Here is a 57,671-nt window from a genome sequence, read left to right as displayed (position 1 = left end):
TCGCCCACCAGGGCATGATCGAATCCGGCCACCGGCGATCACTTGTGATCTTTCCCCGCGAACGGCCGGGCCGGGCTGATGGAATGACGATCGACCGATCACCTCTGTGCCACCGTGGAGTTCTCATGAACGTGCTCGAAGCAGTCCGGCGGATTGTCGACGCCCTTGAGCCGATCATCGTGCCCCTGATCACGAGCAACCGCGATGTGAAGCACGACATCAAGCCCCTCAGCTGACCCGTCCCGACACTCAGCACACCGGCGAGCGGTTCCAGCACCGTCGCCGGCCGGAGTCCGCCATGCGTATCGCCGCCCTGGTCCGGGGGTTCGCCTCGACGTTCCTGAGGCCCCGGCCCCCGAGGACCGAGCGGGCCGAACCCCTCACCCGTACGCAGATCCTCGCGCTCCTGGACGAGCTGCCCGTCAGCGAGTGGCGGTACGACTGGGACCCCGACACCCTGCACATCGGCCCGATGGCCCAGGACTGGCGGGCCGCCTTCGGCTACGGCCGCCGCGAGACGACCATCGACGTCGTCGACGGACAGGGCGTGCTGATCGCCGCCGTCCAGGAACTCTCCCGCCGCCTGCGCCACCTCGAAGAACAACAGGCCGCACCACCACCCTGCCGCTGCGCCCACACCACCGAACCCGAACCCGGAAAGAGGACTCCATGACCCTGACCGACGCCATCATCGCGCTGATCTACGCCCTCGGCCCCGTGATCACCCCACTCTGACCGCCCACCCAAGACCTGTGACAAGGACCCGTCCATGACCGCCATCCGCCGCGCCGCGACAGCGGCCACCGCACTCCCAGCGTCCGTGCTTTCCGCGTCCGTGTTCGCTCTGCTCGGGTCCGTGACCCTGGTGACGTTCGGGACCTCCGTACGCGAGATCTTCAGTCTCACCATCGGCATCGGCGCCTGAACCGGCGCCCCGCCGGGCCGGCCATGCCTTGCGGTGACCCGGCCGGTCCCGCCGTCCGGGAACGGCCGGTTCACCGCTTGCCGGCCCGCGTACCTGACCGCCACGCTCCGAAACGATCGCACCCCCTGCAGAAGGGGGTGCAGCGTCGGGCGAGGGGTGGCGGCATGAGGGTGCGCGGGAGCGGCCGGTTCGGGCGGGTGGTGGCGTCGGTGCTGGGAGCGGTGCTGGTGACGGCCGGGCTGATCGGTGGCGGTGCGGGGCCGGCGTCCGCGATCGTGGGCGGGACGGACGCCCCGGCGGGCGCGTACCCGTATCAGGTGTTGCTCCACTCCCGGGTTTCCGGCGGCTGGCAGCCCGGGTGCGGCGGGTCGGTCATCGGCGAGCGGTGGGTGCTGACCGCGGCCCACTGCCTGGAGAATGCCAGGGCCGACCGGATACGGGTGGTGGTCGGGTCGAACACCATCGACCCGACGGGCACGGCCTACGGGGTGCAGGAGGTGATCCGGCACGAGAACTACAAGGGCAACGCCTCCGGCGTCCCGAACGACATCGGGCTGCTGAAGCTGAGCACGCCGATCGTCTACACCCCTCTGGTCCAGCCGATCGCCCTCCCGGACCCGCCCGCGTACCCCGGCGGGAGCGCGACGGTGACCGGCTGGGGAAAGCTCAGCGGCAACGGCCCGTGGCCGAACACCCTCCAGCAGGCCACCGTCACCATCCTCCCCCTGGCCGAGTGCCGGGCGCGCTGGCTGGAGAACATCACCACCGCCCACGTCTGCACCTTCGACAAAGCCACCGGACTGACACCCTGCGAAGGCGACAGCGGCAGCCCGCTCGCCCAGAACGGCCGAGTGCTCGGCATCGTCAGCTGGGGCCACTCCGTCTGCAGCAACCGGTTCCCCGCCGTCTACACCAACGTCGCCGCCCACCGCCCCTGGATCACCGCCAAGACCGGCATCTGAACCGCACACCCCGACCGGTCCGCGACCACCGGGGCGGCGGGGCCCGGCGGCCTCCCCGGCCAGCGTGACGAACCCGGACCCTCGAACCCGCGGGCCACCAACGCCGCGGTGGTCACGCCACCCCGGCCGGCGCGCACCCCGGCTGAGCCGAACATCGGGCACGCGGGCTTTCCGCGGGTGCGTGACTGCGGGCTCGGCCGGGACGGTGCGGCACGGACCGGGAGAAGGGGTGCCTTGCGTTCCGCCCCGAGGTCGGAGAGCGGCGGCCGGCCCCGGGCAGCCGGCCGGTTTCGTCAACTGCCGCATCACGGCGACCCCGCGGGTTGTCGCACGGATCGACGAGTGCCAGCGTGGACATGACGCGATGTACGGCGCGCTCACCGCTGGTCCCCGGGGCCGATCGCCGCCGTCCAGGAACTCTCCCGCCGCCTGCGCCACCCCGAACAGCGGCAAGCCACACCACCGTACTGACCGCACGCCACCACACCCGAAGCCACATCCGGAACGAGGACCTGGTTGCCGTCGGCCGCCATCGACGAGCGCATGGAGAGCGACGCCCTCTGGAGCCAGGGGCTGCCCGTCGCAGGTCGCTCAGGGCGGCGCGGAGTCCGGGTGGGACGGTGGGCTCGGCCGGGGCGCGCCTCCACGCCACCCGGGCCCTGCCGGCGGGGTCCGCCGGCAGGGCCCGGGTGTGCCGTCACGAGTCGGTGTCATTCGGTGACGTCGTAGTAGTCGGCGAGGAACCGGCGGATGGCCGCTTCGTGGGGCAGGAGTTGCGGCAGGTGGGCGGTGAGGGCGGCGCGGACGGCCTCGGCGAGGGCGGTGGTGCTGCCGGTGGCCTGGCGGACGTACGGGTCGAGGCGGCGGACGAGTTCGTAGTTGGACGCGATGTCGGCGCGGATCAGCTCCTGTTCCAGGGGCGGTGCGTCGGCGCCGGGTACCGGCGGCAGGACGCGGGAGACGAAGGTGACCCGGTGCAGGACGCGCCAGCACGGTGGCTTGCGGTCGGACTGCTGGGTCTGGCGCAGCGCCGCCGCGTTGGGGGCGGAGGAGTTGGCGAGCCAGAGCGGGTCGACGACCTTGTGGAAGAAGTCGTCGAAGTTGTCCCCGGACTCGTGGAGGTAGAAGCTCATGAACCGGTAGGCGTCGACCTTCCCGGGCACCCTGCGGGGGCTGCCGTCGGGGTCGAAGCGGGCCTGTCCGTCGGCGCTGTAGGCCTGGAGGTCGCCGGAGGGGTTGCAGGTGACGTCGAGGGCGTAGGAGCGGGAGGCGTCGCGGGAGCGGGTGCGGGTGACGCTGTGGCTGCCGCCGATGCTCGCGTCGAGCTGGGCGCCGACGCCAATGCCGAACACCTCGAAGCCGAACTCGACGCCGACGGTGGCCATGTCTTTGACGGTGTAGGAGCCGGCGGTGGTCTCGGAGACGGAGTCGGTGGTGGTGGTCGTCTCGGCGAAGAAGCCGCCGTCGGCGGTCCACACGTAGGTGTTGGCCAGGTCGCGCACGGTGGCGCCGTCTGCGGCGGCCTTTCCGGCGCTCTCGTTGCGGTTGTCTCCGATCGGCCCGACGAAGGTCTCGGCGATCTTCGCGGCCCGCTCCTGGACGGGGTCGGGCGTGCCGGTGGCGGTGGAGACGCTCTCGTAGTAGCTGCGCTGCTGCTGCTGGCGGCGCTGGATGGCGCGCTTGAGGGTGTAGGCCTCGCGCGGCTTGTAGTAGCTGTACTCGCCGTACTGTCGGGCGTTCGGGTAGGCCGGGTCGAGGATCTTGCCGCGTTCGTCGAAGCCGACCCCGCCGTCCAGGGTGCCCTGCTTGGTGTACTGGGGGTTGATGGGGAAGGTGACGATGTTCCAGTCCCTGGGAATGTCGGGGTTGGGCATCATCCGCTAGGCGACGAGGGCGCCAGTGTGGGCCAGGCGCAGCGCGAAGACGTCGGCGGTCAGTGACTGGACGAGCGCGAAGCCGGTGTTGGCGGGCTGGTAGCGGCGGCCGATTGCGGGGTTGAGCAGGCGGGCGGGATCCTCCCAGTGGCCGGTGAGGGCGACGCGGGTGGCCCGCGCGGTGTCGGTGGACTGGGAGAGGGTGGTCGCGTCGGTCCAGGTGTTGGTGAACTCGAGGGTGCTGTCCAGGCTGAGGACGGCGCCGCCCTCGACGGCGGGTTTGGCGGTTCCGATGCCGAGCGGGGCGAGGATGAGCAGAGTGTCTGCGTCGTAGGTGTTCTTGAACGCGAAGTGGAAGGCGGTGTCCACGCTGCGGTCGCGGGAGGAGGACAGCGACTCGGTGACGGCGTCGGCTGTGGTGAACTCGACGCTGGAGGCGCCCCGGTAGTCGTTGCCCTGGCCGGTGAGGTTCTCGGAGGGGACGGGCGGGGCGCCCTCGACGTAGCCCACGAGCTGGGGGTCGTACTGGATCTGGCTGACCCACTCGCTGATCAGGTCGCCCACCTTGTAGCCGGTGACCAGGCGCCAGCGGCCCTGCTCGGTGAGGTAGGAGTAGGCGCGCTTCATGACCCCGGTGGCGGTGCCGTCGGCCGCGAACTGCATGTCGGCGTACTCGCCGGCCGCCGGCGCCTCGGCGATGGTCTCGTGGAAGGGGGTGCGCACGCCGGAGACGGCGGAGCGCACGGCCGCGGTGTCGGTGGAGACCGGTGCGGTGGACAGGACCACGTCCGGGGCGGCGCCGGGGCCGGGCCGCAGGTGGTTGCCGCGCAGGCCCATGTCTCGGACCTCGTCGGTGCCGCCCGAGGTGGAGTCCCGGTCGAACGGCCAGTAGCCGAGCAGGTCCTCCTTGTCGCCCTTGAGGCGGGTGAAGAGGTTGTCGCTGATCTGTTCCGCGGTGCGGGCGGTGCGCCAGACCCGGACCTCCTCCAGGGTGCCGTCGAGGGCCTCGGTGACCGTGGTGCCCTCCAGCCGGGCGCCGAGGGTGAACTGCCGCTGTCCGTACGTGGTCGGGCTGTCGGGGTCGGCCGCGTCGAGCGGTTCGGCGGCCAGCGGGGTGCCGTTGCGGTAGAGGCGGAAGACGCTGGCCCGCGCGTCGGTGTCCCGTGTCCAGGTGGCGCCGCGCAGCCGGGCGCTGTGGGCGCGGGTGGTGTCGGTCGTGGTGCTGCCGGTGTTCTCCTCGAAGGTGAACCGCGCCACGAGACCGGTGTCGTTGTCGGAGACCGGGGTACCGATGGCGGCGGCGTCGCGGGCCTTGTTCCAGATCCGGACCTCCCCGAGGACGCCGCGCGCCCCGTATGTGCGCAGGCCCTGCCAGACGCGTCCGATCTCCAGGACGCCCTTGCCGCTCTCGACGCCGGGGCCCTGGTAGCGGGAGGTCCCGGCGGGTGTGCCGTCGATGTAGAAGGTGATGTCGTCCCAGGTGTTGACGTCGACGCCCTGGACGACGTCCACGGTCTGGGTGGTGGTGGAGCCGTCCGCGCCGGTGAGGGCGAACTGCCGGGTGCCGCGCTGCTCGACGGTCTCCCGGCCGGCCCTGCGCACGACGGCGACCCGGGTGAAGCGGCCGGCGGGGACGGTGGCGGTCGACACGAAGCGCCGGGCGACCGGACCGGACGCCCCCAGGAGCGAGGCGGCCTCCTCGAAGGCGAACTCCAGCCTGCCGTCCGGGCGTACGGACAGCTGGTAGGGGACGTGCTCGTCGCCGCCGAGCCGGCCGCGGGAGATCAGGCCCTGGGTGGTGCCGAGGCGGTCGAGGGTGCCGAAGACCTCCAGGGTGAGGTCCCCGGTGAGACCGAGGCTCTCCTCCGCACCGCCCTCCAGCCAGGACGAGCCGTCCAGCCGGACGGCCCAGGCCTGTTCGTACGCGGAGGCTATGTGCGCCCACTCGCCGGCCGGGAAGACGTCCCGGCTGCGCACGGCGCGCTCGCCGACCCCGGAGACCACCCGGTAGCCCTTCGCGTGGGACTCCCCCGGCTGCGGGGTGCCGCCGAAGATGCCGTGGCGGGCGTGTCCCGAGGTGTCCAGGAACTGCTGGTCCCCGCAGGTCCACGAGCCGAGCAGGCCGGGCAGGCCGCTGGCGACGTTCTGCCGCATCAGGTCGCGGATCTCGTCGGCCGTCCGGGCGCGGTTCCACACCCGCAGGCTGTCGACGGCGCCACGGAACGAGCCGCCGCCGAGGACGAGCCGTCCGCTGCCGGTGACGGCGCGGGTCGTGCTGCGGCGGGCGGCCTCCACGCCGTCCCGGTAGAGCAGCTGGGTGCCGGTGGCGGGGTCGAGGACGGCGGCCCAGTGGTGCCAGTCGGTGTCGGTGAACGTCGCTGCGGTGGTCAGGACCTCGCCGCCCAGGGCGAAGCTGAAGGCCCCGCCCTGGTCGTACTGCAGGGACAGCGCGGCATCGCCGTAGGTGAGCACCGCCTCGCGCGCGGTGTGCGCCGCGACGGCCCGCCGGGCCCACAGCTCGACGGTCACGGGACCGTCGGACGGGGCGAGGCCGTCGACGGACACCTGGTCGTCTGCGCCGTCGAAGACCACCGCCGTGCGGGCAGTGGCATCGGCGAGCACCAGGCTGTACGGGGCGTCGGCGTCGTTCGCGGCGTGCACGAGCCGGGCCTTGCGGGTGGCCCGGTAGGGGCTGACCCACGCCTCGACCGTGACGTCCGAGGCGGTCGCCGTGGTGGGCAGCGCGGCCGCGGGCAGGGCGAGGTGCTGGTCGGCGCCGTCGAAGGCGAAGGCCCGGCCCGGGGAGGAGCCGCGCCAGCGGCAGCCCTGGCCGAGGACCGCGTCGGCGGCGGTGCCGTCCTGTATCCGGGCGTCGGCCGAGACCGCCGCGACGGTGACCAGCCGCGAGCCGCGGGACAGGTCCGCGCCGGGCCGCTCGGCCGACGCCAGCGCCGGGTCGTACGGCACGAGCCGTACCGGCGAGCCGGGCGCGGGCCGGCAGGGCCGGTCGAGGCGCAGCGCGGTGGCCCCGGCCGGGGCCGACTCGGTGAGCAGCCGGACGCCGTCGGCGGTGGCGAGGTACGCGGGGGCGGCGATCGGCGCACGGAGCGGGGCCGCCAGAGCGAGCACGCTCCCGGCGCCAGGCTCCTCCGAGACGCCGCCCAGGCCGGACTCGGCTGCGGTACCGAGCAGTTGAGGTACGGCGGTGGCGCCCGAGAGGACGTCGACCAGGGTGCCCGCCCGCCGGGGCAGGCCGTGCCAGACCTCACGGTCGCCGGGCAGGTCGATGGTGAGGTCGCACAGCCCCGGCTGTCCCGGCGCCGCGGCGACGCTCACGCTCGCCCCGGCCAGGTTCACCCCGGCGTCCCGGGCGGTGAACAGCAGCGCGCCGTCCCCGCTGCCGAGGGTCTTGCTGCCGCGCACCACCTTGGTGTCGTAGTAGGCGGCGAAGAACTGGTCGTTGAGACCGCGGAAGTACAGCGCGACGTGGCCGGTGGCGCTGTCCATCAGGAAGGGTCGCGAGGAGCTGCGGGCGAAGGAGAGCAGTCCGCCGGCGGCGCCGAGCCCGGTGGCGTCCGTGCCCAGGTGGGCGACGGCCACCGTCAGGTCGTCGGCTCCGGACAGGCCGGCGGTGAACCGGGCCAGCTCCTCCTGCGCCGAGCCCAGGGCCGCTTCGCGGACCGCGAGCCGGAGGGTGACGGTGTTGAGCTGCTCACGGGCGGCCTGCAGCACCGTGAGCTGCGCCTGGGCGCTCTCGTGGGCGGTGCGCGCGGTGGCGAGGGCGGTGTCCGCGCCGGAGAAGGAGGTCCGGACGATCCGGCACCGGCCCTCGCCGCTGGCCAGCACGGTGGAGCTGGTGTACTGGGTCAGCCGGCCGCCGCCGTCGGATCGCAGACAGAGCGTCTTGCCGCTGTGCTTGGCGATGAGCTGGTAGGTGCCGTCGGACTGCGGGGCCACGGCGAACAGCTCGTTGGGGTAGCAGTCGCTGGAGTTGGTGAACAGCTGGACGTAGCTGTTGTCCGCGCCGGTGCCGCCGTGGACGTTCATCTGGTAGCCGCCCCGGACGAGGCGGACCAGGTAGACCCGGCGGCCGCTGCCGTCCCGGATGTTGGTGCTGATGAACCGCCAGTAACTGTTGCCGGGAGCGGTGTCCCAGCCGACCAGCGGGTTCTCGTGGGAGAGCGTGTTGTTCTGCGGGCCGATCCAGAAGGTGCGCCCGTCGGCCCTGGTGAAGCGCAGCTGGGCATTGTCCCAGTCGGCGGGATTGTCGCGCTGGAGTTCCCACTGGGCCTCGGCCGCGGTGAGCGTCTGCCGTGCGGTGGCGACCCTGGCCTCCTGGTCCGGAATGCCCGCGGAGGTCGCGGTGAGGGTGACGGACTGGGACCGCAGGTCCGCGATCTCGGCCTGGAGGCCCTTGACCCGCTGCTCCAGCGCGCTCTGCCGGTCCAGGTCCTCGTGCTCGCGGGTGGCGAGCTCCGGAAGGGTCAGGACGTCGGCGACCTGCGCGAGCCGGCCGTCGGCGCCGACGGCGAGGTCGAGCACGGCGAGGCGGGGCTCGGCTTCCGGCGCGGCAGCGTCGCCGGTGGCGCAGGACAGCAGCACCCTGGCCTGGTGCTTGGCAGGCTTGGGCTCGCCCCGGTACCCGGTGGCCTGCGCCTCCTGCTGGTGGTAGAGGACTGCGGACGGCGCGGACAGGACGGTGCGGCCGGCGAAGGAGAAGCTGTCCCGGCGGATGCCCGCGTGCTCGCCGACCGGGGCCGTCGAGGTCACCCAGGACACGGCCCCGGTCAGGGCGGCGTGCCGGGCGTGGTCCGTCTGGTCGTGCGCCACGGCACCCGACGCCTCGTCGAAGCGGTAGTACCCGACCAGCCCGGGTTCGTCCCCGACCAGCCGGTGACCGCGGTCCTGCCGCAGCTCGTCCTGCGCCCGGGCGCGGTCCCAGATCCGCAGCTCGTCGGCGTCGAACGCGGTGCTCCGCCCGGCGCCGCCGAGCACCGCGGCGCCAGTACCGTCCGGCGGGGTGAACGGACCGCTCCCGCAGGGCAGTCCGCCCACGTAGAGGGTGGCCGTGCCGTTGCGGAAGACGGCGGCGAGGTGGGCGTACTCACCCGCCGCCAGGGGCTGGGTACCGGTGACGACGGTGTCCGCGCCGCCGAGCCGGGGCACGCCGTCCTCGGTCAGCTCCAGCACGAACCCGTCCGCGTACACCGTGGTGGCCGCCGCCCGCTCGGGCCGCAACCAGACCTCGACGGTGGACTCGGGCCCGCGCGGCGCCCCGGTGACCGTCGCCGCCGCGTCGGGCCCGGCCAGCCGCAGCGCCGTCTCCCCGAAGCCGGAGCCCGACACCAGCGGCACCAGCGGTGCACCCGTGAACGGGCAGGTGCCCGGCTCCCGCTCGTACACCGCGCTCCGGTACGCCGGGTCGGGGCTGGTCCAGGCCCGGTTGCCCCGGGTGTTGAACAGCCCGTCCCGGCCCTGCTCCACACTCAGCGCGTCGATCCGGGAGGTGGCTGTGTTGAGGCTGAGGAACTGCCAGCGACTCGCGCCCGCGACACTGGTGGGAACGAGCAGCGCCGTGAACCGCCCCTCGCTCAGGTTCCGCACGAAGCCCAGGACCTGGGTCGGCTCGCGGAACGGACGGCCCTCCATGTCGGTGCTGCCCAGGCTGTCCTTGGCCGAGTCAGGCCGGTCCTTGCTGCGGCTGCGCCGGTAGCGGATCTCCCGCACCGGCTTGAGCACGCCCCCGACCAGGACGAAGCGGTCGCACAACAGGGCCGAGTCGACCAGGGGGGACCCGGCCCCGCCTCCCGACGCCCGGCCGGGCGCCGCCTCGCGCACGGCGTCCGGGTGCCCGGCGGGCACCGACTGTCGCAGCACCACCACGTAGGTGCCGTCCGACAGCACCTGGAACGGGACAGCGGCGGTGAGCCGCGCCGTGCTGGACAAGAACCCGTCGCCCTCCTGCGGGGCGAGCACCTGGCCGGGCTCCGCCTCGACCCGTCCGCCCTTCTTGACCTGGGGCATCGTCACGGTACCGAGCGCGGCGTACCCGACCCGGACGAGCTCGTCCGGGAAGGCCAGCTCCAGCGGGTCCTCGGTCCAGTAGGCGGCGTCCGACTCCCCCCGGGCAGGGTCGTACGCGTCGAGCGCCAGGACCGAGTACACGATGCGGCGCCGCTCGTCCATCGCGAACGCCACAGTCGTTCCCTGATGACGGATCACCGTGGTGGAGATGTAGGTACGGTCGCTGTAGACCTTCACCACACCGTCGCTGACACTCATCAACCCGCTCCCCTCGGCTGTGTCCATACGCAGTGACAGACACCCCGGAGGCTACGGAAAGTGAACCATCGCAACCAGATAGTGGTTTCAGTCAGGGGCGGGCCGCCGCCCACCGGACGTGCCCACCGGCGGACGGCGTCACCCGATGACGGGGCACGCTGTCAACGGCCAACTCACTCGACTCCGACCAACGCACCTGATCAGGCGGTTCGCGGGGAGCGACCCGCGCACCTACGTGCGGATCATGGCGGAGTGTCGGGATTTCCGGTACGTCATCCTGACCCACATGGCTTGCCGGCCCCGCCGGCTCGACTGACCTGCTGCAACGACGAATGAAGGCCCGACCGGGCCGGCAGGATGCTACGCGCAACGCCGATGGCCCATATCTATCGATCATCGTGTCGATGCCTCACCATCGGCATTGGCATCGGCACCCGAACCGACGCCCGCCGGGCGCTGTCCCGGCGGCGGAGCCGGCCTGACCCTGCTGTCCGGGAACGGCCGGTTCACCGCTTGCGGGCCCGCGCGAACTACAACCGCAACGCCGCCGGGGTACCGGACGACATCGGGCTGATCATGAGTAATCGTGAGGTGAAGCACGACATCAAGCCGGTCTCCTGACCCGTGCCCGTGCGTATCGCCGCCCTGGTCCGGGGGTTCGTCTCGACGTTCCTGCGGCCCCGACCGCAGCGCACTCCCGGGCCGCGCTCGCGCTGCCCGGCGTCCACGGCCCCGCTGACCTTCGGGTCCACCGTCACAAGGATCTACGGCCTCACCGTCGTCATCGGCGCGTCACCTGCCGGGCCGTGTTCGCGGGCCGACCCGCGACCCGCGGTGGACCGGGCGTACCCGTTGGCCGGGTGCGGCCGGTCCACCGCTGTGTGGGGCCCGTCCCGCGCCCGGTCCGGCTGGGTGGGGGCGTCGGTGTCGTCGGCCCGAGTGTGCCGGGTCAGCCTTGTCCGGGGAGGGGCGGGCGGACGGCTCCTTCCTCGGCGGTGCGGTCGAACGCTCCGGGGCGGGCGAGGTCGGTGAGGAGTTCGTCGATGAGGTCCCGGGTCACATGGGGCATGACGTAGACATGGCTGTAGTCGTGTCGTTGTCCGTCGCGGCTGAGGGGAACGCAGGCCAAGGTGTACTTCGCGGTGATCCCGGCCCGGGGCTGCTGGAACCAGACGCTGAGCGCGTGGTCGCCGTGTCCGACCTCGATGCCGTCCTCCGCCCAGGGCTCACCGCGCTCCTGGAGGAGGGCGCTCAGTTCCCTGAGCCGGCCGGCCGTGTACTCGGCGACGTGCAGGGATTCGGCGGCCTGCCGTACCTGTTCCTCCTCGCCGAACCGCGCGAGGTGGTTCCACATCGCCAGGGAGGCGAAGCCGCTGCGGGAGCCGGCGAAGGTGCTGTCCGGTGAGGAGACGACCGCCGGGTCGGACGGCGGGCGCAGCTTGGATCCGGCGCGGGACAGGTAGATGCCGGTGGGCACCGGCGCCCCCGGGTACTTGTGCCCGCTGGTGACGATCGAGGACACCTCCGGGATCCGGAAGTCGAAGACCGGCGGTGCGCTCTCCACCAGCCCGGCGTCGCGGGCCTTCTCCAGGTAGGGGGCGTAGGCACCGCCGAGGGCGCCGTCGACGTGCACCCAGTACCCGTTCCGTACGCTGGTCCGCTCCGGGTCGTCGGGGTCGAAGCGCACCGTGCGGTCGACCAGACCGTACGCCTCGAAGACCGGCCGGAGCCGGGCGCAGGCGGTCGCCACATCGTCGTACGCGCCCTTGAAGACGCTGCCGACGTTGAAGTTGACGAGGACAGGGTGACCCTTGGCCGCGAAGAACTCCACGAGCGGGACGAGAGCGTCGATGTCGACCGTGCCCGGGCCCTCGTCGCCGCCGGTGGTGGGGACGCCGCCCAGGGGCCAGCCGTTGTACGTCCGCATGCCGGTGCCGGACAGGTCGATCGGGCACTCACCGGGGTAGAGGCTGCCGCCCAGGTCGTAGAAGGTCGGGATGTCCAGGACCCGCATGGCCTTGATGTGGGAGTAGTGGGTCTCCTGGGAGAAGAAGGCCACCGGGGAGTAGGCGTTGGGGTTGTCGTCGGGGTGCCGGGCCCGGACGTAGGTGGTGCGGCAGCTCGCCTCGCCGGAGATCTCGTCGCGGACGAGGGCGTTGCCGTCGAGGTAGTCACGGGCGTTCCACAGGGCGTAGAGGTTGCCCTCGGTGCTGCCCATGGACAGGACATATCCCCAGGCGTCGTCGTTCCGGGGGCGGGTGGGGTCCTCGGGCATCGGGGCGTGCCACAGCCGGGCGTAGTGGTCGAGCACCGCGCGTTCCAGCCAGCGGGAGTGCAGGGTGAAGCTTCCGTCGACGAAGGGGTCACCTGCGTTGTTGATGTGGTGGCGCAGGAAGCGGCCGAGGTCCGCGTGTCCGTCGAGGGAGAGGTTGACCTGGTAACCGAGCATCCGGGCCCGGTGCCGTTCGAGATGCTCCTCCAGCCGGTCCAGCACCGCCGTCCGGCGCTCCTCGGTGAAGGGCTCGGTGCCCAGACGGTAGTCCGCGTCCGACAAAGGCGGTAACGGTGCCCCGGTCGCGCCGGGGATTGTGTCGGTCATTGCGTTCGTGCCCTTCGATGTGGTGGGAGTTGCATGAAAGCAGAGAGTGCGACGACCCCGTGGCGAGCGAAGGGATCGGGAGGACTGGCAGCCGGTCGCCCGGACGCGATGCGAATGAGGGAGTGGCCGGCCTGCCGGGCCAGGCTTGAACAGCGAATCGCTCGGAGCCTCGAACACAGGTGACGGGGACAGAACTGTCGGCTCCGAGAAAGCCCGAGTCGTCCTCGCCACGGAATCGGGGGACTGAGGCGCGGCACATCTGAAACTGCCCACGTTCATCCGTACGCGTGTGGGGACGTTCGCGCGTACGCCGACACTGGGATCGATCGGCCCACAGATCTCGACGACTACCTACTGGCGCGTGAGCAAGCCATGAGTACGCATGCTCATGCGCCCCAGGTGAGCGTGCGGCAAAGATTCGTCTATGCCATCAATTCGCTTCACCGCGTCCGTCGTCATAGCGGCTGCGGGCTCCCTCGCCCTGACCGCCTGCGGCACCCAGACGGCCTCATCCACATCCACCACCCCGGTCGGCTCCCAGGTCTCCGCCTTATCCGCCCGGCAGCCCGCCGAGAAGCGGTTCCTCGACCTCCTCAACGAGTTCGCGCGCCAATGCTCCCCCGACGCCCCCAGCGGCAGCGGCGCCGCACCAGACCCCGGGACACTGCCCGGCGGCATCCCCAGCGGTGCAGCCCCCCGCACCGACAAGCCCGCCGGGACACCTGACGCGAACGGCGACATACCCATCCCCGTCGATGAGTCAGGCGAGATGCCCGACAAGCCCATGCAGTCCGGCCCACCACAGGAAGCCGAACTCGGCGAAATCGAAAAGTGCGCCGCCGCCAAGCACGCCGAGCGCCTGACCGCCAAAGCAGCCGGAGAGCCGCACACCACCTACAGCACACTTCAGCAGACCATTATCGCCGCCGGATACCCTGCCGACCGCATCCACAAGATGCCCGACCTCGGCGGCGACCCGCGCGCCCGAGTGGACCTTCGGTTCATGGGCTCCGGCCTGGCAGTGGACGTCATCGGCACCGGAACAGGCGTGATCGCGGAACCCTTCGGCGCCCCCGAAGACGAGAGCGTGTCCGTGGCCGAGGTGAGGCGGAAGCCGAACCTGGACGCGCCGTCCTCCTGAACCGCCGAGTGAACCGTTCCGGGTTCGGTCGAGACTCGATTCCGTGAACGGACCGAGCCATGGCACGCCGGCGGGCATCGGTTCGGCCTGGCGGCTCCAGCTCAGGGCGGCCTGGCCTCGCTGCCGGCTCTGAGAGAACCGGCCCGCCCGTCGCGCGACGCCTGCGCCAGGGCCCGGGGAGGTCCCCGCAGGCCCGGCGCCGGAGCGGGTGCCTGCCTCAGGCGGAGGCCGTGCGCCGCCGGAGGACGATGAACACCGCCGCCGCGCCCAGGGCGAGGACGCCGGCCGCTGTGCCGAGCAGGACGGGTGTACGCGTAGATGAAGCCCCGGACCCGTTGCGGTCCGAGGCCTCACCGGGCTTTCCCGCTGGCCCGTCAGGTGAGGTTCGCGGAGGCATTGTCGTCCCAGCCGTCCTCGCGCTGCATGTAGCCGAGGAGGGAGCGGGAGTGGCGGGCCCAGCCGCCCTGATCGGCGATGGCGACGGTGTCCTTGCCCTTCAGGCGGCCCGTGGAGGCGAGGCCGATGCGCAGGGAGTGCCCGGTCCAGGCGATCGGGGCCCCGGCCCGGGCAGAGATGCGGCTGATGGCCCGGGTGACGGAGTCGGGGACCATGCCGCCGGTCACCCGGCCCCAGCGGTCGATGCCGACGAACGCCGGGGCGGACGGGGCGCTCCAGCGGGCCTCGGCTTCGGCCGCGAGCCGGGCGCGGTAGGCGGTCCAGGCCCGTACCGGGCAGATGACCGGGTCGCTGGCGTAAAGGATCTTGGCGTCGCGCACCGAGTGCTTGGTCTTGCCGGTGAGGACGGAGACGACCAGGCCGCGGGGGTGGGTGGCGACGTCAGCGGCGAGGAGTCCGGCGGGGTCCTGGGAGCGGGAGGCGTAGTGGAAGCCGGTGAGCACCAGGGCCTTGTCGCGGGCGCCGGTGAGGGTGTCGGGGCAGGCCCGGGCAATAGCCCGTAGGCCGTCGACGGTGCCGCCGACCGCCTGTCCGCGGCCGCGCCGCTCCCCGGCCTGCAGGAGCTTGACCGCCAGGCCCTCTAGGGCGGCGCGGGCTTCGGCCTGGTCGTCGCCGGAGACCTTCACGCCGCGCCGGCGCAGCCCGACGACGGCGGCCGCGAGGTGGGTGGACGCCGAGGAGGGGGCGTAGCCGCGCCCGTTCTGCCGGCCCTCGCGCAGCATCCACGTCACGAACGCGACCAGGGCGCCCCGGGAGCCCTCCGGCTCCGGCAGCCGGGCGACGGTGCAGAACCGCGTCCACACCCGCCACGACTTGTCGTAGGTGTCGACGGTGTTGTCCGGGGTGATCTCGGCGGCGACCGCGTCGGCAAGGTCCTCGGCCTCGACCAGGCGGCGGGCGGCGTCGACGCCGTGGCGCTCGGCCCACCGCTCGATGAGCGCCTGGCGCTCGGCGGCCGCCGGGTCCGGGGAGGCCGGGAGACCGTCCGGCGCGGGCGTGTCGGCGGCGGCCGGGGCGAGGACGGTCGTCACCGCTTCTCCGGGGCCGGGACAGCGGTGAGCCGGGGCGGACGGGGCCCGGCGGGGAGCCCGGTGCCGAGCAGCGCGTGGGCCATGTCGTACTCGCTCCGGGTCGACCGGCCCGTGTGCGGGTCCTCCCGGGTGCCGGCCGCGAGCAGTTCCTGGATGCCCGGCTCGTCCTCGGGCGCGTCGGGGCGCTCCGGGTACGCGGTCCCCCGGCACAGGTCATCGACATGCCGCAACAGGGCGTAGTACTCGTGCGTGTGCGTCGGGCCCTGGGCGCCCGGGCGGGGCAGCCCCACACCCAGCGACCGGCGGTAGTCCGCGCCCTCGGCGATGGCGGGGCCCAGGGTGCCCTCCCGGCGGGAGGCGACGGCCCGCGCGGCCCAGGCCCGTTCCGAGGTCGAGCGGTGGAAGTCGATCGTGCGGTCGCGCATGTCGACGTAGCGGTACCCGGCGAGGGCAGTGTCGAGGTGGGCGCGCATCTCCTCCTCCCGGGGCCCGTCCGCCCACATCGCGATCCACCGGGCGCCCGTGTCGTAGTACAGCCCCACCTCGACGTCGGCGACCTCGGACAGGTGCCGGGCCAGCAGAGCGGCCTGACGGCTGCGGCTCATCGGTTGCCTCCCCTTCTCCGCGCGCCGGATGACCGGCCGTCATGTCCGTTCTGTCGCGTCGGATAAGGAGAGATTATCCGATGCGATACCCCGGGCGGGATCGTGTGCCCGTGCCCCACCCTGGTCCCCGCCGCGCCGAAGATGGCGGAGCTCCGCCTCCTGGTCCGCACCGCGCAGGAGGCGCAGAAACTGAAGGCGGTGCTGCCCGGCGGGCGAATCGCTCATTCGGGCTGCCGGAGCACGAGCAGCTGACCATGTGCTGAGTCCGGACGGGCACCGGGCGGCCTCCGATACCGGCCGGATGGCGGAGGGGCGCTTACGAGGCATCCCCCTGTTCGAGGTTCAGCATCTCCGCATCCACCACGGCTGAGACGGATCGCCGTAGGAGTCCACGATCGTGCGGGAACAGTAGACCTCGTCAAGCGGAGACACCAGCCGCCGGAGCTCCCGCGATGCACCTGTCGGCAGCCCGCACAGGGCCTGCTCCAGCATCTCTCGTGGATGAGCGTCAGAGGGACAGCAGGCCTCAACTCCACAGCCACGGGCCTGTGGATCCGTCAGCCTACGGGCCGGGCCGTGAACGGTGCCGACCCACCGAGCCATCGCGTCGGCGATGGCCCCTGGCCACAAAAGTGAATCCTCGAACGCGGCAATCTCTCTCTGCGCGCGCGCCGAGACCCCAGAGGCGATCTTCCTGCCGTGCTCCGGGCGGAGCCTGCGCGACAACTTGGCGCGCACCTGGCCTGGCCGTCTACGCGCCATGGGCCTTTCGTCGGTTCGTCATGGACGACATCCTCCCAGGGTGAGGCCGTTCCGATCAACGCGGCCCCGATCATCCGGCCTCCCCGCTGCCCGGGAGGCAGACATCCCGACCTCTCTTGATCTCCCGTCGACTACATGTACGCTGCGTATCACCGCAGGTCGAGGCCATCTATGGACTCCCGCGGTCGGTAAAGTCTCCGACCTGGTGGTCTTCCTGGAGCGGGCCGGGCTGGAGGACGCGGAGAGCCTGGTCGACTCCGGTCCGCGGCTGATCGAATGGCGCGGTGCCCCGGCGCACACCTACCCGGGGCCGCCCGAGGACTGACGCAGGCGGTCCGTGCGGGCGGCTCAGCCGCCGATGATCTGCAGGGCGGTGATGACCAGCACGCCCCTGCTCACGTAGTAGACGACGAAGAACCCGGCGACGGTGGCCGACCTTCTGTCCTTCTCGCGGCTGCTCTTGGCCGGGGTGGTGCGGTGTCCGTCCGGGGCACTGGCGAGCTTGGCCATCCCTGTCTCGAAACGGGCCCGGGCGGCGGAGGACATCCGGTTGAGCGAGTCCTGGGCCTGGTCGGTGTACTGGACGGTGAAACGGCGGCTCACGCCACCTCCGGGGAGACGCACCGCTCGTCTTGGCGGTGGAAGCCGCTGTGGTCGCCGGTCTCAAGGCGGGCGACGTCGGCGTCGATCTGCTCCCACACGGCTGCGGGGAGTGCCCAGGTGGCGAGGACCTGGGCGAGCTGCGGGCCCGGGGCGCCCTCGATCCGCGCGGTGAACTCCGCCCGCTCCGCCTCGGGGAGCGCGGCCCGCACGCTCTCGATCGTCGTGGGAAGTTCCACCTGCTCACCGTCGATGCAGGTCGTCCAGGTCTCGGTCACCGCTGGCTCCCTCGTCTAAGCGGGCCACCGTACGCCCGCCGGGCCGGCGGGCGAGGCGCTTCATCCGTCCGGGCGATCCGGTTCCGGACAGCCCGCCCCCGTGGTCTCCGGCCCGGCCAGCGGTGCGGTGCGGCGGTCATCGAGGTAGAGGCGTGCAGGAGGCGTTCCGGGAGGCCGACCAGCTTCTGGCCGCGGTGCCCCTCGGTTGCAGCTCGGGAGGCCAGATGGACCGTTCCCCTCCCCGGCAGCGCCGCGGAGAATGCGACGGCCCTGCTTTTGACCGGCCGATCCTGCGGGTTTCCCCTGCGCTCCGGCACCCGCACGGGCAGCGACACCGGCCCGACCGGATGAACCATCGCGGGCGTCATGTACGGGCCGGTCGTACGCTGGCGACTTGTAGGGTCTCGGTTTCGATGACATGTTGATCTTTAGTGACCTGCGGTTTTGCTCGTTTTCTCACCGCAGGGTCCTGAAGGACAGTCTCCAAGCCATAGCATTTCTTGGGTCGCGGGCAGCGGTGGTTTAGCGGCTGCCGAGTTCTCCCTTGGCGAACCCGTGTTCGCGCGCCGTGAGCACAGTGGCGAGTGCGGGGACGAGCAGTGCGAGCGCAACCCAGCTCAGCCAGGGTGCATCCAATCCGCTGAGGACGATGCCTCCGATGATGCCACCACCGGCGATTCCGACGTTCCATCCGGTGGTGAGGAGTGCTTGGGCGACATCGCCGGCGTCGCCTGCTGCTTCGGCGACTGCGGTCTGCAACAGGGTGGAGGTGCCGCCGAACGCGAGCCCCCAGAGCGCCGCGCTGGCGTAGACGAGCGTAGGCACGCCGGAGAAGGCGCCGAGCAGCAGCGTGCATGTCGCGAAGAGCGCACACGCGAGGATCATGAGGAGGCGCAGGTGCCGATGGACGAGCGCTCCGGCGATCCAGATGCTCACCAGCGACACCAGGCCGAAGGTGAGCAGCACGGCGTCGACTTGACCTGCCATGCCGAGTGGCTTGAGGAACGGGGCGATGTAGGTGTAGAGGATGCTGTGGGCGAGCACGAACGTGAGGGTCACGAGGAGCACGGGCGCTACGCCGGGAATGCGGAAGGTACGGGTGAGCGGGAGCCGTGAGCCCTTGGGCTGTCCGGGGAAGCTCGGCACCGCCGCGACGACCCACACGATCAACGCGAGCGTGAGGACGGTCATGATTCCGAACGCGTATCGCCACTCGACGAGCTTGGCCAGAAGCGCCGCAGCAGGAACTCCGACGGACAGGGCAACGATTGCGCCCGCCATCGCGATCGCCATTGCCTTGCCGCGCTGATGTGGGAGAACCATCCGTACCGCGTACCCGGCCAACAGCGCCCAGAGCAACCCGCCGGCGATGCCGCCGAGGAACCGGGCGGCTAGCGTCAGTGTGAAGCTCTCGGAGAGCGCGGTGACGGTGTTGGCGATCGCGAGTCCTGCGATCGCCACCAGCAGCAGGTGTCGGCGCGGCCAGCCGATCGTCGCCTTGGTGAGCGGGATCGCGGCGAGGATCGCCCCGATCGCGAAGACGGTGACGCTCTGCCCGGCAGCACTCTCGCCCACACCCAGGTCTCGGCTCATCCCGGGAAGCATCCCGGCGGGCATCGTCTCGGTCAGGAGCGTAATGAACCCGGTGGCGGCCAAGGCCAGAAGACCCGCCAGCGGGAGCCGGGCGTTCGTTAGCGAGCGAGGTGTCAGAGTATCTGGTCGTGTCATGGCCTTACCATCGATGGGTGACATCAGTGTGAAGGTCAACTCGGTGTGTGCCGAGTCACAGAACGCCGGCCACGGAGGGCGAGGAGAGGGATATGCGGATCGGTGAGCTGTCGACGCGCACCCGGACTCCGATGAGGTTGCTGCGCTACTACGAGGAGCAGGAACTGATCGAGGCGAATCGACTGCCCAACGGATACCGGGACTATGAGGAGTACGTCGTTGACCGGGTTCTGCAGGTACGAGGCCTGCTCGATGCAGGGCTACCTACACGGATCATCAAGCAGATCCTGCCCTGCCTGAACACACCCCGCACGATCCACATGCCCTACGTCACGCCAGACATGGTCGCAACGCTCGAACGCGAACGCGATCGCATGGCCGAAAAAATCGAATGTCTCACCAAGAACCACCGAGCCATCACCGACTACCTCGACGCCGTACGCCGCAATATCCGAGCCTCCTAACCGATGCCGGGTCTGCTGCTGAGCCTATTGCCAGCCACTCGGTCAGCTTCTCCGCATCCGCGACCGAAAACCCCCGAAACCCGAAACGCTTCCGGGTCTGTCGTACCCGCCATCACCGTTCCCATAGAACGAGTAGCTGTAGGCGAAGCACAGCCAGACAGCCCAGTCTCAATCCGCCAGCGGACGCACGGACGGCGGTGTCTTAGTCGAGTGCTGCTCGCGGACAGCTCATCTCCCGTTGCGGTATGACTTTTCGTCACCTGCGGCAGTGCCGGTGCGTTCGGACCCCCAGGCTCACTCGCTCCGACGCTCACATCAAGGTCCTGCGCCTGGTCGAGGTGGACTACGGCGGGGATCGGGCCCAGGTCTCGGGCCCGCCGCCGCGCCACTCCACCAACGCCGGGTCGGTGAGGTCAAGGTCTTCGGCGTCGCTCATCCCGGCCGCCGTCAGGAACACCGCGATGTCGGAGACCTTGTCAGCGGTTCCGAGGATCTGCCCGTCCCAGCGCACCCGCCGCCACCCGCGCTCGTCGGGCGGATAGACCACCAGCCGGGGACTCGCCATGCCCCCAGCGTCCCCCGGCCCCGGCGGCCCGCACCACGAGCGCCGGACGGCCCTGCCCGGGCGGGCGAACCGCACGAGCAGAGCCGTCCCGGTGGTCGGCGGAGCCCCGGGGTGCGGTCGGCGGCTGCGGCAGACCCCGGCCCGAACGGATGAACCACCACAGGCGTCATGTCCAAGCCGTTCGGGGCCGTACCGGTGGCCGGTCTCGGAGTGCTCGGCACACCACCACCCGCTCGCTCCCGCTCATGCCGCGCCACCGTCCGTACCGCGCCCGTGGTCGCCGAGGGCTGCGGTGAGCCGGCGGCCCGCCGGTGAACCGCGTCATGGACCGAAGCGCTCCGGGAAGCTGAGCCTGCCCGGACCGGTCCGCGATGGTGATCCGTTGGGCGGTGACCGCAACGGTGCCCCGACGTTCCCGTCTGCGAAAATCGCACTGTGCTCACCCCCTCGCCACCAGCGCGCAGTCCCCCAACATCCGCCTGATGTCTTGATCCTCACCGCCATGGATTCCGGTCGATGTGATACCGGCGAGCGCGTGAGTGTCGTTCCCGGCCGCTATGGTGCGGCGCGTGCGATCGCTGATCACCGCCATCCACGAGCACGCAGACGCAGCCCGCTTCCTCGCCTGGCCCGGCGACTTTGACCTCGACCGCGGAGACCAGGGCGAGGACGTTCACCTCGCGTCGGGCGCGGCTCTGGAGGGTTTCGCGGGTGATGGAGCAGGAGGCACGTACTTCTTCTGCGGCGACGGCGGGGAGGAACGTCCGGTCCTGTACACGGATTCCGAAGGTGGCACGGCTCTGGTCGCGATCGGCCTGCCGGAACTCGTGCGGCTCCTCCTGGTCGCGCCCTGGTGGCGCGACTGCCGAGCGTTCACCGCGGAGGAGAGCGGTGAGCCGGCCCCCACCGCCCGCCATCGCCGAGCGGGCCGCAGCGCTGGACGCGAAGTACGATCCCGACCACGGCGACGAAGCGGCCCAGTTGTACGCCCGACGCTTCGGCGACTGCGACACCTGCCGGGCAGCAGAGCCCGGATTCCGCCGCACCCTGGACGAGGCCCGGGAGCGCGCCGCCAAAGCCCTTGCCCCCGAGACCTACCCCTACATCATCATGCGCCAGACCGCACACCTGTCGGGATGCCATCACGCCTCACCAGGCCGTTCGGGCGCTCATCCGCTGACCGAGCACGAGTTCCGACGCCGGCTGAAGTGGCACGCCCACGAAGAGGGCGTTGTGCGCTATCAGGGGGAGGCCGTCGACTGGGACGGTCTGACGCGGTGGGCGCAGGCCAACACCGGCCCCCAGGGCGGTCGCTACTACCGGGCCTGCAAGTCCTGCACTCCCCCGCTGCCCTGAGCAGCCCGGCGCCCGCTCCTTGTCCATGCCGTGTCCTGGCAGGCCGGGCGGTCAGGGCGGTCAGGGCGGTGGAACGAGCCGGACCGCGGTGACGGTGAGGGCGGCCTCGGCGACGTAGTAGACGACGAACACGTTCCGGACCGTCGCGGTACGCCGGCCCCGCTCGCCTCACTCCCTCTCCAGGGCCCGGAGCCGGACCCGTCCGGGCTGCTCAACGAGACAGGCGAGATGCACGCGGTGGGCCAAGCGGAGGAAGCGGGTGTCCACCCGCGCGTCGGGTGGGCGACTTCATGGATCGCGCCCGCACGGGCCTGGGCGGGCCGTACGGTCGTTCCACGGATGGCGACCGGGCAGTGACGCCGGGTCAGGAGTGGAAGGTGATCCGAGAATGGTCAACGCCCGTACGTACCCGCTGTGGCGGGAGCTCGCGATGAGTGAGGACCTGCCCAGGGAAGCCCTCAAGGCGGTGATCGAAGCCCTGTGCACCCCGGCGACGACCCCGAACGGCTTCGACTCCCAGGCCGACCGATGGCGGGACGAAGCGCTCAAGGCCGCACTGCCCGCGCTGCTGGCCCGGACGTCGGCCAAGCGGCTGCGCGGCCGGCTCCTGGTGCACGCCGACGAGGAGATGCTGGCGGCCCTGGCGGCCGCGGGCACGGTGACCACCGCCGACGTGCCCGCCGTCCTGCGGCACCGCCGGGCCTGGGCCGGGCTGATCTCCGCCCTGGCACGCCACCCCGGACAGGTCGAGGCAGCCATCGCGCTCCTGCCCCGGCTCTCCAGCCACGAGGTGGAGCATGTCGTCCGGGACTGGGATCCCGACCGCTACACCCGCGCCGCCGCGGACGCGCCGGTTCCTCCCGTGCCGCAGGAACTGTTCGACGCCGCGTCCTGGAAGCCTGCCTCACCCCGCTCGCCGCGTACCTGCTCCACCCCGAGCCCGAAGAGGGCTGGGCGGCCCTGTCCGAGTTCTCGCAGGACTGGTCGCTGGACCTGGCCGGCCACAGCGGCTGGGCAATGCTGGCCCGGTGCCCCGAGCGGTGGACGGAACTCGCCGCGCACCCCACGCTCGGGCCGGCCGTCCAGCACCTGCTGCTGGACCAGGCCGAGACCCAGGCCCTCGAGGACGCCCGGGTCCGCGCCGCCGGCGCCGACCCGGACGGCGAGGAGCTCCCCGCCGACCCGGCTCCCGCCCTGAGCGAGGACCTGCTGCTCTCCTGCCTCCCGGCACTGTGCCTGCCCGAGCTGGCCGAACTGCCCAACCCGCAGGTGACGGCCCGCAGGACCCTGCACCACATCGCCCACCGCGTCCACAAGAACCCTCGCCTGGAGGCCCTGGCCGCCGACCAGCTGCACGCGGCCACCGACGCCCTCGTGACCCACGGCCAACTGCTCAGCCTGCCAGAGAAGCAGGACGAGGACCACGACTTCGACGGCCGCATCCTGCGCCTCGCCGAGGACCTGGCCCTCCTCAGCGCCAACCCCGACCACCTCGCCGGGGCCTGCGCCCAGCTCGCCGCTCTGGATCAGCCGGCCGTCGTCTCCCCCGCGCCGAGCCGGACCCTGATCCGCATCTTCGCCGACGTCGACCCCGACCACGACCGTCCGGCCCGGCTCCTGGAACGACACTCCGAGGACCGCCGCGTCCAGGCCCTGACCGCCCTCGCCGCCAACCCGCACACCCCGAACGCCGCCGTCACCGGCATCCTGGACGGGCTGCACCCTGCGGAGCTGGCCTGGATCGCCGAGCGGGCCGGCGGCCCCGACTGGTTCCTGGGCGCGGCGGCCGCCGTCCCGGTCGCCGCTGACGAAGACGACGGTGTGCTGCGGCTGGTGAGCGACGACGAGCTCGACAATCACTCCGACCCCGCGGCCGTCCTGCAGTCCTGGCTCGACTCCCCCGCCGCCGGTGAGATCCTCTCCCGCTCCGAGATCTACCGGGCCGTCATCACGTCCCGTCACCACACCCCCGAGCACCTGCTCCAGATCCCGGCAGACGAGATCCTCTCCCGCAACGAACCCGAGATCGCGCTGAAGACCCTGCTGGAGCGCTGCGGGAAAAGCGCGGACCGGTGGGCGGCGCTGGCCGCTGCCATGACCTTCGCGTACGACGAAGAGAAGATCACTTTCGGAGAGCTCCTCGACTCCCTGGACCAGACGCCCGCGAGCTACCCCCGCGCGGGCGGGGCGGACTGCTGGGCGGGCCCGTTGGGGGCGGTGAGACCGGAACTACCCCCGCGCGGGCGGGGCGGACACTTCGCGACCTGGGGCTTTGTCAGGTGATCGTGGTGGTTTCCTTTACCTGCTTCACGACGTCCCCCGGGTGCTGTGGTGGTGTTGGCGTCCCCGGACTCCCGTCCGCCGCTGCTCGACCGGATCGCCGCACTGCAACAGAGACACACCCGCTGACGCAGGCGCCCCCGCCCACGCCCAGGCGTGCCGGTCGGGGGTTCCTTGATGCACTGCCAGAGCATGCCGTCCACCTCGACCGGCGGCGAGACTGGCAGCCCGAGAGACCTGGCGAACGCAAGGATCGCCGCCGCCTCCTCAAGACTGATCATGCCTCTGCCGGCGGAGAAAAATAGGAGGGAGTCCGATGCCGATCGTGACAGACTCACCGTGACCGTGACGCGAGGGATCGGCGGACTCGATCACGGTGCTGCAAGTGTGCCCAAGGTCGAGCACCCGTTCCAGATCGTCCTCATAGAGATCCACGCCGAGTCGGTCGACCATGATCTCCGCCGCCGACCTGGGAAGACTCATCCATATGGACACTGCGCCTGTGGTCACTGGTTTCCCGTGCAGAGCACAGCGCTTCATGATCCCCGCTGATCGTTCGGATGGGAGCAGCAGTTGAACGACTTCGCCCGGCTTCGCCCGACCAGGTCGGCGGCGTCCACACCGCCCGGCCTCCGGGACAAGGACCCCGCGATCTGGATCGTCGGCGGCAACCAATGCGCCGGCAAGACGACGACAGCCCGCCTCCTCGCGCAAGGGCTTCCGCTCGCCGCGCACATCGAGGGCGACGAGATGCAGCGACTGATCGTCTCCGGTTGCCGGTGGTCCGAGCCCGGTGACAGCGACCCCGTCACCGGACGTCTGGCCGGTGACGCCGGCGTGCAGTACGGACTGCGTATCCGTAACGCATGCCTCGTGGCCGCCGCGTTCGCGGACGCCGGCATCACCGCGGTCGTCAGCGACACGATCATCAACGAAGGGTTCGAGTCGCTGATCGAGGTCCTGGCGGGGCGGCCGGTCTACTTCGTGGTGCTCCGACCGCCCGTCGCAGTGCTGCGGCAGCGCGGGATCGACCGGCTGCCCGAGGAGGCCGCCTTCCTGGCGGACCGCTACGGCGACTCGGATCATCCCGAGGCCGCGTCGTTCACGGAACGAGTCCGGGCCGCGGCCGAAGGCCGGGCCGTCAACGAGTTCGAGGATGCCATCGAGCGGGGACTCGACCGTCTGCCGCCGGTGGGACTCAGGATTGACCCCGGTGGTCTCGGTCCCCGGAGTCTGGTGGAGCTTCTGCTGAAGCGACGGGCCGAAGCGGCCTGGACGGTGAACGCCGGATAGGTCGTCTTCGGCGGTGCGCCCGCTGCCCGTACTTCTGTGGCGGGGCTCGGGCCCGGGCCCGGACACGGACACGGACACGGACACGGCGGAGGCGAACCGCCCGGCACGTCTCGGGTCGTCGCCGGTGTTCCCCGGTGCGGCTCCCGGGATGCGTGGGGCCCCTGCCGGGCCGGGCCGCAGGTCGGTATCAGCGCCGATCGACGCGGGCTGGTCGGCCACAACGAGCACGGTCCCGTGCTTGGCCTGGAGTTTCGCGAAGACCTCGCGCAGTTTCGGTTCGCTGTCGGGCAGGCGCTTGTCGAACGCCTTCTTCCCGGCCGGGGTGACGGCGGTGGCGTGATGTTCGCCCTTGCCGACGTCCACGTGCGTCCTTCAGTCGTGCCCGCCCGGCCGTCCGCCGGCACCGATCGCCACATCCACATGACGAAGAGCCTCCCTGACTCCCGTAGGAGTCGGTGGTCATGCCCCTGATCAGCGGTCTGTCAGTGCCTCCGGGACCGGTGGCACCCCCCGGGCCATATCTTCACAATGCCGTTGCTTTTGTGGGGTTCGGGCGGTTGAAGCGGTGTGCTGATATCGCGGCTGGAGCGACTGGGGTTGGGGGTACTGACCCGGTCGTTTCCGCCTGAGCTGGTGGACCGGGTGGTGGGTGAGGCGGGGTGTTCGGAGAAGCGTCGGCGTCTGCTGTCGGCCCGGTTCACGGTGTACTTCGTCCTCGCGTTGTGTCTGTTCCCGAGGGTGGACTACCTCGAGGTCCTGCGCCTGGTCAAAGCGGGTGAGGCGGGCTTGCGGGAGTGGCCCGGGGTGAACAAGTCGTCGCTGACCAGGGCCAGGCAGCGGTTGGGATGGCAGACAGCGTCGGAGCACACTGTCGAACCTTCCCGAGGGAACCCGCAGGCGTACCGCCCCGGCATCCGGACCCCGATGGGCCCGGCGTCCGGAATTCGGCTGTGTCCCCGGAATGGATCGCCGACGCACGGTAGCGGTGGTTCCCCGGTTCACGAAACCGGGGAACCACCGGACCATTGATCACTCCACCGCCACGACCTGTCCGCGCCGTCGAAAGGCCACCTGAAACGATCACCAGACCCCATCGCACACCGCGGCCGGAGCTGTGCGGCACCGGATCGCCGCTACGCACCCGCGTAGGCGAGGCGGAAGATCTCCCCGGCCCGCTCCAGGTCCCGTTCGGACCTGAGCTGCACCTCCAGGTCCCCCGTGCCGTGGTGGCCGAGCCCCCTCACATCCCGGCTGAACCCGGGCACGAGGCCGACCTCACCCGGATCGACCTTCACATGGGCGAGGAGTCTGGCCTGCGCGCCGGCGGGACGCAGACGAAGTTCCGCAGCCGCCGACAGGCCGTGTACTGCTTGCGCCGGACCGCCGACACATCACCACCCAGCCCGAGCAGCACCTCCCCCAGGGCCGCCGAGAGATCCGCCATCGCCCCGCCGGCCGACCGTCGACGCGGTGCCGCCGCGGTCCGTGCACCCGCACTTCTCCGGCGGCGGGGCGCTCCGGTGTGCCCGTGGGCGGAGGCGACGGTCTCCAGCGCGATGTGGTCGTCGCCGTAGGGCCGGTAGCGGACGAGGTCGACGCCGCGCCGGTGCTCACGCACGGCGTGGACGTCGTAGCGGGTGAAGTCGCCGGCGACGCAGATCACCCTTGGGTCGCTCCACAGGATCCGCCCGGCGGCCCCGGCTCCGAGGCGGTCGCGCACCAGGTGCTGGAACTCCGTCCGGTGGTCCATGAGCCAGGACAGGCAGAACAGGCCCTGATGGATCACCCCGGCGTCGGTCGCCCGCTTGTACTCGACGATCACCGGCGACCCGTTCTCGTCCAGGCCCAGCGAGTCGATCCGCCCGCCGTGGACCGGCCCGGTGCCGTACTCGCTCGCCAGGAACCGCACGTACTCGCCGAAGAAGCTGGGCTTCTTCCAGGCACCGCAAAAGGTGCCTGCCCGGGGCGTTTCCCCGGCCGGGCACCTCCATGGCGCACTGCTCCACAGCGCGTCGGCAAGTGGCCGCTCCCGATTCCTCCCGCTCGTACCCACCTCTGACCAGCTGCTGCCGGCCGACGGCGCCGGTCGCGCCGCTCCGGGTCGGCGAAACGTCACAGCGCCCCGCGTCGTCACGGACGAGGGGCGCTGTGGCTCGGGAGGGGCCGACCGTCAGGTGCGGAAGGCGTAGTACGCGGCGTTCGGGTAGGACGAGATGAGGCTCGTCATCGAACGGCGCAGGGTGTTGGTGGAGTGGTACGTCAGGTACGGCACGCCGTTGCGGCGGGACGTGACGATCATGGTGTGGTCCTTGGATCCGTCCTTGTTGAAGTCGATCTGGAGGACGTCGCCGATGTCCAGCTGGTAGACATTGGCGAGGCTGGTGGTGCGCTCGGAGTTCTGCGCGAACCAGGACCACTCGTTGACGCCGATGAAGGAGTGCGACTGGATGTCGGCGTTGCCGAACCAGCGCGTGTAGTCGTAGACGTAACCGGGCACGTGCTTCCAGCCGCCGGCCTTGAGGGACTGGCTGACGAAGTTGGTGCAGTCGCCGCCCGCACCGGCTCCGTTGAAGTTGGGGTAGGCCGGGTTGTAGTTCGTCCAGTGCTTCTCCGCGTACGCGGCCATCGCCTGGTAGTCGAACTCCGTGTCGGTGAAATCCTTGGGGGCGGCCGGCGGGCGCTTCGTGATGGCGGCGCGGGGCGCCGACGGAGTGGTGGTGGTGGTCTTGGCAGCCGCGGTGGTGGTCATCGGCCGGGCGAGCTGGTTGACCGCGAGGTGGCCGTCGCCGGTCTCACGGATCCTCGTGACCTTCCAGGAGCCCTTCTCGTCCGCCTTGAAGGTCAGTTCGTGGCGGGTCTGGAAACCGGTGGTGCCCGGCTCGCCGCCGGCGACCTTCGCGTAGGTCAGGGTGGTGTTCTCGGTGACCGCGACGACGGCGGTGCGGCCCTTGACGTCGGTGCGGTCCAGGGTGACCGTGGTGTTGCCGGCGCTGTACTTCTCGCCGTTGCTCGCCAGTCGGCTCCTGCGGTCGTCGAGCTGCTTCCGGGCGGTGCTCTCGGTGCGGCCGATGCCGGAGGAAAGCTCCACCTTGCCGGAGAAGTCTTCGGTGAGGGCCTTCTTGCCGCCGTGGCGCGGCTGGTCGACCAGCGCGTTGGTGCGGTCGGTGAAGACCGCGTCGGCCAACCTCTGGAAGGCGGCCCTGGTCTTGGCGTCGACCTGGGGCTCGGCCGCTTCGGAGGCGCCCGCGTTCCAGTTGGGCAGCAGTGCGGCCCCCGCGACGGCCGATGCGGCAGCCGCCGTGAATATCGTCGCCCGGCGTCGCGTGTGCTTCATTTTTCTTGACTTCACTGGCGTTCTTCCCTCTTTTCCCGGCATGGGACCGCCGAGCCAAGCGGCATCTTCGCATGGTTGGTGCAGCCGGTGTGAAGAAGGTGGGGAGACTGATGCAAGAAGGTTTCCGGACTGTCACCGCAGGTGCAATTGACGCCCGTTGGACGTTCACTTCACGACGGTGGACCAGTCCGGGGACTGGGCGGGGTCGAGGCTGCGGAGCCGCTCCAAGGTGGCGGGCTTCTGGACGTCCATCCAGTCGGCGAGCTCCTTGAAGGACACGCACTTGACGTCCTTCTTGGTGCACACGTCCTCTATCATCTGGTCGACGGCCTTCATGTAGATGCCGCCGTTCCACTCCTCGAAGTGGTTGCCGATGAACAGTGGGGCGCGGCTGCCGTAGTAGACGCGGTTGAACCCGGCTTTGTAGGTGTTCAGGGTCTCCCGCTGCCACTTCGGGTGCATGGCCGGATCGCCGTCGGTCTTGCCCCCGGACTGGTTGTAGAGGAAGTTGTAGTCCATGGACAGGCCCTGGTACTTACCGCCCTCGTACGGGAGCATTTGAAGCGGGAAGTCCCATATGCCGTTCTTCTTCTTCGGCCATATCTGGAAGTCGCCGGCGGAGCTGGCGTCGTAGCGCCAGTCATAGGTCTTCGCGGCCCGGAGGAGGTTGGCCTGGCCTTCGAGGCAGGGGGCGCGGCCTCCGGCGACCTCGCGGCGTATGTCGAACGGCAGCGCGGCGAGATCGGTCCTGCCCGTGTTCGTCTTCCACTTCTCGACGAAGCCGTAGAACTGGTCGATCTCGCTCTTCCACTCGGGCACGCTCCAGTCGCCGCCGCCCTTCGGGCCGCAGAAGTGCCCGTTGAAGTGGGTGCCGATCTCGTTGCCGTCCTTCCAGGCCCCGCCGAGCTGCTCCAGGGTGGTGTAGACGTGCTCGTCGGTGGGGAAGCTGATGGCCGCGCTGCCCCGGGAGTGCTGCGGCGGGTCGTACAGGTCCTTCTTGCCCTTGGGCAGCAGGTAGATGCCGGTGAGGAAGAAGGTCATGTGGGCGTTGTGGCGGTTGGCCATCTCCCGGTAGTGCGCGAACAGTCCGTCGTCTCCCTGGAGGGCGCCGTCCCAGGAGAAGACCACGAACTGCGGCGGCTTCTGGCCGGGCTTCAGGCGCTGGGGCTTGAGCTGCCCCTTCTGCGGGCCGGTGTAGGAGGTCGAGCCGTCGCCGATCACCTTGACCTTGCCGTCCCAGGCCGGTTCCCCCGAGGCCCCGGACCGCGGTTTGCGCGGCGAGCGGTCCGTCGCGGACGCGGTCGAGGTGGTGTCGTCGGTGCCGGACAGGACCAGGTAGCCGCCGAGGGTGGAAGCGACGAGGAGGAGCGCCGCCACGGCGAGCGTTCGGGGGCGGGCGGGGAGACGGCGGGGTGCGGGGTCCTTGCGGCGTCGGCCCGACGGCTTGTTCATCTGCGGCTCAATCTCTCGGTGGACTTGATCTGCCGGAGGCATGGAGGTGGACGGTGTCGGTCGCGCCGGTGGTCAGCCGAGCGGCCTCAGGGCTTCCGACCAGATGCCGTACGGGACGCTGTCGGCGATCGTGCCGCCCAGGCCCTCCAACGGCAGGGGTTCGAGGCTCTTGGCCAGGTCGATGCGGTAGACGACGACCGCGGTGGACACCTTCTCCTCGGTGCCGACGTACCAGGCGGCGGTGTCGTTCTCGGTGGTGCCCCTCTTTCCGGCGACCTTGCCGCCCGCCTTCGCGGCGGTCTCCGGATAGGCGGTGCGGAAGGCGTCCGTCAGGGCGGACTGCACCTCGGCGGCGGTGTCGGCGTCCATGGCCCGGCGCGAGACCGGGGTGTCCGTGGCGACCTTGTGGCCGTTGCGGGTGACCTTGAGGATGGTGTACGGCTCGGTGTGCCGGCCCCCGGCGGCGAAGGTGGTGTAGCCGCTGGCCATCCGGATGGCGCTCGGCGTGGACTTGCCGGTGGCCAGTGCGGGCACCTGGGCGCCGAGGCTGGAGGGCAGCAGTCCGGCGGCCTGGGCGGTGGCGCGGAGCTTGTCCAGTCCGGTGTCCATGCCGAGCTGCATGAAGGTGGTGTTGACGGAGGACGCGAGGGCCCGGTGCAGGGAGATCCGCCCGTAGGACCGCCCGCCGTCGTTCTTCGCGGCGACCTTGCGGCCGCTGCGGTCCCAGTAGGGCCCTTCCGGCGTGGTGATGGGCACCTTGTCGTCGCCGACGTACTCCGTCTCGCCCGTCACCGGCTCGGGGGCGCCGTCCCGGCTCTTGCGCACGCCGTGTTCCAGGGCGGCGGCGTAGACGAACGGCTGGAACGCCGAGCCGGCGGGCACGGTGGTCGCGTTGGACTCGTTGTAGCCCTGCTTGCGGTGGTCGGGGCCGCCGTGGAGGGCCAGAATCCGCCCGTCGGCGGCGACGGAGGCGGCGCCGTAGTGAACGTGCTTCGCGGCCTTCGCGTTGTCCTTGCGGGCCTCGTCGCGGGCCGCGCCGACGGCCCGGGTGAGCTGGTCCACGCGCTTCTTGTCGAACGTCGTGTAGATCTGGTAGCCGCCGCGGTCGAAGTCCTTGTCGGAGATGTGCGCCGTCTTCTTGACGTACTGGGTGGCGAGTTCCACCAGGTAGTCGCTCTGCTCACCGGTGTGGTAAAGCGGGTTGCTCTCCAGCGCCTTCGGGAAGGTCCGGTAGCCGGCGCGCTCCTCCGGCGACAGCTTGCCGATCTTCACCATCCGGTCGAGCGTCCACCGCCACCGCTCCTCCGCACGGGCGCGGTTGGCCGCGCTGAGCGTCGGATCGTACAGTCCGGCGCCCTTGAGAAGGGCGGCGAGGAAGGCGCCCTCGCTGGCGTTGAGCTCGCTCACGTCCTTGCCGTAGTACGCCTGGGCGGCGCGCTGGATGCCGTAGGTGCCGCGGCCGAACCAGCTGGTGTTGAGGTAGCCCTCCAGGATCTCGTCCTTGCTCATCTTGTTGTCGAGCTTGAGGGCCATCATGGCCTCGGTGAACTTGCGGCTGTAGGTCTGCTCATGGCTGAGGTAGACGTTCTTGACGTACTGCTGGGTGATGGTCGAGCCGCCCTGGGTGCTGCCCTGTCCGAAGGTGCGCAGGACGGCGCGGGAGAGGCCCTTGGCCGAGATGCCGGGGTCGCTGTAGAAGTTCTCGTTCTCGGCGGCGAGCACCGCCCAGCGCACGTCCTCGGGCACGTCGTCCAGCTTCATCTCCTGCCGCTGCACCCAGCCGACGCGGGCCATGGGCGTGCCGTCGGCCCAGAAGTAGACGTTGTCCTGCTGGGTGGCGTACGAGTTGAGGTTGTCCGGGATGTCGGTGAGGGCGTAGGCGACGGTCAGGGCCAGGGCGCTCAGCCCGAGCGAGGCCAGGACCGCGCCCCCGGTCTGCCGCCAGGAGGGCACCCAGCGCTTCCAGCCGGTCCGGCCGGGCCGGGGGTAGTGCGGCCGCACGCGGCGCAGCCGGGGGCCGAGCACGGCGATGACGACCGCGGTGGCGGCGGTGATCGCGGCGGTGAGGCGGGCGGCGGGCCCCGGCTTGGGCGCCTTGCGGCGGCGCCGGGAACCCGGCCGGCCGGATGCGGCGGCTTTGGCGTCCGCACGGCGGGACGCGCGAGTTCCGGAGGCGGTCGCGGGGGAGTCGCCGGTCGGTGAGGTCCGTCCGTTCTCCTCCGTGTCGGAGGGGGCGCCGGTGATGTCGTCGGACATCTCGCGCCGCCCTCCGCCGGGTATCGGGGGGTCTTCGGCGCGGGTGGTGGGTATGCCGCCTTCGGGTACGCGGATCTGCATCGTCTCGTCGGGTGTGAGCCGCCGCCCGCGGGCAGGAGTGTGTGCCGAGGGACTCGGCTCCGAGTGGTCTCCCCCACCTCCCTGAGCGTGCCCTCCCTGCCATGCCTGGGTCACGATCGGCCTCTCTCCGTACTCCCTGCGCGCGCGCAGGCAGAAGTACAGACGTACGAGGGCTTGACCCGGCTACCGCTACGTCGGTCGCAAACCCTGACTTCCCCCCGACCTCACGGGATCGCGGCTCTCAAATTACCAGCAGGCTTCGCACGATCTCCACATGATCCTCGGCGGATCCTGTCACATCGTGGCGGACCGGTACCTGTCGGCCCTGCCCGGCGCTCTTCGCCAATGCGACGAGCGACAGGGGCTGGAGGGACCGGCGGGGCCGAAGAAACGATTCGAGCGACCGTCGCCTCGGTCCCCCGGCGCGAACGGACGGTCCTGCTGCCCACCCGGCCCGGCCGGTCGCCCGCGGGTCCACCGCCTCGCCGGGCGGCCCCGCGCGGTCCAGCCCGTCGGGCTCGGCGCCGCGGTCGTGGGGCAGCGGGCAGAGGACGCGCGGTGGGCGCGGATCGAGCCGTTGGCCGCCTGATCGGACGCCGAGGCGGGGTGGGCGGTGGCGTTATCACCGGGAGATGATCGACACGATGGTGTTCAAGTACCGGACCGGCACGCCGTGGACAAAGCCGCCCGAGCGCTTCGGGTCGTGGAAGGGGGCCCACAACAGGCCGCGGATGCGGGCGCTCGGCGGAACGTGGGAGAAGGTCTTCACGGCCCTGCCCGCCCGGGCCGACGCCGACGGCGACCTCGGCCGGGTCGTCGCGGTCGACCCCACGATCCTCCGGGCGCATCAGCACGCCGCCGGGGCCCGTCGGAAGGGGCCCGGCGAGCGGCCCGAACGGGATTTGCTTCTGTCGGTATGCGAACGGGGCGCGGCGGTGCGAGCCGTCGCTGCCCGAGCAGGGAGGGGTATTCCGTGGCGGGCACCCTTCGTGATGGGCTTCTACGGTTCGAGTCGCGATTCGAGGTCGCTCCCGATTCCCGCCGTCTGGATCCCGGCTCCGACCAGCTGTTCCGGGGTGATTCCGGGCCGGCTGCCGGCCGCGGTGGTGGACGCCGGAGACGAGCCGGAAGGAGATGCCGACGTGGCGCAGGCCATGGGGTCGCTGGACGCGTTCGAGGGCGGGTTCGTCCAGGGTGAGGGCGGCGTCCGCGCAGGCGAGTCACCGACAACGGCGTCGTACGACGGCAGCCAGAAGCCACGAACCGCGTCGCGCGCCTCGGCTCGTGCGGTGAGGGCCGGTCGCGGTTCGTGACACAAGTCCGGTTCACCGCTTCACCGAAACCCCGGCGGTCGCGGTTCAGGACCCGGGCGAGGCATGGGCGGTTCGGCTCGGATCCCGGTGGATTCCCGGTCGTGCCGTCCTCCGCAGGCGGCACGACCGGGACGCGGCTCAGCCGAGCGGGCCGAAGATCTCGGTGCGGTCGAAACCGGCGTCCATGCCGTCCAGCACCGCTCCCAGTTGCTTCTCCTCGTATCTGAAGTGCGTCTCCATGACCGCCTCGATCCCGTCGAGGTGGAGGTGCGCCACCTCCGGGTCGGCCGAGTCGGCCACCGCCTTCCGCAGTCCGCCGATGAGGTGCTCGATCATGTTGTGGTCCTGAGTCAGCTTCGCGATCACCGGTGCCAGGTCGGGGCGCGCCCGTACCAGTTCCGGGAACAGCGAACCGTCCTCGGCACGGTGGTGGCCGGACAGGGCGGCGCAGAATCCGTGGCAGAACAACAGCAGGTCGGTGGCGGCGTCAGCGGGGTCGCCGCCGTCCAGTCCCGCTCGCGCCAGCGCCAGCGCGGTGCGCAGCTTGCCGTGCACCCGTCGCAGTTCCCCGCCCCAGGCGGTGACGCGGTCAGTCGGCAAGGACGCCCTCCCGTCGCAGCCAGGCCGCGCAGGCGGTCGTCCAGGACGCGGTGTGCGGCTCGCGCGCGATGAACTTGTGCGGCGCGCCGCCGTACTCCACGCCGTCGGCCAGGCCGATGCCGTGGCTGCCGCCCGGGTAGACGTGCGACTCCACCGGTACCGCGGCCGCCGCCAGCGCCCGGGTCCACTCCAGGGCGTTGGGCAGGCCCGGCGGGTCCTGAGCGGTGGCCCAGACGAAGGTCGGACACACCGACGCGTCCACATGCTTGGCCGGGGACAGCTCGTCCTTGATGGGCAGCAGGTCGCCGAGGAGGTTCTCGACCACCGGGGGCGGCAGCAGGTCGAGGTCGGCCAGCGCGTAGGCCAGGATCGCGAAGTCCGGTCGCGGCGGGTCGGCGACGCCCTCCTCGATGGACAGGATCCGGCCGGTCATGAGCAGGCCGGCGAGTTGGCCGCCCGCGCTCGATCCGATGACGCCGACCCGGTCGACGTCGAGGCCGTGGTCGCCGTCGCGGATGTGGTCCAGCCCGGCCCGGGCGTCTTCGAGCGGGGCCGGGAACCGGTCCGGCAGCAGCCGGTAGGAGAGGACGAAGGCGTGGATGCCGAGGCCGGACAGCCAGCGCGCGTACCCTTCGCCCTCGTGCGGGGGAAGTTCCCGGAAGCCGCCGCCGGGCAGGACGAGGACGGCGGGTCGGGGGCCGTGGAACCGGCCCTCGGCGGGGTAGAGCGTGATCTTCTGTGCAATGGGGGTGGGAATGGCCGGAGCCACCTTTCGATACGACGCCTCCATGCCTGACGATCCGTCCGCCATCGGCACGCGACGCTGGCGAAATGATAACCGCCCGGGCCGGATGGGCGGTTGCTTCGCGCTGCGGCGATGGCGTCAGGTGCGGGACCGGGCGGCGGCGCCGGGGCCGAGCATCAGGAACGCGGCCTCTTCGGCTCCCGTCGCCCTTCGGGGTGCGGTCGCCGACCCTTGTCCTCGCACAGCGGGTCGCTCATGGCGTTCCATCCGGTCAGGGTCCACCGCGAGGTCCTGTGGACGGGCTGGGCCCCGCGGGCCGGTATCGGATCGTCGCGCCTGACACTCCCGCACATCCAGAAACCCCCGTTTACGGGCGGTGTCACCCCCCGCCGGAAAGCCGCCCCGACGCCTCCCCGGGACGATAGGGAAACGGGTCGACGGTCGTCATCCTCACGAATGAGAACCGCCTCGGAGAATTGCCGGCGGTCGCAGGACTCAAGGATGAGGAAGCGGAGCCGCAGCCGGGCCACCATGGAGTGGTGGAGTAATTCCGCTCCGTCATCCCAGGTCGATCGGAGACTGCGATGTCAGATTCAGCTCCCGCCTCAGGATGGGCCTCCCCCGGCCCCGACCTCGACCCGAAGACCGCCTCAGGATGGGTCGCCGCCATAGCGGGCCTCTGCGCGGCAGGAGTAGTCGCGGGGCCCGTCGCTCTCGCCGCTCAGGGAGTGGCGGCCCTCACGGACCGGGATACGGACAAGGCGGTCGACGCCGTTATGGACCCGGCGTGCAGGGTCGTGGAGAAGCTTGTCGACGCGGCCGACAAGTACAACGAGACGATCATCAAGGCAGGAATCACCGCCGCTGTCGGAAGCGTCGTCCGAGGCTCCGGCTCGCAGAGCTGACCTTCGGGCGCCCGCTCCGCGGCACGCCTGCCTCGCCCCCGTCGAGCCCTCCTCACTGGCTCGGCGGGGGTTCGTCCTGCCCTGAGCGGCTACGCCACACGGCTGAACAGAGGAGGGCCGAGTAGGAGGGCCGCGGCCACGTGTGATTCGGTGAGGCGCTGACGCGTGTCAGAAAGGCACACGCGCCACGGCGGACTCAGCGCTGACGCCCCGGCACATTCATCGCCCGAAAGATATGGAGGCGGACGCATGCGGTCGGTCATTCCCGACTATCTGACCCAGGCTCTCGGAGACGTCGAGTCGGATACTTCTGGACAGCCGGCGGACTACATCCCCGAGCTCGCGACAGCGGACCCCGATCGCCTCGGCGCGGTCTTCGCCACCGTCGACGGCGAGATCTACGGCGCCGGCGACATCGACACCGAGTTTACGATCCAATCGATCTCCAAGCCGTTCGCGTACGCGCTGGCACTGGCTGATCGCGGCTTCGACCCGGTACTCGCCAAAGTCGGCGTCGAGCCATCGGGAGAGGCGTTCAACCAGATCTCCCTCGAAAGTGATACCGGGCGCCCTTTCAACCCCATGATCAACGCCGGTGCGATCACCACCCATTCGCTGGCCGGTTCGGAGGACATGAATCCGACGGAGCGCGTGGAGCGCGTGGTCCGCGGCCTCTCGGCGTTCGCCGGTCGCAGGCTGAGGATCGACGAGGCGGTGTGCGTCTCGGAGATGGAGCATGCGCACCGCAATCTGGCCATCGCGTACATGCTCCGCGGCTACGGCGTCCTGACCGAGGACCCCAGGGCCGTCGTCGACGGCTACACCCGCCAGTGCTCTGTGCTCGTCACCGCGCGGGATCTGGCCATAATGGCCGCGACGCTGGCCAATCGAGGCGTGAACCCTCTCTCGGGTGAGCGAGTGATCCGCGAACCGGTGGTGCGTCAGGTGCTGAGCGTCATGTCCACCTGCGGAATGTACGACGCGGCCGGCGACTGGGCGACCCAGGTGGGCATTCCGGCGAAGAGCGGCGTGGCCGGGGGCCTGATCGGAGCGCTCCCCGGCCAGATCGGCATCGCCACGTTCTCACCACGGCTGGACGCCCATGGGAACAGCGTTCGCGGAGTGTCGCTGTTCGAGCGGTTCTCCTCCGACATGGGGCTCCATGTGATGGAGGTCCCCGCCGCCGCGCGTGCCATCGTGCGGTCCAATCACGTCGTCGGCGTCGGGCCGAACGCGGTCCGGGTCTTCCAGCTGCAGGGCGGGATCGGTTTCGCCGGAGCCGAGCGAGTGGTCCGGGAAACCGTGAACACCGCCCCCGCGGAAGTCAGGGTGGTCCTGGACCTCACCATGGTCTATTCGATCGATGACGTGGCGCGGCGCATGTTGCTGGAGGTCGTGCGTCGGCTCACGCTGGACGGTCACGAGGTCTACCTCGTCGACCCGGAATCGATCATCCCCGATCCCGATCCCGGCGATGGCGGCCGAGTCACCGTCGTGGAGAGTATGGAACAGGCCGTGGTCTGAGCACACGAGGCGGCCCGGCGCGGGCCGGTCGACTCCCGGACGGCGGCAGACGGCGGCAGCGGACGACGCCGGACCCGACGGCCCGCGATCGAAGGCGACCGCCGCGTCGCCGGGCCGTCCGCGCCGGGGCGCCCGGCCGGCGGAGCGTACCCGTCACGTGGATGGTTCATTTTTCGGGTGACTCACCGCTGATGCAGATCTCCAGCGCCGATGGACAGCGCCGGCCGCCTCGGCGGAGACGGGGTCATCGGCTCCTGGGGGGTGAAGGCGACCGGGAGGGCCTGGGGGCCGCGGAACGTCGGGGCGTAGCCCCAGTCGACCTCGGCGCTCGGGATGTCCAGGGTCAGGTCCGGGAGGCGGCCGAACAGCGTGGTGATCGCGATCTCCGTCTCCAGCTTCACCAGATGGCTGCCCAGGCAGGTGTGCGCGCCGTGGCCGAACGCCAGGTGCGGGCGGGCGTCACGGGTGAGGTCCAGGGCGCCGGGGTCGGGGAACCGGTTCGGGTCGCGGTTCGCCGACGCCAGCGACAGCAGCACCATGTCGCCCTCTGCCACGCGGGCGTCCGCGATCGTCATGTCCTCGCTCGCGTACCGGTACTCCGCCACGTGATCCGGCGAGTCCAGGCGCAGCAGCTCGTTGACCGCCCGGGACCAGTCGACGTCGCCGCCGAGCAGGGCGGCTCGCCGGCCGGGGTCGTCGAGCATGCGCAGGATGGTGGTGCCGAGGAACTGGATCGTGGTGATGTGACCGGCGCCGATCAAGGTCATGACCATCACCTCCAGCTCGTCCCCGGTCAGCGCGCCCGACTCGATCAACCGTGTCGGCAGGTCGTCGCCCGGGTGCGATCGTTTGTAGGCCACCAGCTTCCGGACGTAGCCCAGCATCTCGGCCAGTTTCGCCTCGTCACGCGGCTGCTGGAACTTCGCGCGGTACCACATGTCCAGTACGTCGGCGGCGGGCGCGCGCTCGGTTTCCGGGATGCCGAGGAGGTCGTGCACGACGGCGACCGGGATCTCCTGGGTGTATTCGGCGACGAGGTCCGCGCGCCCCCGCCCGGCGAACGACTCGACGGCGCGCTCGCAGGTTCGGGCGGTGCGATCGCGCAGACGGGACACCGCGGCGGGGGTGAACGCCGCGGCGACGAGCCGGCGCAGCCTGGCGTGCGCCGGATCGTCCAGATTGGACAGGCCGGGCGGGTGCGGGTCGGGGTTGACCGGGGCGCCGCTGCTCAGGCGGCGGTCCGCCAGGCAGGCGCGGACGTCGTCGTACCGGGTCACCAGCCATGTCCGGCCCGGGACGTGCGGGTCGTCGACGGGGCAGACCGGGTCGTGCTCGCGCAACCAGGCGTAGCCCGGGTACGGATCGGCGGTCACGACGGCCGGCCGGCGATCAGCAGCTTCTCCAGCGGGGACGCGGCGAGCGGCACGGCCCGCGTCTCGGTGAGTCCGGCCTCGCCCAGCCATGCCGCGAGGTCGGTGTAGCGGTGCACGCCGCCGGCGTGGCCCTGCCACAGGGTCAGGTCGAACATGCTGAGGTACCCGGTCGCGGCCGGGCCCAGCCCGGCCGGTGGTTCCCGGTCGTGGTCGAGGATGGCGATGCTTCCCGTGGGGGACAGCGATTTGGCCGCCCGCCGGAACAGCTCGCGGCATTCCTCGGGGCGGTGTCCGTGCAGGACGTTGAAGAGCAGCACCAGGTCGTACCCGGATCCCAGGTCGTCGGTGAGGTAGTCGCCCGCCCGCGTCGTCACCCGGTCCGGCGGGGCGTCTTCGCGGAGGGCCGTGATCGTCTCGGACAGGTCGAAGACGGTGACCCGCACGTCCGGGCGGCGGCGGCACAGTTCGACGGCGTGGTCGCCGTGGCCGCCCCCGATGTCCAGGACGGTCGCCGCGGGAGGCAGCGCGGCGGCGATGTCGTCGGCCAGGTCCTCGGCGGCGCCGGCGAGCATCCGGCGCAGGCGGGCTCCGGAGGCGGGGCGCTCGTTCAGCCAGGTGTAGAAGCCGCGGCGGGGCGTGCCGGTGCGGATGGTGTCCTCGATGTCGGCCCAGTGCTCGAACAGGACCTCGTGCCAGAACAGTTCGGCGTCCACCGGGCCGGGCGTGGCGGCGGTCGTGACCCCGTCCTCGTCGTGCCGCAGGTAGCCGAAGGTCACCAGGACGTTCACCAGGCTGCGTACCCCGGCGGGGTGACCGCCGATCGTGGTGGCCAGCTCGTCGACGGACAGGGGGCCGGATTCCAGGGCGGTGAACACGCCGAGGCGGACACCGGCGATCATGGCCCGGTACCCGGCCGCGCCGAGCCGGTCCAGTACCGGAGCCGGGACACCAAGGGATTCTTCGGGCAATGGCATGATCATCCACTTCCGGAAAGCGCGCCGGCACCGGTGAGGAAGTCCAGGTGCCTGCGCAGCATTCGCTCGTTGGCCGGGGGGAACTCCACTCCCGCCACGGCCGCGGCGGCCCAGGTGCGGGAGCAGTCGAACCGCGGGTGCGGGCGGGGGCGTTCGGGCAGGGAGAAGGCGAGCGGGGCGAAGGGCCCGGCCGGGTCGGCGAGCATCCGCTCCCGCCATCGGTGGTACGGCACCACCTCGGTCGGGTGACCGGCCGAGGTGAGGGCGGCGGCGAGGGCGGCACGGGTGAGGCCGCCGTCGCCGTGGTAGTGGTGGTCCCGGCAGAGGTGGTCCGGGGCCTGTGAGAGCGCGACGATCGCCGCGGCCACCGTGTCCACGGGCACCATGTCCAGCACCTCGGCGGTCTCCGGGACGGCGCCCGCGGCGATGCATCCGGTGAGCCAGCGGCTGAACGCGGAGCGCGGGTCGGCGGCGCCGGTGGCGGTGTCGCCGACGATGGCCGCGATGCGGTGGATCGAGACGGGCAGGCCGCGGTCGCGGGCGGCGGCGGCCATGGCGTCGGCCGCCCATTTGCTGAGGTCGTAGCCGCTGGTGAGGCCGCTCGGGTCGGTGGGGGCGTCGGTCTCGGTGACGACGCGGCCGTCGTAGGCGTCGCCGAGGAAGACGCCGAGGGTGGAGATCAGGTGCAGCGGGGCGCCGCTGTCGCCGGCCAGGCGCAGGACGGCGGCGGTGGCGTCGACGTGGGCGGTTTTGAGGGCGCTGTAGGGCGCGGCGAAGTGCGGCACGGCGGCGTTGTGGTAGATCGCGTCCACGGTCGTGAGGGTGTCGTGATCCGCCGCGGACAGACCGAGTCCGGGTGCGGACAGGTCGCCGGGGACCGGGATCACGCGGTCGGCGACCGGCAGCCGGTCGATCGAGCTCCGGCGGACGAGGCAGTGGATCCGGGCGTCGGTCCGGGCCAGGAGCCGGTCGAGGAGGTGGCGGCCGAGGAAGCCGGTGGCGCCGGTGAGCAGTATCCGGCGCGGCGTGCCGGCCGGGGGGCTGCCGGGTGGGTGGACGGTACGGGGACGGATGTCGGGTGGGGGGACGGCGTCGGCGCGCAACCGGTCGACCGTGGGCAGGTCCGCCGAGGCGCCGTCGTCGACGGCTGCCGCGAACGCCGCCACGGTGGGGGCGGTGAACAGTGTGCGCATCGGCACCGTGACGCCGAGGCGGTCGCGGACGGCGGCGAGGACGTGGGCGGCGATGAGCGAGTGCCCGCCGATGGCGAAGAAGTCCGCGGTGCGGTCCAGGTCGGACTGGTCGAGCACGGCGGCCCAGATGGCGGCGACGGCTCGCTCGGTGGCGGTCCGGGGCGGGTCCGCCGGGGCGGACGGGCCGGCGGGGGGCTCGGGGAGGGCGGTGGCGTCGACCTTGCCGTTGCTCGTGGTGGGAAGGGCGTCGAGGACGACCACGGTGTCCGGCACGAGATGCGCGGGCAGGCGGTCGGCGCAGAAGGCGCGCAGGCCGGGAGCGTCCGGGACGGCGGCCCGCGAGTCGGGCGTGGTCGGATCGGGTGCGTCGCGGGTGGGCGCGGTCGGGGCCGGGGCGCCGACGTAGCCGATGAGGCGGTCGCCCCTGGCCACCACCACGGCCTCGGCGACGGCCGGGTGCGCGGCGAGCACGGCCGCCACCTCCCCCGGCTCCACCCGGTTGCCGCGGATCTTGACCTGGTCGTCGGCCCGGCCGACGAACTCGAGCGTGCCGTGCGGGTTCAGCCTCGCGAGGTCGCCGGTCCGGTACATGCGGGCGCCGGGGCGGGCGCCGTACGGGTCGGCGAGGAACGCCGCGGCGGTCGCGGCCGGGTTTCCCCGGTACCCCCGGGCGGGCGCCGTCCCTCCGATGTAGACCTCGCCGACCACGCCGACGGGCACCCGGCGCAGGGCCCGGTCGAGGAGGTGGACGCGGACGTTCGGCAGCGGGCGGCCGATCGGCAGTCGGGTGGGGTGCTCGCTGCCGTCGACGGTGCGATGGCTGGTCGCGCAGACGGTGGCTTCCGTCGGGCCGTAGTGGTTGTGGAGGGGGATGCCGTGCTTCGCCCACGCGCGGACGGTCGCCGCCGGGACGATGTCGCCGCCGACCATCATGATCTCCAGCGGGAGGCGTTCCCCGGCGAGATCGGCCACCCAGCGCTGCCAGAGGGGGGCCGCCGTGTCCACCGCGGACAGCCGGTGCTCGACGCACAGCTTCAGGAGGTCCGGTCCGGTGAGACTGCCCGGGTCGGGGTGGATGACCAGGGTGGCCCCGGCCGCGAGGACCGGGAAGATGTCGCCGAACGCGGCGTCGAAGTGCGGGGGCGGGACCATGAGAAGGCGGTGCGCGGCGGTGAGGCCGTGTTCGGCGATGAACGCGGTGGTGAGGTTGAGGAGAGTGTCGTGCTGTACTTCGACGCCCTTGGGCTCGCCGGTGGAGCCGGAGGTGTGGACGACATAGGCGAGCTGGGACGGATGGACGGGCGTGGGTTCGTGGTCGCCGGTGGCGGGGAGGTCGTCGCGGGTCAGGACGGTCCTCGCCCCGCCGGCGGTGATCAGGGCGCGTTGGCGGGAGGGCGGCTGGGCGGGGTCGATGGGCACGAAGCATCCGCCCGCCTTGAGCACGCCGAGGATCGCGACGATCGCGTCCGCGCTGGACGGGATGGCGATCGCGACCGGGTCCTCGCTCCGGACGCCGGCCTCGCGCAGCCGGCGGGCGACGGCTGAGGATCCGCGGTCCAGGTCGCGGTAGGTGAGGGGCGCGGCGGCGAGGTCGAGGACGGCGGTGGCGTCGGGGGTCTCGGCGGCGCGGGCCGCGATCAGGTCCACGACGGTCGTGGCGGCCGGTCGGGTGCGGACGGCCGGGCCGGTGGACGTCGTGTCCGGTCCACCGGTGGAGGCCGGCCCGGTCCGGGTGTCGAGAGCGGTGTGGACGGCGCTGTCGGCCGGGGACAGCAGGTCCAGGTGGGACAGCGGAAGACCGGGGTGGCGGACGAGGGCCTCCATGACCGCCGGCACCTGATCGGCGATCCTGGCGATGGTGTCCGCCTCGTACCGGTCGGTGCGGTAGTCGATGAGCGCGCGCCAGTCGCCCTCGCGTTCCCTGATGTGGAGGGTGAGGTCGAAACGGCTGGTGGCGCGGTCGATCGGCACCGGAGCGGCAGTCAGACCGGTGAAGGCGACGGGGGCCGTCTCGCGGTTGAGGACCAGCATCGTCCGGAACAGGGGGTGGTCCTCCCGCGAGGCGGGGACCGTGGCGAGGATGTCGGCCAGGGAGACGTCGGCGTGGTCCATCGCGTCGGCCACCACCCCGGTGGCGTCGGCGAGCAGATCGCGCGGGGTGGCTCGACGGTTCGTGCGGAGCCGGAGCGGGAGGGTCGTGACGAACATGCCGATCACGTCGTCCCATCCGGCCGGGCGGGTGCTGACCGGGGCGCCGACGACGAGGTCGTCACCCCCGTCCCGGGTGGCGGAGACGATGGCGAAGACGGCGAGGAGACCGGCGAAGGTGGTGGCCCGCTCATCCCGGCACCAGGCGGCGAAGCGGCGGGCGAGCCCGGCCGGGACGGTGAACCGGTGGGTGGCGCCGGGGGCGGCGCCCGCGCGGCGGGACCGAGCCGGGCCCGGGCCGGATTCCGGGTGCGGCGATCCGCCCGGCGGGGTGGTGGGGGCCGTGCCGTACGGGTGGTCCGGCGCGGGTCCGGAGGCGGGCGGGGCGTCGCGGAGCGTCTCGGTCCAGAACGCGGTGGTTCGCTGCCGTGGGACCACGGCTGCCGGAGCGGGGACCGGCAGTCCCACGGCTGCCGGAGCGGAGACCGGCAGGCCCACGGCTGCCGGCGCGAGGACCGGCAGTCCCACGGCTGCCGGAGCGGAGACCGGCAGTCCCGGTGCGCCGGTCCGGGTGCCGAGCGCGGCCCTCGGCCCCTGGGCAGCCGCGGCGCCGGACAGGGGCGGGGAGATCGGATCCGCCGCGGTCAGGTTCGTCAGCAGGATCGATATCGATGTGTCGTCGCAGATGATGTGGTGAGCGGTGATCGTCAGGAGATGGGTCGTGGGGGCGGTTCTGATCAGATGGGCTCGCACCAACGGGCGCCGGGTCAGGTCGAAGGGGTGGTCGGCGTCCCGGGCGGCGAGACGCTGGGCCTCCGGCCACGGGTCCGGGTGGGCGCTCAGGTCGGTGGTGCGCCAGGCCCTCGCCGACAGCGCGTCCGTGTAGGGCTCCGCGCTCAGCCTCGGGGTGTCGTCCTGGACGACGATCGCCGAACGCAGGGCGGGATGGGCGGCCAGGGTACGGGCGAACCTGGCGCGCAGGTCCGCCTCGTCGAGCGCGCCCTCCAACCGGAACGCGGCGTGCACGACGTAGGCGCCGTCGTCCTGGCCCGCCTGGTGGGTGATCCACAGTCCGTGCTGCGGGCCGGACAGCCGTCCCGGCGGAGCGGGCACCGCCGCCGAGACGTCCGGTCCGTCCGAGATGTTCCGGATCTCCTGGATCTCCGCTGCGTCGGGACCGCCCCGGCCCGCGTCGATCGCGGCGGCCAGGGCGGCGACGGTGGGGTTGGCGAACAGGGTTCTGATCGTCACCTCCACGCCGACCGACGCCTGGATCTTGGCGACGGCCTTCACCGCCGCCAGGGAATGGCCGCCGGACAGGAAGAAGTCGTCGTCGCGGTTCACCGGGCGGGAAAGCAGACGCGCGAAGATCTCCGCGATCGCGGTCTCCGGACCCGGGTGCGGATCGGGGGCGGCGGCGTCCTCCGCCGGCGGGGGCAGGGCGCGTACGTTCAGCTTTCCGGAGCTGGTCAACGGGAACGCGTCCACGGACACCATCGCCGACGGCACCAGGTAGGCGGGGAGGACACGGCTCAGCCGCTCCCGCACCCTCGGCCAGCGGGGCTGCCCGGCGGCCGGGATCACATAGGCCACCAGGCGGTCGCCGTCACCGGCCACGCGGGCGTCGGAGACCTCCGGGTCCGCCCGCAGCGCCGCCTCCACCTCGGCCGGTTCCACCCGGTGACCACGCACCTTGAGCTGCGCGTCCACCCGCCCGACGAACTCCAGGACGCCGCCCGGCCGGCGCCGCGCCAGGTCGCCCGTCGCGTACATGCGCGCGCCGGGGACCGGCGAGAACGGGTCGGCGACGAACCTCGTCGCCGTCCGGCCGGGCGCGCCGAGATAGCCGCGCGCCAGCGGGAAACCGCCCAGGTACACCTCGCCGACCACGTCGTCCTCAACGGGTCGCAGGCCCGGGTTCAGCAGACGCACGGCCACGCCGTCGAGCGGGTCGCCGATGCCGAACCGGCTGCCTCGGCGCACCCGCTCGGCGGTCGACCAGATCGTCGTCTCGGTCGGGCCGTACGTGTTCCACAGCTCGGCGCCGCCCAGCGACCCGGCCAGCTCCGGCGTCAGCACCTCCCCGATCGACACCCGGACCCGCACGCACTCCGGTACGCCCCCGGCCGCCACCAGCACCGCCCACACCGACGGGGTGACCTGGACGACCGTGACCGCCTCGGCCGTCAGACGCCGCGCCAGCGCGGGACCGTCCACGACGATCTCCGGCGGTATCGCCGCCACCCGGGCGCCCACCGTCAGCGGCCCCACCAGTTCCCACACCGAGATGTCGAACGCCGGGGAGATCATGGCCGCCACCACGTCCCCGGCGCCCAGCCCCACCAGCGCCGTCGACCGGGCCAGCATCCCGGCCAGCGCGCGGTGCGGCACGCCCACCGCCTTCGGGCGGCCGGTCGACCCGGACGTGTGGAGCACGTACGCCAGTGACTCGGGGGCGATTCCGGGATCGACGCGCTCGAACTCCTCCGGCAGGTCCGGGATCTCGGTCAGCACGACGCGGGCGGCCCCGGTGACGGCCCGGCGCCTCGGCTCGGGCCACAACGGTTCCACCGGCACGTACACCGCGCCCGCCCGCCAGATGCCGAGGACGGCCACCACCAGGTCCGTGCCGCGCGGCAGGTCCACCGCGACCCACGCCTCCGGCCCGGCGCCCTTCGCCCGCAGCACCGAGGCCAGCGCCGCCGAACGGCGCTCCAGCTCGGCGTAGGACAGCTCGCCCACGGCGAGGCCGTCCGCGCCGAACCGGATCATCTCCAGCACGGTCGACGGCGCCGGAGCACCGGCCGGCCCGGCCGCCGACGCGGCCACCGCCGAAGCAGTCCTTGCCGACAACGCCGTCAACGCCGACAACTGGCCGTCGGGGTCGGCGCACGCACGGTCCAGCAGGGCCAGCAGCCGTCCGGCGAAACCGTCGACCGTCGCACCGTCGAACAGGTCCGTGTCGTGCTGGGTGACCACCGCCATCTCCGCGCCGCCGGACTCCACCATCACGGTGAGGTCGACGTCGGCCGTGCCCGTGTCCGGCAGCATCCGCTCGGCCCGCACGCCGGGGAGCACCACCTCGGGCGGGTCCTGCATCACGAGGTGCGCCTGGCACAGCGGCGCGTGGCTCGGGTCGCGGGAGGCGCCGACCGCCTCGACGATCCGGTCGAACGGGACCTCCGCGCCGCCCAGTCCCGCCGCGACCGCGCGGCGGGTCCTGGCCACCAGCTCGCGGAAGGTCGGATCGCCGTCGATCCCCACCCGCAACGGCACCGGATTCACGAACATCCCGACGACGCCGGCGAACTCCGGCCCCGGCCGCCCGGACCACAGGGTGGCGACCACCACGTCGTCCTGGCCCGCCGTCGTGCCCAGCGTGGCGGCGTACGCGGCCTGCAGCACGACGAACCGGGTGGCGCGCGTGGCGCGGGCGAGCGCGTCGACCCGCGCGGTGAGACCCTCGGGGACGGCGTGGCGGCGCAGCTCCCCCCGGAAGGCGCGCATCCTCGGGCGGGGCCGGTCGGTGGGCAGGGTGAGCAGGTCCGGCGCACCGTCCAGCTCGGACGCCCGGCGGGACGGGTCGTGGTCGACGGCGTCCGGCGGCGTTCCGGGATCCGGCAGCGGCCGGGCCGGGTCGGCGTACAGGGCGCTGATCTCCTCGCACAGCACCGACAGTGACGTACCGTCGACGACCGCGTGATGGGTGTTGATCACCAGTACGTGGTCGGTGGGCGTGATCCGGCCGAGCCGGATCCGGAACAACGGCCCGGTGCGCAGGTCGAACGGCTCCCGTGCGGCCTGCGCGGCGAACGCCTCCGCGTCGGCGTCTCTGACCGCGTCCGCGTCCGCGTCCGCGTGCACGTGCGGCACCGTCCGCACCTCGACGTCCGCGGCGCCCACCGGGCCCACCCGTCCGACCGGCTCGCCGTCGACCTCGTCGAAGGCGGTGCGCAGCACCGGGTGCCGGGCCGCCACCAGGTCCGCCGCGCGCCGGAGCGCGTCCACCGACACGGGGCCGGTCAGCCGGAACACCGCCGGGTTGTTGTGCAGGGGTGCGCCGTCGGCGAACGCCTCCAGGAACCACAGTCGCCGGGCCCCGGGCGGGAGCGGGACCGTCATCGGTACGCTCCCCGGTCTCCGAACCGGCGCCGGTACGCCGCCAGATGCTCCGGGTCCGACCGCAGGAACGGCGCGTCGGCGGCCACCATGTGCCGCACCGCCAGCAACGGCAGCGGGCTGCGCAGCGGCCGGAAGTCCGCGTTCCACAGACCGGGCGCGGACGGCGGTCCCGGGTGGAACTCACCGATCATCAGGCCGCGCTCGACGAACCCGTGCTTCAGCTCCCGCTGTGTGCGGTCGATCTCCCCGGGCGTGATGTCCGGCAGCACCACCAGCACCGTCCGGAATCTGGCCTGCGGCCCCTCGCGCGGCGGCAGGTCGGGGAACCAGTCGCGGTAGGCGGTCATCACCGCCCGCAGGTCCGGCCGTCCGGGGTGTACGGCGAGGAAGAGGCCGCCCCGTTCCAGCGAGAGGGCCGTGTACGGGCAGACGTCGCCGCCCCGGCCCAGGTCGGGGTGCGGTCGGCACAGATAGGACCGCGCCCACTCCAGCACCACCTCGGCGGCGGCGGGCAGGTCCGGGTGATCCGGCTCGAACAGCGCGACGTCATCCGTCGGGTGGCTCAACATCTCCGGCTCCGCTTCCGCCGCGCCGCAGCGAGCAACGTGACTCCGCCGAGCCCGGCGAGGGCGCCGAGGAGGCGGTCCTGGCGGCGGGCCCGGGCGAGCGCGTCGCCGTACGGGAGGCTGCTGTGGCTGATCATCGCGTACAGCGTCCGCCACCCCGGTATCAGGCGGCCGAGCGCGAAGTCGATCCGCTTGCGGGCCAGGAACACCGGTGACCGCACCCGGTCGCGCAGCTCCACGAAGTTGCGCGCGGACAACTCGGCGAGCACGTCGGTGTGCGGGCGGCGGCGGGCCTCGAACGCGGCGAGCGCGTCGTCCGGGGCGTGCTCGGCGAGACACGCGTCGAGCACCGCGCAGTCCTCGAACGCGGCGTTCATCCCCTGGCCGTAGAACGGGAACACGGCGTGCGCGGCGTCGCCGACGAGGACGACGCGGTCGTGCTGCCACGGCGCGGTGCGCACCGACACCAGGCTGCCCGGCTCGTGCGCGAGGAACTGCGTGACCAGGTCCGGCACCAGATCGGTCAGGTCGCCGAACTCCTCGGCCAGGAACGCCCCGGCCCGCGCGGGGTCGCGCAGCCCCGAGAATCCGGTGTCGCCGTCGAAGGGCAGGAACACGGTGCCGGTCAGCGATCCGTCCGGGTTGGGGTGCGCCACCACCAGTCCCCGGCCGCTCGGCCATACGTGCAGCGCCTCCGGCCGGTCGACGGCCGGGATGGTGAACTCCCGGTAGCCCCAGTCCAGATGCGTCTGGTGGAACTCGGCGCGCACCCGGCGGTGCAGGTGCGCGCGCACGGTCGAGTACGCGCCGTCCGCGCCCACGACGAGATCCGCCGGGAACGTCCGGGCCGGGGTCCGCACCTCGGTGCCGGCCAGGCCGGTGACGCGGTGCCCGAACCACAGCCGTACCCGGGGCGCCGATTCGGCGGCGTCGAGCAGGGCGATGTTGAGGTCGTGGCGGCGGATCGAGTGCAGCACCTCGGTGTCGTCCGCGCCGTAGGGCTGGTAGGTGACCCGGCCGCCGTGGTGGACGATCCGTCCGCGCATGGGAACCGCTTCGGCCAGGGCGTCGTCGAGGAGGCCGATGTCGCGCAGCGCCGCCCGCCCGCGTTCGGACAGCCCGACGCTGATCGACGCGGCGTCCGGGCCTTTCGTGCCGCGCGGGTCGCCGCGCCGCTCCACCACGTCCACCCGGTGGCCCCGGCGGGCCAGCCGGATCGCCAGCATGGTGCCGGCCATGCCCGCCCCGACGATGACGATGTTCATGTCCGGCCCCCGGCCGAGTCCACCGAGTCCACCGAGTCCATCGGGTCGGTCGGGTCCATCGGGTCCGTCACGGACAGGGTTTTGGCGAGACCGGCGGGTGTGGAGGCGTCGAACACGGCGGCCACGGACGCGTCCACGGCCAGTTCGACCCGGATCCGGCTGACCAGCGCGGTGGCCATGAGCGAGGTGCCGCCGAGGGCGAAGAAGTCGTCGTCCGGCGCGACCGAATCCACCGACAGCACCTCGGCGAACAACCGGGCGAGGTCGTCGGCGAGCGCGCCCGGCGCCCGGGGCGCGGGCTCGGCGAACGCGGCCCGGTCCAGTTTTCCGTTGGGGGTCAGCGGGAAGTGCCCGACCACCTCGATCATGTCCGGGACGAGGTGGGCCGGCAGCCGCTGGGCGAGGTGCGCGCGCAGGTCCGGCACGCTCGCCCCGCGCGGCACCACGTAGCCCGCCAGGTAGGCGCCGAGCGGTCCGGAGTGGGCGACGACCGCCGCCCGCGCCACCGCCGGGTGGGCGGCGAGCGCGGCCTCCACCTCGGCCGGTTCGACCCGGTGGCCGCGGATCTTCACCTGGTCGTCGGCCCGGCCGAGGAACAGCAGATCACCGTTCGGCAGCACGCGGACCAGGTCTCCGGTGCGGAACATGCGCGACCCGGGCGGACCCCACGGATCGGCGACGAACCGCTGCGCGGTCGCCCCGGGGCAGCCCAGATAGCCGCGCGCGACCCCCGCGCCGCCGATGTACAGTTCGCCCTCGGCGGCCGGGGCGCACCTCTCGTCCAGCACCCGTAGTCCGGTGCCGGGGATCGCCGCCCCGATCGGCGTCACCGGGCCGCCGGTGAGCGGCGCGCTCATGGTGGCGCACGCGGTCGTCTCGGTCGGGCCGTAGGCGTTGATCATCCGCCGGCCGGCGGACCACCGGGCGACGAGGTCCGGGGCCGGGGCCTCCCCCGCGACGATCAGGCAGGCGACCGAAGGCAGCGCCATGTCCGGCTGGGCGGCGAGCGCGCTCGGCGGCATGCACACATGGGTGACGCCGTGCTCGGCGACGAACCGGGCGAACGGTTCGCCGGGCGGAAGGCCCTCGGGCGGCGCGAGGACGAGCGTGGCCCCGGTGAGCAGCGCCATGCACAGGTCGGCGACGGCCACGTCGAAGGCGACCGACGCGTACTGCAGCACCCGGGCGCCCGGCCGGGCGCCGAAGCGTTCCCGTTGCGCCGCGACGAGATGGGCGATCCCCGTGTGGGGAACGACCACGCCCTTGGGCTTTCCGGTCGAGCCGGAGGTGTAGATGACATAGGCGGCGCACGCCGGATCGGGATCCGTCGTCGGCGCCGTGGAGACCGGCGCGGCCTCCAGCGCCCGCAGCTCCCCCGGCGTCAGCACCAGGGCGGGACGGGCGTCGGCGAGCACGGCGGCCACCCGGTCCGGCGGTTGGGCGGGGTCGACCGGCAGGTACGCGGCTCCCGCGGCGAGCACGGCGACGACGGCCACCACCATGTCCGCGCCGCGCGAAATCGCGACGGCGACGATGTCGTCCGGCCCGACCCCGCGGTCTCGCAGCCCGCCCGCCACGGCGGAAGCGCGGGCGTCCAGCTCACCGTAGGAGAGCGTGCCGTCAGCGGCCACGACCGCGATCGACTCCGGGGCCCGAACGACCTGGCGCCGGAACATCCCCACCATCGTCTCGGCCGGTAAGGGATTCACCGTATCTAATAGCGCGTCCACTGCGGTTTCACACTCCGTCACCCACGGAAATCTATTAGGGGAACGAGGGGAACTCTGTCCCATGACGCGGATCGGTGTCAACGAGGTCGACAAGGTGCTTACCTCGGCACTGACCCGATGCACGGACTGCAATGGCAATTATGAGAACTTGCTCATGGAATTTCTGTCCCGCCGGTCTGTTCGGCGCTCTAACCTGGCCGGTATCTTGTAGCCGCTTCCCTGACACGTTACGCGCCGCCGAGCGTGACCACGCCGTGCTCGGAAATGGATTGGCCCATCTGGAGGAGTTCGGATGAGCGGGACATCGCTGGGTACGCGATCAGGGGACACGCCACCGACGTTCGTGCCGGTCGACCAGGTGACCGAGACGCGTCTCGTGCGGGTCGCCGGCTCCAGCCCCGACCACGTCAGCGCGCTCGCGCAGTGCCCGGACGACCTCCCGCCGATCCTGGTGCACCGGCCGACGATGCAGGTGATCGACGGTGTGCACCGTCTGCGCGCGGCCAAGCTGCGCGGGGACGCCACCATCGCGGCGCGGTTCGTCGACGGCACCGAGGAGGACGCGTTCCTGCTGGCCGTGAGCGCCAACGTGACCCAGGGGCTGCCGCTGACGCTGGCCGACCGCACCGCCGCCGCCGCCCGGATCCTCTCGTCGCACCCGCACCTGTCGGACCGTCTGATCGCGTCGACAGCCGGGCTGTCCGCCAAGACGGTGGCCGCGATCCGGCAGTGTTCAACCGGGGAAATGACTCAGTTGAACACCCGCCTCGGCCGCGACGGGAAAGTGCGGCCACTCGACGCCTCCCACGGGCGCACGATTGCGAGTCGGGCGATTTCGAACAATCCAGATCTTTCGTTGCGGGAGATCGCCAGAATCGCCGGAATATCGGTCGGCACCGCCCGGGATGTCCGGGAAAGAATGCGCCGCGGCGAGGATCCTATTCCGCCCCGGCATCGCCTTTCCGCGGGAAACCGCGCGGAAGACAACGCACCGGGGGACAACACCGGCGGTGAGAACGGCGCAGGCGGCACGCCTTGTGCCGAAAGAGGCCGGTTCCTGCTCTCGCTGCGCACCGATCCGTCGTTGCGGTTCTCCGAGATCGGGCGCGCGCTCCTGCGGCTGCTCGACGCCAACACTCTCGACGCCGCGCAGTGGGACCGCCTCGCCGGCGCCGTCCCCCAGCGCTGGTCACCGGTTGTCGCGGACCTCGCCATGGGCTGCGCGGCCGACTGGGCGGCGCTCGCCTGCCGGGTCCGCGGCCAGGTCCGCGTCAGCGCGTGAGTCCGGCGCGCACGCCACGGCGATCGCCGCCGCCAGCTCGACCACCGCGAACAGCGCGACCACCGGAAGCAGCGACGACGAGTCGCCGGCGATCGCGACCGCGACCAGCGGCCAGAAGCTGGAGACCGTGACGCCCACCTGATAGGTCACGGCGATCGCGGAGAACCGCACCATGGTCGGGAACAGGTCCACCAGGAACGCCGCCAGGGCGCCGTAGATCGCGCCGTGCGCGATGGTCAGCGCGGGGATGAGCACCAGGGCGACCAGCGTCGGATCACCCGAGGACAGCCAGGCGCCCGCCGGGATCATCGCCAGCACCGCGACCGCGTAGCCGAAGATCATGACCCGCCGGCGGCCGTACCGGTCGGACAGCGCGCCGAACACCGGCAGGGTCACGCACTCTCCCAGGGCCGCGATCATCAGCCAGGTCAGCACGGTCGACCGCGCCTCCGGACCGGACTTCGCCGCGTGCGCCACCAGGAACACGGTGAACATCGCGATCACCGACCCGGTGCCGAGCGAAGCGAGAATGCCGATCACCACGCGGCTCGGCCACCGCCGCAGCACCGTGATCACGGGCACCCGGTCGGGGCGGTGCTCCGCCCGGCCGCGCACGAACTCCGGTGTCTCCTCGACTCCCAGCCGGACCCAGATGCCGATGCCGACCAGCGCGATCGACGCCAGGAACGGCAGCCGCCACCCCCAGGTCAGGAAGTCCTCCTCGGGCAGCTTGGCGATCAGCACGAAGGTCAGATTGCTGCCCAGCAACGCCACCGCGAAGCCCATCGCGGGCCAGCTGCTGAAGAAGCCCCGGCGTCCGGGCGGGCCGTGTTCGGTGCTGAGCAGCACCGCGCTTCCCCATTCGCCGCCGATGCCGATGCCCTGCGCGACGCGCAACGTCACCAGCAGGACCGGCGCGAGGACGCCGGCCGTCTCATAGGTGGGCAGCAGGCCGACGCCGAACGTGGCGATGCCCATGACGAGCAGCGTCCACACCATCATCGACTTGCGGCCCACCCGGTCGCCGAAGTGACCGAAGAGCAGGCCGCCCAGCGGGCGCGCGACGAACCCGGCCGCGTAGGTGGCGAACGACGCGAGCACACCGCCGGCGGCCGACGATCCCGGGAAGAACAGCGGGCCGAACACCAGCGCGGACGCCGTCGCGTACAGGAAGAAGTCGTACCACTCGATGGCGGTGCCGATCGTGCTCGCGACCAGCACCCGGCGGACCGAACGAGGCGCCGGGGTCACCCCGGTCGTCACGCGTCCTCGTCCGAGACGAGGACCCGGCCGCCGAGCTCGTGGGGATCGGCGGCGAGGTCGTAGGCCCACACCTGTCGCCCGTCCGCCTCCCAGATCACCTTGCGCCCGTCCGCCCGCACCGCGTGCAGCGCCTTCAGGTCCGGGTACTCGTCCGAGGCGGCGGCCCGCTCCTGCGGGAAGTAGGTCTCCGAGTACGCCTCGCGGGACGGCCCCGTGCCGCTCGCGAAGAACTCGGTCAGCGAGGCGCCGTCCGAGGACCGCGGGTCCAGCCCGAGGTGGTCGAGCACCGTCGGCATGATGTCGACCAGCCGCACCTGGCTGTCCACGCTCATCCCCACCGGCACCCCGGGGCCGCTGATGACCAGCGGCACGTGCTGGGTCGCGTCGAACAGCAGGCAGCCGTGACCCTCCTCGTACGGGTGGCCGAGGTCGCCGGCGTGGTCGTTGGGGTACCACCCGGCCAGGTCCTCGCCGTGATCGGAGAAGCACACCACCAGCATCGAGTCGATGTCGTGGCCCATCTCGGCGATGCGGCGCAGCAGGAGCTGGACGTAGTGGTCGGTGTAGGCGATCTCGCCCTCGTACGGGTTCGCCACCTCGACGCCGACGTCCTCCGGCGGCTCGTACGGCCAGTGCGCGTCGAAGAAGTGCGCGAAGAGGAAGAACGGGCCGGCGCCGTCCAGCGTCTCCAGCCAGTCGGTGGCGCGCTCGACCACCAGCGGCGCGCGCTTGAGCGCCAGCCCGCGCAGCTTCACGTCGCCGACGGACAGCGGGTCCCGGCCGTCCGGCAGCAGCGGGATCTCGTCGTCGTAGAAGTCGAACCCGCGGTCGATCCCGTACCACTGGTTCAGTCCGGGGCAGGACACCACCGCGCCGGTCGTGTACCCGGCCGCCGACAGGCACTCCGCGAGCGTCGGCACCCGCTTGTCGAGCGCCTCGCGGAAGAGGTGCCTCACCCCGTGGCGGGGCGGTTGGAGCCCGGTGAAGACCGTGGCGTGGCTGACGGGCGTCAGGGGGCACGACGAGATCGCCTGCGTGAAGCTGACCCCGCTCGCGCGCAGCCGCTCCAGGCCGGGGTACTTCCCCGAATAGGCCACGTCGGCGCGCACGGTGTCCAGGGAGATGAACAGGATGTTCGGCTGTGTGGTCACCGGGATTCCTCTGTATTCCTCTGTCGACGCCAGCGGCCCCGAAGGCTAGCAACGGGCTCCCCGCGTACGACAACGGCGAACAGTGCGGAATGAACACCAGTGCCGAACAGCACTTCCCGCCAATACAGTTGCCTGGCGGATCGTCCACGACCGTGACGCGAGGGAGAATTCACATGGCGCGCAAACTGTCCCTGGCCCTGGAGCTGTATGCCGACGCGAACGGCGCCGTCGACCAGCGCTATATCGAGCAGATGCGCAACCAGGACTCCGAACCTGTGCCGACCGATCCCGCACTGCCGAGGTTCACCCTCGTCGTCGGGCCCTCGCCGTTCACCATGCCGCGCGGCTGGGAGTTCTTCCTCACCTCACCCTACGAGGGTGCGACGTACATCTCGACCGTGCTGCACAACGCCGGGTACCCGGTGCGCATCGTCGACGTCCGCTACACCCCGAACCCGCTGCAGGCGGCGTACGAGCAGATCAACGAAGGCACCGACGTGCTCGGCATCTGCACGTTCGAGGACAACTTCCCGTTCTGCCGGTCGCTGATGGCGATGGTCCGCGAGGCCCACCCGGACGTACCGATCATCTGCGGCGGCTCGCTGGTCACTTCCGTTCCGTCGGTGTTCATATCGGACACCGCCTGCGACGTCGCGGTGATCAGCGAGGGCGAGATCACCATCCTGGAGCTGATGGAGAGTTACGCCCGGGGCTCGTGGCAGCGGGATCTGCCGACCATCAAGGGCATCTGCTACCGGGACGAGAAGGGCAAGGCGCGCCGTACTCCGCCGCGCGGCCAGATGATGGATCTCGACGCGCTGCCCAGGATGCGGCTCGACCTGTGGCCGCAGTCGCGGTCGCCGCTCGGCATGCAGCCGCAGGTGATCTCGTCCTACAGCCGGGGCTGCAAGATGGACTGCTCCTTCTGTTACCGCACCACCCCGCAGGTGCGGGCGAAGTCGCCGGAGAAGATGGACCGCGATCTCGACTGGCTGAAAACCCAGTACGGCGTGGATTTCTGCTTCTTCGTCGACCTCACGTTCAGCTCGCACCGCGGCCAGACCATCGAGATGTGCGACGTGATCTCCCAGCACGATCTGCGGTGGACCTGTCTGACCCGGTGCGCCGACATGGACGTACCGCGCATCGACGCGATGCGGGACGCGGGTGCGGACATCATCCTGTACGGCGTCGAGTCGCTGGGCCGCGAGGTGCTGCGCGAGGCCCGCAAGGGCAGCAGCGAGAATCTGACCGTCCGCGCGATGCGCACCACGTTCGAGGGCGGCGTGCGGTTCGGCTCGCTGCTCATCGTCGGTCTGCCGAACGAGACCGAGGAGTCCCTGTCGGACATGGTGCAGTTCGCCGAGCAGTACAACCATGTGACGCGGGTGAAGTACCTGTCGGCCATGCCCGGCACGACCGTGTACCAGGACGCGGTGCGGAACAAGCTGATCCGTACCGAGATCGACCACCTGAACTGGCTCTCGGTCGAACAGGCGCTGCACGAGGACGAGTTCCTGAACGTGAGCGGGCTGCCCGAGCAGGTCTGCCGCGACGCGTACAAGCGGGTGTACGACGCCTATCAGCCCGGCCCGGTGATGGACTTCCAGCACTGGCCGGAGCACTTCCAGTACTTCCACCCGCAGCCGGCCGACGGCACCGAGCGGTCGACGTCGTACGCCGGGACGGGCTGGCGCGCGGACTGGAGTTCGGCCGCCGCGCCGCTGGTGCCCGGTTCCGAACTGTACACATTGGACAAGGTGGCCGACCCGGAGGTGGCCGCGGTCGGGAGCACCCTGATGGACTGCGGCGCGAAGAAGCTCTCGGTCGGGGTCTGACCGGTGTCCCCTCAGGACGGCCCGATCCTGATCATCGGGACCGAGCGCTCCGGGTCGAACCTGCTGCGGCTGGTGCTCGACGCGCACTCGCGGATCGCGGTCCCGCACCCGCCGCACTTCATGCGGTATCTGTCCGGCATCCCGTACGACGGCGATGTCGACGCGATGACGGGCGACGCGCTGCGGTTGCTGCGCGACCACATCCACCCGTGGCCGCACGTGATCGACCGGGCCGCGGTGACCGCGGCGGCCGGCCCGTCGCTCTTCGGGGTGGTGTCGGCGATCTACGACCAGTACCGCGTCGCGGAGGGCGCGGCCCGGTGGGGGTGCAAGAGCACGTTCATGGTCGAGCACGTCGACGAGGTGCTCGCCGAACTCCCGGACGCGCGGTTCCTGTGGCTGGTGCGCGATCCCCGCGATGTGGCCGCGTCGGCGAAGCGGGCCGTGTTCGGCTACTGCCACCCGTACCGCATGGCACTGCGGTGGCAGGCCGAGCAGCAGCTCGCCCGCGCGGCCCTGGAGCGGTGGGGGCCGAGCGTGGTGCACCTGGTGCGGTACGAGGACCTGGTGTCCGCGCCGGACCGGGAGATCCGGGCGATCTGCGACTTCGTCGGTGAGGCGGTCGAGCCCGCGATGCTGGCGCACCACCTCGGCGGCAGCGCCCGGGTGACCGCGTCGCTGTCGGCGTCCTGGCGCACGGCGGGCGAACCGATCACCACGGCCCGGATCGGCGCCCACCGGCGGGGGCTGTCCGACCGGGAGCGACGGCAGGTGGAGAGCGTGACCGCGCCGGCGATGGAGACGCTCGGCTACCCGTACGACGCGGCCTCGCGGGCCGAGCCGGCTCCCGGTCCGCTCGGCGTCGCGCTGCGCGGGTTCGCGGTGCGGCTGGCGGTGGAGGCGCGATCGCTGCGCACCGACCGCAATCACTTCCGGCGCTGGCGGCGCGACGCCACCGTCCGCCGGCTGCGCCGCCGCGCGACGCCGGGCCGCGCCCTGGTTCCGGCAGGAGAGAGCAGATGAACGACACGGGAAACGTCCGCACGCACTTCGCCGACCGCGCGAGCACCTACGACCGGTCCAGTTCATGGTGCACCGACGACGCGCTGGGCGAGCTGATGCTGTCCGCGGCCGCGCCCCGGCCCGGCGACGCGGTCCTGGACGTGGCGTGCGGCACCGGGCTGGTGTCCAGGCTGTTCGCCGGGCGGGCAGGACGGCTGGTCGGCGTGGACATCACGCCGGAGATGGCCGAACAGGCACGCGACACGCTCGACGAACTGGTGATCGCCCCGGCGGAGAAGCTGCCGTTCGACGACGGCACCTTCGACATCGTGGTGTGCCGTCAGGGGATCCAG

At 71.7% G+C, this 57,671-nt stretch carries 39 protein-coding genes and 3 pseudogenes (1 of these 42 running past the window's edge); 18 read left to right on the top strand and 24 right to left on the bottom strand.

What is annotated here, in order from left to right:
• Nucleotides 1–298: 298 nt before the first annotated feature.
• The 3 genes from ACF089_RS06950 (at nucleotide 299) to ACF089_RS06940 (ending at nucleotide 1,887) form a co-directional block, all read left to right on the top strand.
• Complete coding sequence (locus ACF089_RS06950; RefSeq protein WP_392022860.1) at nucleotides 299–673, top strand: tail fiber domain-containing protein; 375 nt, start codon at nucleotides 299–301, stop codon at nucleotides 671–673.
• A gap of 96 nt (nucleotides 674–769) precedes the next feature.
• On the top strand, nucleotides 770–925 hold the full coding sequence (locus ACF089_RS06945) for a hypothetical protein (RefSeq protein WP_392022858.1): 156 nt from the start codon (nucleotides 770–772) through the stop codon (nucleotides 923–925).
• Between the two features lie 164 nt (nucleotides 926–1,089).
• A complete protein-coding gene (locus ACF089_RS06940; RefSeq protein WP_392022855.1) occupies nucleotides 1,090–1,887 on the top strand; it encodes a serine protease in 798 nt (265 codons plus the stop codon).
• Nucleotides 1,888–2,597: 710 nt separating this feature from the next.
• Here ACF089_RS06940 and ACF089_RS06935 read toward each other — a convergent pair.
• Both ACF089_RS06935 and ACF089_RS06930 read right to left on the bottom strand, forming a co-directional pair.
• Nucleotides 2,598–3,761, bottom strand: a complete 1,164-nt coding sequence (locus tag ACF089_RS06935; protein ID WP_392022852.1) for a hypothetical protein — start codon at nucleotides 3,759–3,761, stop codon at nucleotides 2,598–2,600.
• Nucleotides 3,762–3,767: 6 nt separating this feature from the next.
• Nucleotides 3,768–10,043 (bottom strand): LamG-like jellyroll fold domain-containing protein, encoded by a 6,276-nt coding sequence (locus ACF089_RS06930; protein ID WP_392022850.1) that lies wholly within the window; start codon nucleotides 10,041–10,043, stop codon nucleotides 3,768–3,770.
• A 375-nt stretch (nucleotides 10,044–10,418) separates the two neighbouring features.
• Between ACF089_RS06930 and ACF089_RS06925 the strand changes: the two genes are divergently transcribed.
• A complete protein-coding gene (locus ACF089_RS06925; protein ID WP_392022847.1) occupies nucleotides 10,419–10,664 on the top strand; it encodes a hypothetical protein in 246 nt (81 codons plus the stop codon).
• Nucleotides 10,665–10,992: 328 nt separating this feature from the next.
• Here ACF089_RS06925 and ACF089_RS06920 read toward each other — a convergent pair whose 3' ends face one another.
• The gene (locus ACF089_RS06920) at nucleotides 10,993–12,597 is read right to left on the bottom strand and encodes a histidine decarboxylase (RefSeq protein ID WP_392022845.1); all 1,605 of its coding nucleotides are present in this window, start codon (nucleotides 12,595–12,597) and stop codon (nucleotides 10,993–10,995) included.
• 469 nt (nucleotides 12,598–13,066) lie between these two features.
• Between ACF089_RS06920 and ACF089_RS06915 the strand changes: the two genes are divergently transcribed.
• The gene (locus ACF089_RS06915) at nucleotides 13,067–13,783 is read left to right on the top strand and encodes a hypothetical protein (RefSeq protein WP_392022842.1); all 717 of its coding nucleotides are present in this window, start codon (nucleotides 13,067–13,069) and stop codon (nucleotides 13,781–13,783) included.
• A gap of 374 nt (nucleotides 13,784–14,157) precedes the next feature.
• Here the strand turns inward: ACF089_RS06915 and ACF089_RS06910 are convergent, their stop codons facing one another.
• From ACF089_RS06910 to ACF089_RS06890, 5 genes are all read right to left on the bottom strand, one after another.
• A complete protein-coding gene (locus ACF089_RS06910; protein WP_392022838.1) occupies nucleotides 14,158–15,270 on the bottom strand; it encodes an integrase in 1,113 nt (370 codons plus the stop codon).
• Nucleotides 15,267–15,875: a hypothetical protein gene (locus ACF089_RS06905; RefSeq protein WP_392022836.1), complete on the bottom strand. Its 609-nt coding sequence runs from the start codon at nucleotides 15,873–15,875 to the stop codon at nucleotides 15,267–15,269. Before ACF089_RS06905 ends, ACF089_RS06910 begins: the two co-directional genes overlap by 4 nt.
• Nucleotides 15,876–16,985: 1,110 nt before the next feature.
• On the bottom strand, nucleotides 16,986–17,240 hold the full coding sequence (locus tag ACF089_RS06900; RefSeq protein WP_392022833.1) for a hypothetical protein: 255 nt from the start codon (nucleotides 17,238–17,240) through the stop codon (nucleotides 16,986–16,988).
• Nucleotides 17,237–17,515 (bottom strand): hypothetical protein, encoded by a 279-nt coding sequence (locus ACF089_RS06895; RefSeq protein ID WP_392022830.1) that lies wholly within the window; start codon nucleotides 17,513–17,515, stop codon nucleotides 17,237–17,239. The genes ACF089_RS06900 and ACF089_RS06895 overlap by 4 nt, the downstream gene beginning before the upstream one ends.
• A gap of 522 nt (nucleotides 17,516–18,037) precedes the next feature.
• Nucleotides 18,038–19,243, bottom strand: coding sequence for an MFS transporter (locus tag ACF089_RS06890; protein ID WP_392023415.1), 1,206 nt, complete (start codon nucleotides 19,241–19,243; stop codon nucleotides 18,038–18,040).
• 92 nt (nucleotides 19,244–19,335) lie between these two features.
• Between ACF089_RS06890 and ACF089_RS06885 the strand changes: the two genes are divergently transcribed.
• On the top strand, nucleotides 19,336–19,707 hold the full coding sequence (locus ACF089_RS06885) for a MerR family transcriptional regulator (RefSeq protein ID WP_351500553.1): 372 nt from the start codon (nucleotides 19,336–19,338) through the stop codon (nucleotides 19,705–19,707).
• A 343-nt stretch (nucleotides 19,708–20,050) separates the two neighbouring features.
• On the opposite strand, the gene ACF089_RS06880 is transcribed toward ACF089_RS06885, so the two are convergent.
• Nucleotides 20,051–20,272, bottom strand: coding sequence for a hypothetical protein (locus ACF089_RS06880; protein ID WP_392022827.1), 222 nt, complete (start codon nucleotides 20,270–20,272; stop codon nucleotides 20,051–20,053).
• Between the two features lie 168 nt (nucleotides 20,273–20,440).
• On the opposite strand from ACF089_RS06880, the gene ACF089_RS06875 reads away from it, so the two are divergent.
• From ACF089_RS06875 to ACF089_RS06860, 4 genes are all read left to right on the top strand, one after another.
• Nucleotides 20,441–20,587, top strand: coding sequence for a hypothetical protein (locus tag ACF089_RS06875; protein WP_392022824.1), 147 nt, complete (start codon nucleotides 20,441–20,443; stop codon nucleotides 20,585–20,587).
• Between the two features lie 576 nt (nucleotides 20,588–21,163).
• The gene (locus ACF089_RS06870) at nucleotides 21,164–21,628 is read left to right on the top strand and encodes a hypothetical protein (protein ID WP_392022821.1); all 465 of its coding nucleotides are present in this window, start codon (nucleotides 21,164–21,166) and stop codon (nucleotides 21,626–21,628) included.
• 1,017 nt (nucleotides 21,629–22,645) lie between these two features.
• Nucleotides 22,646–23,911, top strand: coding sequence for a hypothetical protein (locus ACF089_RS06865; protein WP_392022819.1), 1,266 nt, complete (start codon nucleotides 22,646–22,648; stop codon nucleotides 23,909–23,911).
• Between the two features lie 570 nt (nucleotides 23,912–24,481).
• Nucleotides 24,482–25,201, top strand: a complete 720-nt coding sequence (locus ACF089_RS06860) for a zeta toxin family protein (protein ID WP_392022816.1) — start codon at nucleotides 24,482–24,484, stop codon at nucleotides 25,199–25,201.
• Nucleotides 25,202–25,390: 189 nt separating this feature from the next.
• Here ACF089_RS06860 and ACF089_RS06855 read toward each other — a convergent pair.
• Nucleotides 25,391–25,564: pseudogene (locus ACF089_RS06855) on the bottom strand (transposase); the annotation flags it as partial.
• A 204-nt stretch (nucleotides 25,565–25,768) separates the two neighbouring features.
• On the opposite strand from ACF089_RS06855, the gene ACF089_RS06850 reads away from it, so the two are divergent.
• A complete protein-coding gene (locus ACF089_RS06850) occupies nucleotides 25,769–26,230 on the top strand; it encodes a transposase domain-containing protein (RefSeq protein ID WP_392022813.1) in 462 nt (153 codons plus the stop codon).
• 104 nt (nucleotides 26,231–26,334) lie between these two features.
• Here ACF089_RS06850 and ACF089_RS06845 read toward each other — a convergent pair.
• The 4 genes and pseudogenes from ACF089_RS06845 to ACF089_RS06830 form a co-directional block, all read right to left on the bottom strand.
• Nucleotides 26,335–27,110: pseudogene (locus ACF089_RS06845) on the bottom strand (transporter); the annotation flags it as partial.
• A gap of 261 nt (nucleotides 27,111–27,371) precedes the next feature.
• Nucleotides 27,372–28,535, bottom strand: a complete 1,164-nt coding sequence (locus tag ACF089_RS06840; protein ID WP_392022810.1) for an amidase domain-containing protein — start codon at nucleotides 28,533–28,535, stop codon at nucleotides 27,372–27,374.
• Nucleotides 28,536–28,700: 165 nt separating this feature from the next.
• Nucleotides 28,701–29,987, bottom strand: a complete 1,287-nt coding sequence (locus ACF089_RS06835; protein WP_392022807.1) for a hypothetical protein — start codon at nucleotides 29,985–29,987, stop codon at nucleotides 28,701–28,703.
• A gap of 72 nt (nucleotides 29,988–30,059) precedes the next feature.
• Nucleotides 30,060–32,324, bottom strand: coding sequence for a transglycosylase domain-containing protein (locus ACF089_RS06830; protein ID WP_392022804.1), 2,265 nt, complete (start codon nucleotides 32,322–32,324; stop codon nucleotides 30,060–30,062).
• A gap of 599 nt (nucleotides 32,325–32,923) precedes the next feature.
• On the opposite strand from ACF089_RS06830, the pseudogene ACF089_RS06825 reads away from it, so the two are divergent.
• A pseudogene (locus ACF089_RS06825) lies at nucleotides 32,924–33,637 on the top strand (transposase); the annotation flags it as partial.
• 138 nt (nucleotides 33,638–33,775) lie between these two features.
• Here the strand turns inward: ACF089_RS06825 and ACF089_RS06820 are convergent.
• Nucleotides 33,776–34,237 (bottom strand): hemerythrin domain-containing protein, encoded by a 462-nt coding sequence (locus tag ACF089_RS06820; RefSeq protein WP_392022800.1) that lies wholly within the window; start codon nucleotides 34,235–34,237, stop codon nucleotides 33,776–33,778.
• Entirely contained in the window at nucleotides 34,227–35,006 is a 780-nt protein-coding gene (locus ACF089_RS06815; RefSeq protein ID WP_392022797.1) for an alpha/beta hydrolase, read from the bottom strand. The genes ACF089_RS06820 and ACF089_RS06815 overlap by 11 nt, the downstream gene beginning before the upstream one ends.
• Before the next feature lie 560 nt (nucleotides 35,007–35,566).
• Between ACF089_RS06815 and ACF089_RS06810 the strand changes: the two genes are divergently transcribed.
• Complete coding sequence (locus ACF089_RS06810) at nucleotides 35,567–35,887, top strand: hypothetical protein (RefSeq protein ID WP_392022794.1); 321 nt, start codon at nucleotides 35,567–35,569, stop codon at nucleotides 35,885–35,887.
• Between the two features lie 249 nt (nucleotides 35,888–36,136).
• Nucleotides 36,137–37,411: a glutaminase gene (locus tag ACF089_RS06805; RefSeq protein WP_392022792.1), complete on the top strand. Its 1,275-nt coding sequence runs from the start codon at nucleotides 36,137–36,139 to the stop codon at nucleotides 37,409–37,411.
• A gap of 182 nt (nucleotides 37,412–37,593) precedes the next feature.
• On the opposite strand, the gene ACF089_RS06800 is transcribed toward ACF089_RS06805, so the two are convergent.
• Genes ACF089_RS06800 through ACF089_RS06775 form a run of 6 tightly spaced genes read right to left on the bottom strand, consistent with a single transcriptional unit; the run spans nucleotide 37,594 to nucleotide 50,737 of the window.
• Entirely contained in the window at nucleotides 37,594–38,784 is a 1,191-nt protein-coding gene (locus tag ACF089_RS06800; RefSeq protein ID WP_392022789.1) for a cytochrome P450, read from the bottom strand.
• Entirely contained in the window at nucleotides 38,781–39,758 is a 978-nt protein-coding gene (locus tag ACF089_RS06795) for a methyltransferase (protein WP_392022786.1), read from the bottom strand. Before ACF089_RS06795 ends, ACF089_RS06800 begins: the two co-directional genes overlap by 4 nt.
• Before the next feature lie 2 nt (nucleotides 39,759–39,760).
• On the bottom strand, nucleotides 39,761–47,221 hold the full coding sequence (locus tag ACF089_RS06790; RefSeq protein ID WP_392022784.1) for an amino acid adenylation domain-containing protein: 7,461 nt from the start codon (nucleotides 47,219–47,221) through the stop codon (nucleotides 39,761–39,763).
• Nucleotides 47,218–47,790 (bottom strand): DUF6875 domain-containing protein, encoded by a 573-nt coding sequence (locus ACF089_RS06785; RefSeq protein ID WP_392022781.1) that lies wholly within the window; start codon nucleotides 47,788–47,790, stop codon nucleotides 47,218–47,220. The genes ACF089_RS06790 and ACF089_RS06785 overlap by 4 nt, the downstream gene beginning before the upstream one ends.
• Nucleotides 47,784–49,052: an FAD-dependent oxidoreductase gene (locus ACF089_RS06780; protein ID WP_392022779.1), complete on the bottom strand. Its 1,269-nt coding sequence runs from the start codon at nucleotides 49,050–49,052 to the stop codon at nucleotides 47,784–47,786. The genes ACF089_RS06785 and ACF089_RS06780 overlap by 7 nt, the downstream gene beginning before the upstream one ends.
• Entirely contained in the window at nucleotides 49,049–50,737 is a 1,689-nt protein-coding gene (locus tag ACF089_RS06775) for a non-ribosomal peptide synthetase (RefSeq protein WP_392023413.1), read from the bottom strand. Before ACF089_RS06775 ends, ACF089_RS06780 begins: the two co-directional genes overlap by 4 nt.
• A gap of 337 nt (nucleotides 50,738–51,074) precedes the next feature.
• On the opposite strand from ACF089_RS06775, the gene ACF089_RS06770 reads away from it, so the two are divergent.
• A complete protein-coding gene (locus tag ACF089_RS06770) occupies nucleotides 51,075–52,064 on the top strand; it encodes a ParB N-terminal domain-containing protein (protein ID WP_392022776.1) in 990 nt (329 codons plus the stop codon).
• Here the strand turns inward: ACF089_RS06770 and ACF089_RS06765 are convergent.
• Nucleotides 51,972–53,327, bottom strand: a complete 1,356-nt coding sequence (locus tag ACF089_RS06765; RefSeq protein WP_392022773.1) for an MFS transporter — start codon at nucleotides 53,325–53,327, stop codon at nucleotides 51,972–51,974. The two genes, ACF089_RS06770 and ACF089_RS06765, sit on opposite strands and share 93 nt — an antisense overlap.
• Nucleotides 53,324–54,478: a sulfatase gene (locus ACF089_RS06760; RefSeq protein ID WP_392022770.1), complete on the bottom strand. Its 1,155-nt coding sequence runs from the start codon at nucleotides 54,476–54,478 to the stop codon at nucleotides 53,324–53,326. The genes ACF089_RS06765 and ACF089_RS06760 overlap by 4 nt, the downstream gene beginning before the upstream one ends.
• Before the next feature lie 173 nt (nucleotides 54,479–54,651).
• Between ACF089_RS06760 and ACF089_RS06755 the strand changes: the two genes are divergently transcribed.
• The 3 genes in view from ACF089_RS06755 to ACF089_RS06745 are tightly spaced (at most 3 nt apart) and all read left to right on the top strand, a layout consistent with a single transcriptional unit that may run on beyond the window.
• Nucleotides 54,652–56,316: a B12-binding domain-containing radical SAM protein gene (locus ACF089_RS06755; protein WP_392022767.1), complete on the top strand. Its 1,665-nt coding sequence runs from the start codon at nucleotides 54,652–54,654 to the stop codon at nucleotides 56,314–56,316.
• 3 nt (nucleotides 56,317–56,319) lie between these two features.
• A complete protein-coding gene (locus tag ACF089_RS06750; protein WP_392022765.1) occupies nucleotides 56,320–57,339 on the top strand; it encodes a sulfotransferase family protein in 1,020 nt (339 codons plus the stop codon).
• Nucleotides 57,336–57,671, top strand: the 5' portion of a protein-coding gene (locus tag ACF089_RS06745) for a class I SAM-dependent methyltransferase (RefSeq protein WP_392022762.1). Its footprint extends 408 nt past the window's final position; only the first 336 of its 744 coding nucleotides appear in the window; its start codon is at nucleotides 57,336–57,338; the stop codon falls past the right edge of the window. The genes ACF089_RS06750 and ACF089_RS06745 overlap by 4 nt, the downstream gene beginning before the upstream one ends.

It is taken from the genome of Streptomyces sp. NPDC014894, assembly GCF_043080985.1.
Taxonomy (GTDB): domain Bacteria; phylum Actinomycetota; class Actinomycetes; order Streptomycetales; family Streptomycetaceae; genus Streptomyces.
The sequence above is the reverse complement of the archived record's forward strand: the minus strand, read 5'-3'. Positions and strand labels throughout refer to the sequence as shown.

Coding starts and splice junctions, on each gene's coding strand:
- ACF089_RS06950 (WP_392022860.1), top strand. CDS start 299: ATGCGTATCGCCGCCCTGGTCCGGGGGTTCGCCTCGACGTTCCTGAGG.
- ACF089_RS06945 (WP_392022858.1), top strand. CDS start 770: ATGACCGCCATCCGCCGCGCCGCGACAGCGGCCACCGCACTCCCAGCG.
- ACF089_RS06940 (WP_392022855.1), top strand. CDS start 1,090: ATGAGGGTGCGCGGGAGCGGCCGGTTCGGGCGGGTGGTGGCGTCGGTG.
- ACF089_RS06935 (WP_392022852.1), bottom strand. CDS start 3,761: ATGCCCAACCCCGACATTCCCAGGGACTGGAACATCGTCACCTTCCCC.
- ACF089_RS06930 (WP_392022850.1), bottom strand. CDS start 10,043: ATGAGTGTCAGCGACGGTGTGGTGAAGGTCTACAGCGACCGTACCTAC.
- ACF089_RS06925 (WP_392022847.1), top strand. CDS start 10,419: ATGGCCCATATCTATCGATCATCGTGTCGATGCCTCACCATCGGCATT.
- ACF089_RS06915 (WP_392022842.1), top strand. CDS start 13,067: ATGCCATCAATTCGCTTCACCGCGTCCGTCGTCATAGCGGCTGCGGGC.
- ACF089_RS06905 (WP_392022836.1), bottom strand. CDS start 15,875: ATGAGCCGCAGCCGTCAGGCCGCTCTGCTGGCCCGGCACCTGTCCGAG.
- ACF089_RS06890 (WP_392023415.1), bottom strand. CDS start 19,243: ATGACACGACCAGATACTCTGACACCTCGCTCGCTAACGAACGCCCGG.
- ACF089_RS06885 (WP_351500553.1), top strand. CDS start 19,336: ATGCGGATCGGTGAGCTGTCGACGCGCACCCGGACTCCGATGAGGTTG.
- ACF089_RS06880 (WP_392022827.1), bottom strand. CDS start 20,272: ATGGCGAGTCCCCGGCTGGTGGTCTATCCGCCCGACGAGCGCGGGTGG.
- ACF089_RS06875 (WP_392022824.1), top strand. CDS start 20,441: ATGTCCAAGCCGTTCGGGGCCGTACCGGTGGCCGGTCTCGGAGTGCTC.
- ACF089_RS06865 (WP_392022819.1), top strand. CDS start 22,646: ATGCTGGCCCGGTGCCCCGAGCGGTGGACGGAACTCGCCGCGCACCCC.
- ACF089_RS06840 (WP_392022810.1), bottom strand. CDS start 28,535: ATGAAGCACACGCGACGCCGGGCGACGATATTCACGGCGGCTGCCGCA.
- ACF089_RS06835 (WP_392022807.1), bottom strand. CDS start 29,987: ATGAACAAGCCGTCGGGCCGACGCCGCAAGGACCCCGCACCCCGCCGT.
- ACF089_RS06830 (WP_392022804.1), bottom strand. CDS start 32,324: ATGCAGATCCGCGTACCCGAAGGCGGCATACCCACCACCCGCGCCGAA.
- ACF089_RS06810 (WP_392022794.1), top strand. CDS start 35,567: ATGTCAGATTCAGCTCCCGCCTCAGGATGGGCCTCCCCCGGCCCCGAC.
- ACF089_RS06805 (WP_392022792.1), top strand. CDS start 36,137: ATGCGGTCGGTCATTCCCGACTATCTGACCCAGGCTCTCGGAGACGTC.
- ACF089_RS06795 (WP_392022786.1), bottom strand. CDS start 39,758: ATGCCATTGCCCGAAGAATCCCTTGGTGTCCCGGCTCCGGTACTGGAC.
- ACF089_RS06790 (WP_392022784.1), bottom strand. CDS start 47,221: ATGACGGTCCCGCTCCCGCCCGGGGCCCGGCGACTGTGGTTCCTGGAG.
- ACF089_RS06785 (WP_392022781.1), bottom strand. CDS start 47,790: ATGTTGAGCCACCCGACGGATGACGTCGCGCTGTTCGAGCCGGATCAC.
- ACF089_RS06780 (WP_392022779.1), bottom strand. CDS start 49,052: ATGAACATCGTCATCGTCGGGGCGGGCATGGCCGGCACCATGCTGGCG.
- ACF089_RS06775 (WP_392023413.1), bottom strand. CDS start 50,737: ATGGTGGGGATGTTCCGGCGCCAGGTCGTTCGGGCCCCGGAGTCGATC.
- ACF089_RS06770 (WP_392022776.1), top strand. CDS start 51,075: ATGAGCGGGACATCGCTGGGTACGCGATCAGGGGACACGCCACCGACG.
- ACF089_RS06755 (WP_392022767.1), top strand. CDS start 54,652: ATGGCGCGCAAACTGTCCCTGGCCCTGGAGCTGTATGCCGACGCGAAC.